Below are 56238 nucleotides of genomic sequence, written 5' to 3'. Positions count from 1 at the left end.
TCCTCGGTCCGAGCATCCTGATCGGCCTCGGCCTGAGCACCGCCTTCGTCCAGCTCACCGCCCTCGCGGTGGAGGGCGTCCCGCCCCGGGACGCCGGGCTGGCCGGCGGACTGGTCAACACCACCCGCCAGGTCGGCGGCGCGATCGGCCTCGCCGTCCTGACCACCCTCGCCGGCTCCGTCACCACCCGTGCGGCCGCCCACCAAGCCCCCCTGGAGGCCCTCACCGCCGGGTACCGCACCGCCTTCGCCGTCTCGGCGGCGGTCCTGACCGCCACCGCGGGCCTCGCGCTGCTCCTCACCCGCCGCACCCGCCCGAAGGGCGCGGCCGCCTCGCCCGGACGGGCGCCCGGCCACCGCGAGCCGAGGGCCCGGCAGGCCGCCTGACCGCCTGACCGCCTGACCGCCTGACCGCCTGACCGCCTGACCGCCTGACCGCACACCACGAACCACCCGACCGACCATCACCTCCACCGAAGGGTTACTGTCATGACCACCGCAAAGATGCCGTACCTGACCGGCCACTACACCCCCGTCGCCGACGAGATCACCGCCACCGACCTCACCGTCGAGGGCCACCTGCCGCCCGAACTGACCGGCCGGCTGATCCGCAACAGCCACAACCCCAAGCCCGGCATCACCCCCACCCACTGGTTCAAGGGCAGCGGCATGGTCCACGGCATCCGCCTGCGCGACGGCCGCGCCGAGTGGTACCGCAACCGCTGGGTGCACACCCCCGCCCTCGACGGCGCCCCCTACCTCACCGACCACGGCCCCGACCTCACCGCCTCCACCGCCGGCACCCACGTGATCGAACACGGCGGCCGCCTGCTCGCCCTCTGCGAGTCCGCGCTCCCGTTCGAGCTCACCCCCGACCTGGAAACGGTCGGCGCCCACGACTTCGGCGGCAAGCTGCGCGGTGCGATGACCGCCCACCCCAAGGAGGACCCGGCCACGGGCGAGCTGCACTTCTTCGGGTCCTCGCCGTTCCCGCCGTTCCTCACCTACTACGTCGCCGACGCCAAGGGCGGGATCGTCCACACCGCCGAGGTCCCCGGAGCGACCGCCTCGCTCAAGCACGACTTCGCCATCACCCGCCACCACGTGGTCTTCATCGAGGGCAACGTCACCTTCGACCCCACCGACCACTCCGGCATCCCCTACGGCTGGAGCGACCAGCAGCCCGCCCGCATCGGCGTCATGCCGCGCGGAGCCGACGGCGCCGCGCACATCCGCTGGTTCTCCATCGAGCCGGGCAACATGCTGCACGTCGCCAACGCCTACGAGGACGGCCAGGGCCGCGTCGTCCTGGAGGGCCCCACCGTGGACCGGACGGGCTTCCAGCTCTCCTGGAACTGGTGGATCGGTGCGCCCGAGCGCGGCAGCGAGCCCAACGCCCGTTCCTACACCCGCCGTTGGGTGGTCGACCTGGCGGCCGGCAACGTCGACGAGCAGATCACCGACGACCTGCCGGTGGAGTTCCCGACCCTCAACGAGGCGTACCTGGGCGCCGAGAACCGCTACCAGTACGCCGTCTCCTTCCCCGACGAGCAGGGCCTCGGCGGCTACGGCGTCGTCAAGTACGACCGCGTCACCGGTGCCCGCCGCATCCGCCGGATCGGCGACGCCCGGATGCCCAGCGAAGCCGTGTTCGTCCCCGCGGCCGGAGCCACCGGCGAGGACGACGGCTACCTCCTCACCGTCGTCTCCGACCTCAAGCAGGACGCCTCGCAGCTGCTGGTCCTCGACGCCGCCGGCCTCGACCGGATCGCCGCCGTCCACCTGCCCCGCCGGGTGACCGCCGGGATCCACGGCTCCTGGATCCCCGACGGCGAGCTGAGCACCGACCGGGGCTGACCGGCCTCCGGGCCCGGCCGCGAGCCGGCCGCACCGGGGCCACCGGGACCGCGGGCCGCGGCGATGTCCCCGCCACATCGCCGCGGCGCCGGCCGCCCACTGACCGGCACCCCGGCGAGCCCGGCCGGCGGCAGGATCCCCTGCCGCCGGCCGCGCCGGTGTGGGACCGCTCGAGGCAGGCCCGACGGGCGTCACTTCACGGATCCGGCCATCGCCCCCTGGACGAAGAACCGCTGGAAGCAGAGGAACACCGCGACGGGGACCACGAGGGACAGGAACGCGCCGGGCGCGAGGATGTCCATGTTGCTGCCGAACTGCCGCATCTGGGACTGCAGGTAGACGGTCAGCGGCTGCGAGTCGTTGCCGGCGAAGATCAGCGCCACCAGCATGTCGTTCCAGACCCAGAGGAACTGGAAGATGCACAGCGAGGCGACGGCCGGCGCGGCGAGCGGCAGGGCGAGCGTACGGAAGATCCGCCACTCCCCGCAGCCGTCCACCCGGGCCGCCTCCAGGAGTTCCGCGGGGATCTCCAGGAAGTGGTTGCGCATCAGGAACACCGCGAACGGCAGCCCGTAGCCGACGTGGAACAGCACCACGCCGGGGATGGTGCCGAACAGTCCGACGGCGCCCTCCAGTTTGGCGACCGGGATCAGGCCGACCTGGACCGGCACGACCAGCAGCCCGACCACGCCGAGGAAGACGGCGTCCCGCCCGGGGAAGCGCATCCAGGCGAAGGCGTACCCGGTGCCCGCGGCGAGGGCGACGGTCAGCAGGGTCGCCGGGACGCTGATGAGCACGGTGTTCCACAGCGCCTTGGGCACGTCGTCGCCGCCGAGCAGCGCGGTGTAGTTCTGCAGGGTGAGCTGGGCGGGCTCGGTCAGTGCCGTCCACCAGCCGCCGGTGGCGGCGAGCTGTTTGGGCCGCAGCGAGGAGACCAGCAGGCCGACGGTGGGCACCAGCCAGGCGACGGCCGCCACGATCAGCACGGTCTGCACGAGGCCGTTGCGGGTGAGGGCGGCGAGCCGGGTCGTGAGCGGCACGGCGGGCCGGCCGGCGGGCACCGGCGCGGTGCCGGCGGGGGCGGCCGGGGCCGCCTGGGTGGTGGTCATGCGCGGCTCCCTCGGAAGCGTCGGACGTTGAGGAGCATCACCGGGACGACCAGGAGCAGCAGCAGGACGCTGAGCGCGCTGCCGAGGCCCTGGTCGTTGCCGCCCCCGAAGGAGACCAGGTAGAGCCGGAGCGCGAGCACGCTCGCGTCCTGCTGCACCGGCCCGGGCGCGATGATGTAGACGAGGTCGAAGATCTTCATCGCGTTGATGACCATGGTGATGAACACGACGCCGAGGACCGGGGCGAGTTGGGGCACGGTGATGCGGCGGAAGATCTGCCACTCGCCGGCGCCGTCGAGCCGGGCGGCCTCGATGGTCTCGCGCGGCAGGTTGGCCAGGCCGCCGGCGATGATGACCATGGCGAAGCCGGCCCAGATCCAGGTGTAGGCGCCGATGATGGCAGGGGTGATGAACGTCGGCCCGAGCCAGTCGACGCCGCGGTAGGGGGCGGCGAAGTCGGCCGCCGGCAGCACCACCGAGGTGGTGGCGGAGGGCGCCGCCGAGAACCGGAAGGTGCCGTCGTCGGCCGTGGTCGTGGTGGCGATCGTCCGGTCGCCGTCGCGGAGTTGGACCTCGATGCCGGGCAGGCCGCGCTTCCCGGCGTCCAGCTGGCCGGGGTGGCCGCCGCCGCCCGGGACGAAGTCCAGGAACACCGTGCCGCTGACCCCGTCACCGCCGGCCGGCTCCTGGGCCGTCCGGGCGGTGGCCGGGAGCGCGCCGGGCTGGACGCCGACCAGCGGCAGCAGCACGACCCGCGTGGCGGCGGGCGCCCGGACGTCGCCCCCCTCGGCGCGGTCGAGGCCGACGCCGGGCCGCGGCCGGGCGCCCGGGTAGGTCGGCCCGTCGTCGAAGGTGTCGTGGACGGCGACCGCGGCGGCGTTGAGCACCCCGCGCTGCGGGTCCGCGTCGTACACGGTGCGGAAGATGATCCCGGCGGCGAGGAAGGAGATCGCCATCGGCATGAAGACGAGCAGTTTGAACGCGGTGGCCCAGCGGATCCTCTCGGTCAGCACCGCGAACACCAGGCCGACCGCGGTCACCAGCGCCGGGGCGACGGCGACCCAAATCGCGTTGTTGCGCACGGCGGTGAGGGTGGCGTGGTCGGTGAAGGCGGTGCCGTAGTTGTCGAGCCCGACGAAGTGGTCACCGGAGGCGTCGAAGAGGCTGCGCGCCACCGAGAAGCCGATGGGGTAGACCACGAGGGCGCCGAGCAGCAGCAGGGTGGGCAGGACGAAGAGCAGGGCGAGGCCCCGGTGGCGCCGGAGGGCGCCACCGGATGCCCGGCCCCTGCGGGGTGAGCGCAGAGACATCGGGGATCAGCCCTTGTAGGCCTTGGCCGCGTCGGCTTCGAGCCTGGCCGCGGCGCCCTGGACGTCGGAGGGGTTGGCGAGGAAGTCCTGGAGGTCCTTCCACTCGCCCTGGCCCGCGGTGCCGCCGAACGCCGCGGGCGCCTGGTCCGACATGTCGAAGCGGAACGCGTCGCCGGCGTCGATCACCGACTTGGCGAACTGCCGGGTGGTGTCGTCGGGGTAGGCCGCGAGGTCGACCGCCTTGTTGGGCGAGATGAAGCCGCCCGCCCTGGCCCAGACGGCCGCGGCCTCGGGGCCGGCCAGGAACTCGACGAACTTCTGCGCGGCCTCGGCGTGCTTGGCGCCCTTGAGGACGACCGCCGCGTCGCCGGCGCCCACCACCGGGGCCTTGCCGCCGTCCACGGCGGGGAAGGGGAACACCTTGGCGTCGGTGCCGACCTGCTTCTTCAGCTCGGAGGCGATGACCCCGCCGACGAAGTCGCCCTCGTAGGTCATGGCGGCCTTGGGCTGCGCTCCGAAGACCTGCTGGACGGAGGTGGGGAAGTCGGTCTGCAGCGCGCCCTGCCCGCCGCCCGCGACGAGTTGCCGGTCGCCGAAGACCTTGCCGAGGGTGGTCAGCGCCTTGACGACCGACGGGTCGGTCCACGGGATCTCGTGCCGGGTGAGCTTGTCGTAGAGCTCCGGTCCGGCCTGGGAGAGGTAGACGTTCTCGAACCAGTCGGTCAGCGGCCAGCCGGCCTGGCCCGCGACGGAGAAGGCCGGGGTGCCGGAGTCGGAGAGCGTCCGGCCGGCCTTGAGCAGCTCGTCGAGGGTGGCCGGGGGCTGGACACCAGCACTCTGGAAGGCGGTGGGGCTGTACCAGACGGTCGACTTGTCGGCGGCCTTGAAGTAGAGCCCGTACTGGGTGCCGTTGACGGTGCCGAGGCTGGACCAGATGCCGGCGTAGTTCTTCTTCGCCGCCTCGGTGACGGCGGGCGAGAGCGGCGCCAGCCAGCCCTTGTCGGCGAACTGCTTGATCACGCCGGGCTGGGCGACCATGACCACGTCCATCGGGTCGCCGCCCTCGATCTTGCTGCCCACCACGGTGGAGAGGTTGTCACCGGTGGAGGTGTAGCTGACGGTGGCGCCGGTCTTCGCGGTGAAGGCGTCCAGCACCTTCTTGAAGTTCTCCTGCTCGGCGCCGCTCCAGACGGCGGCGACGGTCAGGCTCTGGCCCTTGAGTTCCTGGGTGGCGGAGTCGGCGGCGCCGCCGCCACCGCCGCTGCCGCAGGCGGTCGCGGTGGCGGCCAGGACGACGGAGGCGGCCAGGGCGGGGAGGATGCTGCGGAGTCTCATCGTCGGGTCTTCCTTCGTGGGGTGGGTGGGGTTCACGAGGTAGTGACTGGTCGTCAGGTACGGCTGAGTGCGGTGGGGTCGATCCACCAGGCGGCGGTGGCGGGCGGCAGGACGCCGCCACCGCACGGGCCGCTGGCCAGCAGGGGCGGACCGGCGACCGGGGCCGGCGCGGGGGTGTCGCCGAAGTTGACGGCGCACACCAGTCCTTCGCCGCGGACGAACGCGAGGACGCCGGGCGGGGTCTCCAGCCAGCGCAGCGTGCCCTCGCCGAGCTGCGGGAGTTCCCGGCGCAGCTGCAGGGCGGTGCGGTACAGGTGGTACACGGATCCGGCGTCGGCCCGCTGCCGCTCGGCCGTGTGGGCGGCGAAGGCGGCCGGCTGCGGCAGCCAGGGGGCGGCCGGGCTGCCGGCGGGGCTGAAGCCGTACGGGGCCTCGGTGCCCGACCAGGGCAGTGGTATCCGGCAGCCGTCGCGGATCCCGGTCCGGCTGCCGGTCCGGCGGAAGATCGGGTCGGTGATCAACTCGTCCGGCAGGTCGAGGACTTCGGGCAGTCCGAGTTCCTCGCCCTGGTAGACGTAGGCGGCTCCGGGCAGGGCCAGCATCAGCAGGGCGGCCGCCCTGGCCCGGGCCGGGCCGGAGGCCCCGCCCTCCCCCGCGAACCGGCTCACCGTGCGGACCTGGTCGTGGTTGTTGAGCACCCAGGTGACGGTGGATCCGGTGGCGGCGATGTCCCGCACGGCGTCGTCGATGACCCGGTGGAAGTGCGCGCGGTCCCACGGCGCGTGCAGCAGGTGGAAGAAGAAGGCCTGGTGCAGTTCGTCGGGGCGCACGTACAGCGCCTGTTCGGCCGGCGTGGGCACGGAGGCCTCGCCGACCAGCAGCCGCTGCTGACCGTCGCGGGCGGTGTACTCCTCGCAGATCGCGCGCCACCGGCGCCAGATGCCGTGCACTTCGGGCTGGTTCCAGGCCAGCGGGTTGACCGAGTCGCGGGTGCGCTCGTCCGCCTCCGGGTCGGGCGAGTCCGGCAGCTCGGGGTGCTTGTACAGCCCGGCCGCCACGTCGATCCGGAAGCCGTCGACGCCGCGGTCCAGCCAGAACCGCAGCACCTCCTCGAAGTGGGCGGCGACGTCGGGGTTGCGCCAGTTGAAGTCCGGCTGCTCCGGGGTGAACAGGTGGAGGTACCACTGGCCGGGCCGCCCGTCCGCCTCGGTGACCCGGCTCCAGGCCGGACCGCCGAACATCGCCCGCCAGTTGTTGGGCGGCAGTCCACCGTCCTCGCCGCGCCCGTCGGCGAAGTGGAACCTCGCCCGCTCGGGGCTGCCGGGGCCGTTGGCCAGCGCCTTCTGGAACCACGGGTGATCACTTGAACAGTGGTTGGGGACGACGTCCAGGACCAGCTTGAGGCCGAGCAGCCGGCAGTCCGCCACCAGGCGGTCGAACTCGGCGAGGTCTCCGTAGACCGGGTCGACGGCGCAGTGGTCGGCGATGTCGTACCCGTGGTCGTGCTGGGGGGAGACGTAGAACGGGTTGAGCCAGACGCCGTCGGCGCCCAGCTGCCGCACGTGGTGCAGCCGTTCCCGGACGCCGGCGAGGTCGCCGACGCCGTCGCCGTCGGTGTCGCGGAAGCTGCGCACGTAGATCTGGTAGATCACGGCGTCGCGCCACCAGGCACGGGCGGCCGGGGCGGAGGTGGGGGCATGCCGACGAGCGCGCGGAAGGGTGACCGCGTCGCCGTCGGAGAGGGTGGGGTTGGGCATCTCGCTACTCCAACGGTTATGCATTCGCGTTAGGTATAGCAGGCGGAGACGTCCGCTGTTAAGCCCTTGTTTAACGAGGTTTCCCAGGAGTTACGAGGCGATGCGCCCGGCTCGGGGATAGATACATGTTAGGTATCGGCGAGGAAGGGCCGGGCACGTGGGGCCCGCAGGCCCCGACGGCGTCGGCTCAGCCGACGATGGCGCGCAGGTCGGCGGCCAGCCGGGGCAGCGCCGCCTCGGCGGTCCGACGGCCCGACACGACCTCGAACGCCGTCTCGCTGAACGCGAGGCTCAGCTGCTGGTACTGCGGGACGCCGGGGCGCGCCCCGGCCGCCAGGATCGCCGTGCGCAGCACGGGCAGGTACGGGAACCGGGCCGTCAGGTCCGGATCCGCGTAGAGATCGGCCCAGACCGGCGGCAGCCCGCCGTCGGTCAGCACCCGGTACTGCGCCCGTCGGCTCGTCAGGTAGGCGATCAACGCCCGCGCGGTGCGCTGGCGCCGGGAGAACCGGCTGACCGCCAGCCCCGAGCCGCCCAGCACACCGCTGCCGGGCCCGTTGGGGCCGGGCAGCGGCACCACACCGAACCGGCCCGCCACCGGCGAACCGGCCGCACCGACCGCGTGGTAGACGTACGGCCAGTTCCGCAGGAAGAGCAGGCCGCCCCGGCCGAACGCCTCGCGGGACTCCTCCTCGCGGTAGCCGAGCACCTCGGGCGGGATCCAGCCGTCGCGCACGCCCCCGGCCAGGAACTCCAGCCCGGCGCGGGCCTGCGGGCTGTCGACCACCACCGATCCGTCACCGGCCAGCAGGTCCCCGCCGGCCGAGCGGACGGCCTCCAGCGCGTTCACGGCGAGCCCCTCGTACGGGCTCAGCTGGCCCGCGTACCCGGCGAGCCCGTGCGCGGGCGCCAGCGTCCGCGCCTGCCGCACCAGTTCGGCCCAGGTGGTGGGCGGCTGCTCGCCGGCGGCGGCCAGCACGTCGCTGCGGTAGTACAGCAGGGCGGCGTTGGCGACGAACGGCACCGCGTACAGCGCTCCGTCGTAGCGGCCGGTCCGCACGACCGGCGGCAGGAAGCTGTCCAGGGCGAAGTCCGACTCGTCCAGCGGCACGGTCCAGCGCCGGGCCGCGAACTCGGCCGTCCACACCACGTCGAGGTTGAGCACGTCGAAGCGACTGCCGCCGGCCGCCGACTCCCCGGCGAGCTGGGCGTGCACCTCGTCCGCCGCCTCGGGCAGCTCGACCAGCTCGGCGGGCTGGTCCGGGTGCTCGGCGTTCCAGTCGGCCAGCAGCCCGCGCAGGTAGCGCGTGGTGTCCCGGCCGGTGGCCAGCGTGACCGGCCCGACGCCGTCCGGATCGCCCGCCGCCTCCGAGCGGCCGGCCAGGCCGTACCAGGCGGACGCGCCCCCGGCCGCGAGCACCGCCGCCCCGCCCACCAGCGCGCGCGTCACGCGCCGACGGCTCGGGGCGGGCTCCGGGGCGGGCCCGTCGGGCGGCCGGTTGTCCATGGAGCTCCTTCGGTCGGCCGGCGCGGGTGGGCGCCGACGCACGTCCCTTTATACGGCCTCCCTGCTCGCGGGTGCCCACCTGCCCGTACTGTGTGACCGAGGTGTAACCAGCGACTTCGATCGGACAGGAAGAGGTGACGCCCGGTGCGCCATCAGCTGCTGGCGCTGCTGGCCCGGCAGCCCGCCTACGGGTACGAGCTCAAGCAGGGCCTTGAGCAGACCTTCGGCGCGGCGTACCCTCAGCCGAACATCGGCCAGATCTACGTGACCCTGAGCCGACTGGAGAAGTCCGGCCTGATCCGCGGCACCGAGGTGACGCAGGAGGGCAGGCCGGACAAGAAGGTCTACGAGATCACGGAGAAGGGCACCGAGGAACTCGCCGGCTGGTTCGAGGCACCGACCGAGGGGCCCCGGGTCAGGGACGAGTTCTTCATGAAGCTCATCCTGGCCGAAGGCACCGACCTCGCCGACCAGCTGACGCTGATCAACAACCAGCGCCGGCACTGCATCAACATGATGCGCGGACTCAACAAACTGGCCGCCACCGAGCGCGGCAATCGGACCTCGCTGCTGCTGATCGAGGGTGCCGTCCTGCACCTGCAGGCCGACCTCGACTGGCTGGAGCGTTGCCAGGAGGAGCTCACATGACCGGCGCGGAGCCCACCCCGCCGCCGCTGCTGGCCGCCGACGCCCTGGTGCGCTCGCACCTGAGCGGCTCGACCCTGATACCCGCGGTGCGCGGCGTCAGCCTGCGCGTCGACCGGGGCGAGTTCGTCGCCGTCACCGGCCCGTCGGGCGCCGGCAAGTCCACCCTGCTGCACCTCCTCGGCGGCCTGCTGCGGCCCGACCAGGGCGAGCTGTGGCTCGACGGCCGCCGGGTCGACCGCCTGCGCGAGGCCGCCTGGGCCCGCCTGCGCCGCCGCCGGTACGGCATCGTCTTCCAGAGCGGCAACCTGCTTCCCGACTTCTCCGTCGCCGACAACATCGAACTGACCGCGGTGCTCGCGGGCATGTCCGGACGCACCGCCCGCGAACGCCGCGAGGAGCTCCTGGCGGACCTCGGCCTCGCCCACAAGGCCGCCGCCGGGCCCGGGGAGCTCTCCGGCGGTGAGCGCCAGCGGGTCGCCCTGGCCCGCGCCCTGGTCAACCGGCCGCAGCTGCTCCTCGCCGACGAGCCGACCGGCAACCTCGACAGCCGCAGCACCCGCGACGTCCTCGCCCTGCTCAGCCGCTACCACGAACAGGGCACCACCATCGTGCTGGTCACCCACGACGCCCGGGCGGCGAGCACCGCCGACCGGGTCGTCAGCCTCTTCGACGGCCGGATCGCCGACGACGCCCGGGTGGAGGAACCCCCGGCCGCGTGGCGCAGCGCCCACGGGGTCCGCGACGTCATCGACTTCGGCGGGTGAGCCGGTGCGCGCGCTCCTCCGCTGGATCCGGGCCGACCTGCGCTCGCACCGCGTCCACGCCCTGCTGATCGTCCTCGCCACCGGCGGCACCGTCGCCGCCCTGCTGCTCGCCGGCGCGCTGCTCGGCGTCGCCGCCGACCCGTGGCAGCGGCAGTTCCGGGACGCCGGTTCGCCCCACGTCAGGATCGACCTGCGCCCGTCCGCGGCCGCCGCGGGCGGTACCGGCGAACCGTCGGCCGCCGTGCTCGCCCGCGAACCCGGTGTGCTCGCGGTCTCCCCGCCCCAGCACACCGCCGAGACCACGCTGGTCGGGCGGCGCGCCGACGGCGCCGCCTCGGCGGGGGGCACCGACCGCACCCCGTTGGTGCTGCGCGGCGACACCCCGGGGGCGGCCCGCCCGCTGCTGCGGTCCGGGAGCTGGCTCGACCCCGGCGACGCCCACGGCATCGTGCTCGAACAGTCCGCGGCCGACGCCGCCTGGGCCCGCCCCGGGGACCGACTGACCGTCCTCGACGGCCACGGCCAGGCCGTGGAGCTGCGGGTCCTCGGCATCGCGGACAGCCCCGACCAGCTACCGAGCCCGGCCGCGGGGTACGACCTCGGCTGGGCCCTCCCCGCCACCCTCGACCTGGTCCAGCCGGACCGCGCGGCGCAGGGCCTCACCGTCGGACTGCGGCTGGCCCACCCCTCCGACGCCGGGTACACGGCCCAGCGGGTGGTCAGCGTCCTGGGGGCCGAGCGGGTCTCCCGGATCACCACCTGGCTGGACGCGCGGGCCGCGCGGCAGCAGGACGACCGGCTGGCCGGCCTGCTGCTCGGACTCAGCGGACTGGCCGCGCTGCTCTCCGCCGCCCTCGCGGTGGCCGGCGCGGCCGGCGCGCGGATCAGGGCCAGGACCGGCGACATCGCCCTGCTCAAGGCGCTCGGGTTCACCGCCGGCCAGGTCGCCTGGATGTTCATCGCCGAACAGCTGCTGCTGGCCGGTACCGGAGTCGTGCTCGGCGCCGGCGGTGCCGCGCTCGCCGCGCACGCCGTCCCGGCCCTCGGCGGCGGGACGGACGCGCTCCACCGGCTCGTCCCCGGCGGCACGGCGACCACCGGCGCCGTCGTCGCCGCCGCGCTCCTCGCCATCGGGGCCGCCGCCGCGCTGCCCGCGCTGCGCGCCGCCCGGGTCGCCCCGGTCCCCCCGACGGACGGCACCCGGCCGCCCGCCATGACGGCCCGGCCGGTCCGGCTGGGCCTGCTCCGGCGGCTGCCGCCGGCCCTCGTCCTCGGACTCGGCAGCGTCCTGCGCCGGCGCTCGGACCTGGTCGTGAGCGCCGTCCGGCTGACCGTCCCGGTCGTCGCCGCGACCCTGGCCCTGAGCACCTGGGCCACCCTCGACGCCGTCACCGGTCCCGACGGCGGCGCCACCGTCCCGTCCGTCACCGCCCGCCGGACCGCCCCGGAGCAGACGCCCGGCGACGGGCAGCTCGCCGGTGCCCTGGCCGCCGACGCCGCCGTGCGGGGCGTCTACCCGGGCGCGGAGCTGCAGGCCCTCGCGCCCGGCCAGTCCGCGACGCTCACGCTGCGGGCCGTCGGCACCACCGACGCGCCGTACCCGTACACCGTCGTCGAGGGCCGGGCGATCCGCGCGACCGACGAGGCGGTCGCCGGCCAGGGCGCGCTCGACCTGCTCGGCGCCCGGGTCGGCCAGTGGGTGCGGCTCACCACCGGCGGCACCCCGCGCATCCTGCACATCGTCGGGCGCGATCTCGAACCCGAGCACGGCGGCCGCGTCCTGTCCACCGGCTTCGACACCCTCGACCGGCCCGGCGACCCGACGCACCCCGACTTCTGGCGACTCGCCCTGCGCCCCGGCCAGGACCCGGCCGCGGTCCAGCGTGACCTCCCGGCCCGCGCCGGCCTCGCCGGGCAGGTGGAGATCCGCCTGCCGAGCGGTCCGGTCACCAGGCCCGGCGCCCTGCGGGCCAGCGTGGTCGGCCTCCTGCTCGTGCTCGCCCTCATCTGCCTGGTCGACCTGCTCACCACGGCCGCGGCCGGCTTCCACGAGCGCCGCCGGGACCTCGGGCTGCTCAGGGCGATCGGCCTGACGCCGGGCCAGTCCGCCGTCGTGCTGGCCGTCCGGGGGACGGCCATCGCCCTGGTCACGGTCGCCGTCGGCTCGGCCGTCGGCATCCCGCTCGTCCGCCGGCTCCTGGACCGGCAGGGCGAGCTGGGCGGCATCGGCGCGGGCATCGCCCGCGCGCCGTCGGCCTGGACGGTTCTCGCCATGGCCGCCGTCTGCGCCACCACGGCCGCCGCCCTCTGCGCGCTCCCGGTGCTGCGCGTCCCCCCGCCCGCCCGCACCCCGGACGGCGCGGGCCGGTAGCCCTCCCGGGCCCCTGCCCGCTCAGCACCGACGCTCCGCCGCCCGAGGGGTGGGCGGCGGAGCGCGGGTGGGTGGTGCGGGACCGGGGGCTAGAAGGTGAGGTTCCAGGCGTCGATGATGCCGGTGTCGCCGGCGGCGCCGTCCTTGACGCGGAGCTTCCAGGTGCCGTTCGCCGCGTTGGCGGAGGCGTTGACGGTGTAGGTCTTGGCGACGTCGTCGGTGCTGTCGCTGTCCGGGAAGTCCTCCAGGAGGCGGACCGTGCCGTCGGGGGCGACCAGCGAGACGACCAGGTCACCGCGGTAGGTGTGCTTGATGTCCACGCCGACCTTGAGGGTGGCCGGGGCGTTGCCGCTCACGCCCGTCACGGTGATCGGGCTCTCCACGGTGGTGTTGTCGGTGATCGCCACGTCGGTGAGGTTCTCGAAGTACTTGCCGGCCGGCGGGGTGGTGCCGACGGCCTTCAGCGCGTCGACCTGGCCCTCCCCGAAGAACGCGTTGTTGGCGGTCGTGCCGGTGCAGCGGCCGTCCGAGGCCGGGCAGGCCAGGTCGTTGGCCTGGGCGGCCAGCTTGGCCCGGATGTCGGCCGGGGTGAACGCCGGGTTGGTGCTCGCGATCAGCGCGGCCACGCCGGTGACGTGCGGGGAGGCCATCGAGGTGCCGCTCTTGGTGCCGTACTTGCCGCCGGGCAGGGTGGAGTAGACGCCGGTGGCGCCGTCCCCGCCGGGCGCCGCGACGTCGATGACGCCCCGGCCGAAGTTGGAGTAGGAGGCCTTGCCGCTGCCGCTGCCCGTGGCAGCGACGGTCACCACGCCCGGAAGTTCGGTGGGGATGTCGAGGCAGGCGTTGCTGATGGTCCGGGTGACCGGGGTGGAGTCGTTGGGGCTCTCCGTGTCGGTCGTCTTGTCGGCCAGGTCGTAGTTCGCGTTGCCGGCCGCGGCGACCTGCAGCGAGCCCTTGCCCTCGGCGTACTCCTGGGCGCGCTTCACGCCCTCGATGATGGCCGCCTGGTCGAGGTCGTTCGGGCAGTTGAACTGCCACGGGTCGGTGTAGTAGCTGTTGTTGGTCACCTTGAAGCCGTGGTCACCGGCCCAGACGAACCCGCACACCGTGTTCTCGGCGTAGAAGAGGGTGCTGGTCGGCTCGGCGATCCGGACCGAGGCGATCTTCACGCCCGGCGCGACGCCGATGACGCCCTTGCCGTTCTTGGCGGCCGCGATGGTGCCGGCGACGTGGGTGCCGTGGGTGTCCACGTCGCGCCAGGCGCCGGTGCGGGTGTCGGCCTTGCCGTAGGCGCAGGAGACCGAGTCGGCGGCGTCGAAGTTCGGGGCGAGGTCCTGGTGCTGGTCGTCCACGCCGGTGTCGAGCACGCCGACCTTGACGGTGGGAGAACCGGTGGTCACCGCCCAGGCCTGGTCGGCCTTGATCTGGGTCATGTCCCAGCGGTTGGACTCGGTGAGGGTGGTGGCCGCCTGGGCCGGGTTGGCCGGCAGCGCCGGGCCGTACGCGTCGGCGGGCACGTCGGAGGTGCGGGTCGCGCCGACCTGCTGGATGCCGGTGACGCCGCGCAGGGCGGCGGCGAAGCCGGCCGTGGTGGAGTGGGCGACGATGACGCCGATCGCGTCGTAGCTCGCGAAGACCGTGCCGCCCTTCGCGGCGACGGCGGCCTTGGCGGCGGCGACGTCGGCGGGCGCGCTGATCACCAGGTAGGCGCGGGTCCCGGCGGCCCAGCCGGCGGCCGCGGCCTGCGGGGCGGTGGCGGCCTGCGGGGCGGCGGGCGCACCGGCCGTGGGGGCTTCCGCCGTCACCGGGGCGGTGGCCGTCGGGCCGGTGGGGGTGATGGTCGCCGGGGCGGCGGTCGCGAGTGCCGTGGGGGTGGCGAGGGCCATGGCCGAGAGCACGGCGAGAGCGGCGGCCGGGCGGCCCAGCCGCCGGGATATCAGGGGTGACACTTGTCCTCCGATCGGCCCGTGCGTGAGGGGATCGCACGGGGTTTGAACGCAACATGCCAGAACAGTGAGCGTTCGGGGAAGGCTTTGCGCATGACGACTTGTCACAGCGGTGTCAACATTTGATGTCGCGGCCGGACCGGGCGGTCAAACCGGTGGAATCCGGTCCGTCAGCGCAGGGCGGCCGGGGACTCCGCGTCGCGGGCCAGCAGGGCGGGCCGGCCCCCGCCGTCGGCGGGCACGGTCCAGACGTCCGCACCAGAGCCGTCGTGCGGCAACCCGTAGGCGACCGTGGCGTCGTCCAGCCAGGCCGGCTGGTCGTCGACGCTGCGGGTCTCGGCCAGGGCCAGCTCGGCGAGATCGGCCAGGCGCAGCACGCTGAGCCGCCAACCGCCGTCCGGAAGGCGGCGCTTGAAGGCCAGCCGGGTGCCGTCGGGGGACAGCGACGGGCACTCCACGTCGTCCCTGACGGTCCGCAGACTGCGGGCGGTGAAGTCGCCCGCCACCAGGGAGCGGTGGCCGCCGGCCGACATGGTGGCGTAGAAGCGGTTGTCGTCGACGGTGAAGGTGACGCCCCAGAAGTTGGCGTCCCCGGCGGGCTCGTGACCGTCGACCGCGAAGTCCTCCAGGTTGCCGACGAGGGTGTCGGTGCGGGTGTCCAGGATGCCGGAGCGGGTGGAGAACCGTCCGCCGTTGTAGGAGTCACCGGTGACGAACACCGTCCAGGAGACCATCCGCCCGCTGGTGGAGACCCTGGCCCGGCTGGGGACGCCGTTCAGCGGCAGGCTGGTCCGCTCGCGCAGGTCGCGGTCGACGACGGTGACCTGGTAGGCGCCCGGGCTCTCGCGCAGGCACACCCCCGTGCCGGCCGCCGCGTACACCCGGGCGCAGCGCAGCGCCGACTCGCTGCGCCGGCCGTCGGGGGTCTGCACGGCGAGCCGCCCGGTGCCGGTGTCGCGGATCAGCAGGCCCGGGCCGTCGAGCGTGAGGCCGGCGACCGCCGGGGCGGGTTCGGGTGCCGCCCGCAGCACGGTGTAGCCGACGGCGACGGTGGTGAGCAGCGCGGTGGCGGCGAGGGCGGTGAGGATGCGCCGGTTCAGGGCGTGTTTCACGGCGTCGGGTGTCCTTCGAGCAGGGGCACGGAGAGGGCCAGCGCGGTGGCGACGGCGACGGCGGCGCCCAGGCAGGCCGGGGCCGTGCCCCAGGTCTGCCAGGCCAGGCCGAACAGCACCGAGGAGCCGAGGCCGGCCAGCGCCTGACCGGTCTGCAGCAGCGCGAGTCCGCTGGTGCGCAGGGCGGGCGGGAGCAGCGGGCCGGCGAGCGCCATCAGGACGCCGTCGGTGGCGGCGTAGGACGCGCCGTGCAGGAGCAGGATCAGCGGGACGAGCAGCGCCGGCGAGCCGGGGCCGAGGGCGAGCAGCGACTGGATCGCGATCGTGGCGCCGTAGCCGGCCAGGATCACCGGGCGTCGGCCGGTGCGGTCGGCGAGCCGCCCCAGGGGCGCGGCCAGCACCAGGTAGGCGAGGGCGGAGCCGACGGCCAGGAGGGGGAAGGCGGTCAGCGGGAGGTCGTCGCGGCGCTGGATGAGCAGGTAGACGAAGCCGTCGCCGACGGTCGTCAGCGCGAGCAGCACGGCCGCCGCGCACAGGCCGCGGAACGGCCGGTGGCGCAGCAGGGCGAGCGCGGCGCCGGGCCTGACGCGGTCCGCCGGGAGCGGTTCGCGGTGGTCGCGGACGAACAGCGCCAGCAGCAGGACCCCCAACACGGCGAAGCAGAGGCTGACCAGGAACACCGCGTCGTAGGCGCGGCCGGAGCCCGCCAGGGCCAGGACGCCGACCGCGACCAGCGGGCCGGCGAACGCGCCGAGGCTGTCCAGGGCCCGGTGGACGCCGAAGGCCCGGCCGAGCCGGTCGGCGGGTACGGAGAGCGTGATCAGGGCGTCCCGGGGTGCGGTGCGCAGGCCCTTCCCGGTGCGGTCGACGGCGAGGACGGCGCTGATCGCCGCGGGCGTGGCGGCGGCCGCCAGCAGGCCCGCCCTGGCGAGGGCCGACAGCCCGTAGCCGATGCCGGCGACGAGCTTGCGGCGCCGGTACCGGTCGGCCGCGTAGCCTCCGAGCAGCCGGGTGAGGGCGGTGGAGCCGGCGAACAGGCCGTCCACCAGGCCGTACTGGCTCGCGCTCAGGTGGAGGCCGAGCACCAGGTAGGCGGGGAGGACGGAGCCGACCATCTCGGCGGAGACGTCGGTGACCAGGCTGACCAGACCGAGGGCGAGGACGTTGCCGGCGAGGATCCGCCGGGAGCGGTGCGCGCTGCCGGCGACCGCGGCTCCGGTGGCGGGGACCCGGGGGACGGGTGTTCCGGTGGCGGGCGCCGGGGCCCCGGCGGCGGGGGCCCCGGCTCGGGTTCTGGCGAGGTACATCAGCTGAGCGTGAGGTCGTCGAACCAGGTGACGCTGGGATCGCCCGGGTAGTCGTCGTCGTGGTTGACCAGCTCCACGGTGTAGGAGTGCCCGGGCGTCAGGACGTCGGTGACCTGCTGCCAGTCGCCGTTCGCGGTGCAGGTCCTGGGCAGCGGGGTGGTCGTCGTGCCGCTGGTGTTGTGCCGGACGACGACCGTGGCCCAGGCGTAGTCGACGCTGTCGCGGCAGTCGCCCTTCCACCAGAGGGTGAGCCGGGTGACGCCGGGCGGTGCGGTGAAGGTCTGGGAGAGGACGGAGTCGCCGTCGGTGGGGGCGGTGGATCCGACCGCGCCGCTGTAGGCGCCGGAGTGCCGGACGTCGGCGACGGCGGTGGTGCCGGTGCGGGTCCAGCCGTTGAAGGTGCCGTACTCGAAGCCGCCGTTGACGAGGCCGGCCGGCGTGGTGGGCGTCGGGGTCGGGGTCGGCGTCCCGGTGGGCGTGGGGGTCGGGGTCGGGGACGGCGAGGTGGTCCAGATGTCGGTGATCGGGGTGGCGGTCGCCGCGCGGCCGATCGGGGCGAGGCCGTAGGCGTCCTCGATCGTGCGCAGCACGTTGTAGTGGTCGATGCGCTGGGCGGAGGTGCTGCCGGGGCGCACGGGCTGGCCGACGAAGACCGTGGCGATCTGGTTGAGGGAGCTGAAGTTGTCCTCGTCGAAGGTGACGATCAGCAGGCTGTTGTGGGTCTTGGCCCACTGCGCGTAGCCGTCGAGGTGGTCGCGCAGCCAGGTGTCGCCGGTCCCGGGCGAGCAGTCGTGCATGTCGTTGCACATGTCGGGCACCACGAAGGAGACGTCCGGCAGCTTCGTGTAGTCGGTCGGGAAGGTGCTGTAGGGGACGTTGGCGGAGGCCGGGACGTTGTCGAAGTCGGCCCAGGGGTTGTGCTTGCGCACGTAGCGGCCGCTGCCGCAGCCGGTGTAGCCGGTGGCGGGCAGGCCCTCGGAGTAGCCCTTGAAGGTGAGGCCGGCGCCGATGAGCTGGCTGCCGAGGTTGGCCTTGCCGGTGAAGTCCCGCGGGCAGGAGTCGTCCTTGACGCCCTGCTGGTCCCCGGAGAACAGGGCCACGTAGTTGCCCTGGCTGGGGTGGTCGACGCCGAACGAGCGGGTGAAGCTCGCGCCCTGCTGGGCGAGGGAGTTGAGGTACGGCACGGCCGGGTTGCCGATGATCTTCGCGTAGTCCTTGTTCTCGAAGAGGACGACGACCACGTGGTCCGGTCGCGGCACCGCGGCGGCCGCGGGGGCGGCGGCGGCCGGGGCCGGGGCGGCCGCCGAGCGGGCGCCCACGGCCGCACCGGTTCCGGCGAGGGCGAGTGCGCAGGCGATCACGGCCGTGAGCACCGACCGTCCTCCCGGGGCGGCGCCGCGCCGGGGAGTGACACTACGTCTGGGGACGGCCTGACCGGCCGGCCGGGGCTGCCGTGTCCGCATGGGGGTGTTCCTCCGTCGTGGGGGCGGTTGTCGCGGACATGGTGGATGGATCCCGGCGGGAGCGCTAGCGTTCGGGTCGCCGCCGAGCGCCCCACCGCGCGGCCGCCGCCGCGGCTGCCAGGACGGACGGGCGGCCGGCGGTGGAAATCCAGTACTGGCGGGTAACCATGGGATCAGCGATCGACGACCTCGACGACCTCGCCGGCGGACTGCGCGCCGGACCCTTCCACACCGCCCTGCGCGCGGCCATCGCGTCCCGCGGGCTCGCCCTGGAGCGGCTGAGCGACCGGCTGGCCGCGGCGGGCCTGCGGGTCAGCGTCTCGACGCTCAGCAACTGGCAGCGCGGACTGAGCCGGCCCAGGCGCCCCGAGGGCCTGCGCGCGGTGGCGGCGCTGGAGGAGCTGCTCGGCCTCCCGGCGCACTCGCTCCGCGGCCTGCTCGACGAACCCGCCCACCGCGGACGCCGTCTCCCGGCCCCCGCGCCCGGCACCCCGGCGCTGCCGGCCAGCCGGCTACGGGCCCGGCTCGACGTCCCCGCCGACCCCGCGCTCGACGTCCTCGCCGTCCAGGACGACGTGACCGTCACCGAGACCGGCTGGACCTCCACCACCCGGACCGTCGTCCGCGCCCGCCGGGCCGGGGTGGACCGGCACGTCGTCCTCAGCCACGTCAGCGGCCCGGCGCTGCCCGAGATCCGGGCCGGCCGTGACTGCGCGCTCGGCCGCGTCCACGCCGACCGGGCCGCCGGACTGATCGGCGCCGAGCTCCGCTTCGGCGCGCTCGGCCCGGGCGAGACCTTCGCGGTCGAGCACGTGACGACCTCCCCCGAACCCGAGCGGTACTGCGGGCACTGGTTCCGCACCGCCGGACAGCGCTTCGACCTCACCGTCCGGTTCGCCCCCGGGCTCGGGATCCGGCGGGCCCACCGGATCTGGCGGCTCGACCCGCACCGGCCGCACAGGGACGTGGCCGGGCTCCGGCTCATCGACGGCAGGCTCGCGCACTTCGCCGACTTCGACCTCTCCCCCGGCTTCCACGGCATCCGCTGGGCGGCGTGAGCGCTCTCGTCGGTGCGAGTCGAGCGCTCGCCGGAAGGGAGAGGCCGGCCGGCGGTGCGGTCAGGCCGATCGGCGGTCCGGTCAGGCCCGCAGGCGGGCCGCCAGCACCTCCACCACGGCGTCACGCTGCTCGGCCAGGTAGAAGTGGCCGCCCGGGTAGACCCGCAGGTCGAACGCCCCGGTGGTGTGGCGCTCCCAGTCCCGCACCTCCGCCACGCTCGCGCGCGGGTCCGCGTCCCCGGTCAGCGCCGTGACCGGCACCGACACGACCGCCTCCGGCCCGCACCGGTACGTCTCCACCGCGGTGTAGTCGGCCCGCAGCGCCGGCAGGACCAGGCTCCGCAACTCCGGGTTGGCCAGCACCCGTTCGTCGGTGCCGCCGAGCCGGGCGAGTTCGTCGAACAGCTCGTCGTCGGGCAGCAGGTGCACGGACGAGTCCCGGGGCAGCGAGGGCGCGCGGCCGCCGGAGACGAACAGGTGCACCGGCCCGGCCACGCCGTCGCGCTCGAACCGGCGGGCCACCTCGAAGGAGACCAGCGTGCCCATGCTGTGCCCGAAGAACACCAGCGGCCGGTCGGCCCAGGGCAGCAACGCCTCGTGGACGCGGTCCGCGAGACCGTCGACCGAGTCGATCACCGGCTCCGCGAACCGGTTCTGCCGGCCGGGGTACTGCACGACGAGCACGTCCGCGAACGGCGACAACGCGGCCGCGTAGTCGATGAAGTAGCTCGCCGAGCCGCCCGCGTGCGGAAAGCAGACGAGCCGGACGGGCGCCGTGTCGGCGGGGTGGAAGCGACGGAACCAGTCGCTCTCGGTGGCGGTGTTGCTGCCGGCCATGCGGGACAACCTCTCTGAGTACGGTTCAGTGATCACTCTGCTCCCCCAGTGTCCCCGTCCGACCCCGCGGTTCACCAGGGAACCCCCGGGCCCGCGGCCGGGTGTCACCGGGCACGACCCGGTGGGGCGGTCAGGAGCCGGGCGCCAGCCGCCACCGGCGCTCCCCGTCCTGCCACTCCTCGGTGGGGGCGAGTCCGGCGGCCGCGGCCACGGCGGCCGAGGCCGCGTGGTCCGGGTGGAGGTGGGCGACGACGGTGTGCACCCCCTGCTGCCGCAGCCAGGTGACCAGCCCTCGGGCCGCCTCGGTCGCGATGCCGCGCCGCTGCCAGGGGGTGCCCACCACCCAGGCGATCTCCGCGCCGGCCCCGCGGTCGTCGGCGCTGATCGTCGCCTGGACCGTGCCGGTCAGACGGTCCGCTCCGCGCAGCCGGATGACCCAGTTGCACCAGGTCACGGCGGGATCGGGCGAGCCGGCGGCCCACCGTTCGTAGCGGGCGCGCAGCGCCTCCGCGGTGTCCGGGGCGCCGCCGGTGAAGGTGTGCAGGCCGGGGTCGGACAGCACCGTGGCCATCTCCTCGGCGTGCTCGGGCCGCAGCGGTACGAGGATCAAGCGGTCGGTGTGGATGGTGGCGGGCCCGAGGTCGCGCACGGTGCCTCCTGGTGGGATCGGTCGACGACGAGGTCCTGCGTCCGGGACCTCGCCTGGGACACGCCTCAACGGCCGCCACCGGGCGCGCCGAAGCGGACGGCGGGGCGGCCCCGGGAGACGCGGTCGAGCAGGAGGACGGAGGCGGCCTCGGGGGTCGGCGTCGGGGCGGCGCCCCCGGCGTGCCGGGTGAGCGCCGCGAGGAGGCGGTCGAGGCCGCGGCGGTGCCGGGCGAAGGCGCGGCGCGGGGCCCAGCGGCCGCGTTCGCGCTGGCCGGCGAGCGCGGTGACGGCGCCGACGTCCAGCAGGACGAGGTGGAGTTCACGGCCCTGGCCGGCGGCGGCGCGGGCGAGCCAGCGGCGCATCCAGGCGCGGCTGCCGCAGTCGTGCACCAGCAGCGGCCCGCCCCGGCGGACCGAGGCGCGCAGCAACCGGGCGTGTTCCAGCCGGGCCCACGGCCGGTAGACGGCGTACGGCAGGGCGGCGGGCATCACCGCCTCGCAGGCCTCGTGCACGGCCCGGGGGTCGACGGTGGCGGGCGCGTCGGCCTGGGCCGACCAGCGGCGCAGCAGGGTGCTCTTGCCGCTGCCGGGCAGGCCGGAGACGACCACGACGGCGTCCGCCGGGTAGTGGAGGGTGAAGGGTGCGCCGGCCTCACCCCGGAGATCGACCAGGCCCCGCGGTTCCATCGCTGCCTGCGCCTCCTGCCGTACGGCGGTCCGCCCGCCCGGCGTGGTCGGCCTGTCCATGCTGTTCACTCATCCCCGCTTCTGCCCGACCCGGAACGATAACAACCGCGGCGCGCCCCCGGCGCGGGTGGTCCCGGGGTCAGCGGGCCCCGGGCCGGGGGCCTAAGGTGAGTGCGCGATGTGATGGCCTGTCAGGAACGGGTTTCGGGAAGCCGCCGGGACGGGCGTGCGGGGAAGGGCGGGACGGCGTGACGGGGACGCTGGCGGCGGCGGGGTCCGGTACGGGGGTGGCGACGCACACCGGGCTGGTGCTGGACGGGCTGGCCCGTGATCCGGACCGGGTCGCGATCCGGTGCGGGGAGGTGTCGCTGACGGCGCGGGAGTGCCTGGACGACGTGTACCGGCTGGCGCGGGCGCTGGCCGCCACCGGCCTCGGGCGCGGGGACGGGGTCACGGTGCTGGCCGGGAACCGGCCGGAGACGGTGCTGGTCCGGCTGGCGGCCAACCTGATCGGCTGCCGGGTGGCGATGCTGTCCACCGACCGGCCGGTCGCGGACCAGATCGCGATGGCCGAGGACGCGCTGACGGCGGCGCTGGTGTTCGACCCGGTGCGGTACGGCGCGGCGGCACGGCGGATCACCGCCGCGCTGCCCGGCGCCCTCCCCCTCGCGCTCGGCCCGGCCCCGTCCGGCGCGCCGGTACCCGGCACCGATCTCCTGGCCGCCGCCGCCGGGCTCTCCGCGACCCCGCTGGCACCCCGGTACCGGCCGGAGGACGTGATGGCGGTGCGGTTCACCGGTGGTTCGACCGGCCGGCCGAAGGGGGTGCTGCGCCGTTTCGTCCGGCCGCCGCGGCCGGAACTGGTGGCCGCGTCCACCTTCCTGCTCTGCACCGGGCTCTGCCACGGTGGTGGCGGCACGGCGGACCTGGCCCTGGCGGCGGGCGGCACGGTGGTGCTGCAGGACGGGTTCGCGGCGGACGCGGTGCTGGCGGCGGTCGAGCGGTACCGGGTGTCGCGGGTCTACCTGCCGCCGCACCTGCTCTACCAGGTGCTGGACCACCCCGCGCTGCCGCGGACGGACACCGGCAGCCTGCGCCGGGTCACGTACACGGGGTGCCCGGCGTCGCCGGAGCGGCTGGCCGAGGCGACCCGCCGGCTGGGGCGGGTGCTGCACCAGACGTACAGCCTGACCGAGTGCGGGCCGGTGACCCGGCTGACGCCGGACGAGCACCTCGACCCGCGGCTGCTGACCACGGCCGGTACGCCGTTCCCGGACACCGAGGTCCGGATCCTGGACGAGGACGGCACGCCGCTGCCGGCGGGCCGGACCGGGGAGATCTGCGTCCGGACCCCGGCGGTGATGGCGGGCTACTGGCGCAACCCGGAGCTGACCGCGCGGGTGCTGCGGGACGGCTGGCTGCACACGGGCGACCTGGGGAGCCTGGACCGGTCCGGGTACCTGACGGTGGCCGAGCGGCGGGACGCGATGGCGATCGTGGACGCGCACAACGTCTTCCCCCGGGACGTCGAGGAGCCGCTGCTCGCCCATCCGGCGGTGCGGGAGGCGGTGATGTTCGCGACCACCGGGCGGGACCGGCTGGAGCGGGTGCACGCCGCGGTGACCACGGCGCCCGGGGCCGGGGTGACGGAGCAGCAGTTGCACCGGTGGGTCCGGGAGCGGAGCGGTCCGCTCTGCGATCCGGCGACGATCCTGCTGCTGCCCGGCCTGCCGCTGAGCGAGACGGGGAAGCCGGATCTGGCCGCCCTGCGCGCGCTGCTCCCGGACGCCGGGACGACCGCCGGGGTCGGGCGGGTCCTGGGGGCGCGCGGCGAGGGGTGACGCGCCCCAGAGTGCCTCGGGCGCCCGGGTGCGCTCCCGCGCGCGCGGCGGGCGGGCCGGCGGAACCGGCCGGGGACGCTCGACCGTGCCGGGCGGGCTGCCGATAACACCGGCGACCCCTCCCTTCGCGCCGCCACCGTTGGAGGCGACTTCCGTGACCTGGCTCCGCGTCCTGGCCGCCCTCGGCATCCTCGCCGTGGCGGCCGGTGCCCTGTTCGTCTTCGCCCTCTGCACCGCCGCCGCCCGGGGGGATCGCGGGGACCACGAGGACCACGGAACCGGCAGAAGGGGCGACGGGAGCACCCCGCGGGACCCGGTCCGGGAGGCCGCGGAGCGCAGCGGGCTGTTCCGGCCCACCGGCGGTGAGGAGTGATCGCCGCGTCCCCGGCTCCGGGCGCCGGGTCCGGCCGTGACCCCGGCCCCGGCCCCGGCCGTCCGTCCCGCTCCGGTGCCCCGCGTCAGCGCGCCACGTCACCTCGCCCGCTCGCCACGTCCGCTCGCCGCGCCCGGACCGCGCGTCAGTGCCCCGCGAGGTCGTCCGGGCGGACCTCGATGTGGTCGGCGGCCAGGTCCACGGCGACGCGGTGCTCCATGCCGAGCGCCTCCAGGAACTTGACCGGCAGCTGCACCCGGCCGGTCCGGTCCAGCATCACGTACTCGCGCTCGTTGACCGACTCCTCGCCGTGCTCGTCGGTGACCGTCCGGCGCAGCACCTCGCTGCTGGTCCGCCCGTCCCGGATGGCGACCGTGCGGCGCACCTCGCCGGCCACCATCGGGTCGTGGGTGACGATGACGACGGTGGCGCCGAGCTCGCGGTTGACGGTGCGGAAGGCCTCGAAGATGGCGGCCCCGGTCTCGGAGTCGAGCTCACCGGTCGGCTCGTCGGCGAGCAGCACCGGCGGGTTGTTCGCCATCGCGACGGCGATGGCCACCCGCTGCTGCTGGCCGCCCGACATCTCGCCCGGCCGACGGTGGGCGAGGTCGCCGATCTCCAGGGCCTCCAGCAGCTCGGCCACCCGGGCCGCCCGCTGCTCGGAACCGGCACCGCCGCGGCGGCCGCGCAGCTGCATCGGCAGGGCGATGTTCTCGGCGGCGGTCAGGAAGGGCAGCAGGTTCCGCGCGGTCTGCTGCCAGATGAAGCCGACCACCTCGCGCCGGTAGCGCAGCCGGTCGCGGGCCGACATCTCCAGCAGGTCGCGGCCGGCCACGACGGCGGTGCCGGCGGTCGGCACGTCGAGCCCGGCCAGGATCGTCAGCAGGGTGGACTTGCCGCTGCCGGAGGCGCCGACCAGGGCCACCAGGTCGCCCTGCCGGATGGTCAGTTCGAGGCCCTGGAGCGCCTGCACCTCGATGCCCTCGCTGCTGAAGATGCGCACCAGGCGGTCGCAGACGATCGCCGCGTCGCCGCCACCGGGCGCCTTCGGCCGGGCGGCGGCGAGCGCGCGCTCCTGGAGCTCCTGGAGGGAGGGGGCCGGTTCGGCCGTCCGGGGCCCGGGGAGGCTGTTCAACGCTGGTCTCCTGTCGCCGCTGCGCCGGGGCGCGCCTGTGTCCGCGGTGGTCGCGGGCCGATTCCCTTGCCGTCCGCCCGGCCGTGCGGCCGGGCCCGTCCACTGTCCGTCAACGCTGCTCCCCCACCCTGAGCTCGGTGGCGATCTGGCGCCGCCCGGCGATCAGCGCCTCGGCCACCACACCGACGGTGACCAGGGCCACCAGTGCGAGCACCTGGCGCAGGACCGGCGGTACCGCGGGCTCCAGCCCCGGCGGCACCTCGGCGCCGACCAGGACGGAGAGGTCGAACGCCGGTCCGAGCAGGGCCGTGGCGGCCAGGGCCACCAGGCCGCCGCCGACCGCCGCGACGACGGACTGCGGTACGGCCTCGGCCAGGATCAGGGCCAGGCCCTGCCGCGGGCGCAGGCCCATGGTGCGCAGCCGGGCGAGCAGGGCGGCGCGTTCCGGGGCGGTCCGCACCAGCGTCAGCAGGACGGCGAGCAGCGCGAACCCGCCGGCGCCGAGCACGGCGGCCCAGAACAGGCGGCCGGCCGAGCGCTGGAGCGGGTCATCGGCGAACCCGGCGGCCAGCGCCGTACTGGTGTGCACCTGGTAGCCGCTCAGCAGGGCGTCCTCGTCGGCGCCGCCCGCGCCGGCCGCGTCCGAGCCACCGGACGCGTTGGTGTCCGCTCCCGGCGACGGCGCGGCCGTCCCGGCGGCAGGCGCAGCAGCGGGCGCTCCGGCGACCGTCCCGGCGGCCGACCCAGCAGCGGGCGCTCCGGCGGCAGGCGCGGCCGGCGGCGCCGACACGGCCCCGGCCGCGACCGGCGGGAGGACCATCCCGGGGTGCTCGCCGAACGCGACCCGCCAGGCCGTCGGCGCCGCCAGCTCGCGCACCAGCCGCTTCAGCCGCCCCTCGTCGATGTCGCCGACCCCGAACCACAGGTTGGGCCGGCCCAGCTCGGGGCGCTGCGCGACGGCGGGCCCGGACGGCAGCACGACGAACTTGCGGTCGTCGCCGACGAGTGCGGGCGTGGCACTGATCCGGCCGGCCGCCCCGGCGTTCAGCTCCCAGCCGTCGGGCAGCCGCAGGCGGTAGCTGCCCGCGGTGAGCCGCTCGCCCAGGGCGGTGCTGAAGAGGGCGGGCATCGGCGCGTCGGGCCCGCCGGCGCCGCCGGCGAGCAGGCCCGGGTCGAACCCGCCGCGGCCGACGCTCCGGGACAGTTCGGCATAGGCCCCGGGGTCGACGACCAGCACGCTGACCCGGGTCGGCGCGACGTCGCTGCCGAGGAGGAACACCTCGCTCTCCCACCACACGCCGGTGGCGAGCCGGACGCCGGGCATCCTGGCGGCCGCCTCGGTGAACCGCGTCGGCAGCGTGACACCGGTCGGGGTGCCGACGGCCGCGTCCCCGCCGACGACGCCCCGGGCGGCGCGCAGCCGGGCGCCGTCGACCGCGTCCAGGACGGTGGCCCCGAAGCCGGCCGTGGTGACGGCGAGGGTGAGCGCGAGCATCGGCAGCAGCGAGGGGCGGCCCCGGCCGCCGCTGCCGCGGGCGGCGCGGGCCAGGCCGAGGAAGCCGACCAGGCCGGGGCGCCGGCCGGCCACCCGGGCGAGCGCCCCCACCACGACCGGCTGGAGCCGGGCGAGCAGGAGGCCGCCGGTGACGGCGAGCAGCAGCGGGGCGGCGACGAGCAGCAGGTCCGGCTCCTGGCCGGCCGGCGCGACGCCGCGCCGGCGGAGCTCCAGGACGGCCGCGGCGGTGACGGCCAGCACCAGGAGTTCGCCGACCAGCCGGCGTCCCGCGTTCCGCCGGCGCGGCCGGGACCAGAACAGGGCCGCGCGGGCGGGGAAACCCAGCAGTGCGATCAGGGTGGCGGCGAGGGCGGCCAGCACGGCCTCCGTCCAGCGCGGCGTCGGCACCAGCACGAGGGCGAGCGCGGTCGCGGCCGCGGCGGCGGGCAGCACGGTCACCGCGCCCTCGCCGAGCAGGCGCCGCAGGACACCACCGCGTGAGCCGCCGCGGGCCTGGAGCAGCCGCAGTTCGGCGGTGCGCCGGTCGGTGGTGAGGCCGGCGGCCAGGAAGAGCACCACGGCGCCGACCGCGGCCAGGCCGGCCGGGCCGATCGCGGCGAGCGGCGCGGCGGCGTTCTGCCGGGCGATGGCCTGGTTGAACGCGGTGGGCAGCTGGGAGCCGAGGCTGAGGTCGTCCCGGCCGGTGTAGGCGGCCAGCCCGACGGCGCTGGGGCCGGTCAGGTAGCCGTTGATCTCCCGGCCGGTCGCGGGCAGGTCGCGGGCGTGCAGCGCCCCGGTGTCGACGGGCAGCCGCCAGAAGTCGGTGGCGTGGGCGCCCCACTGGGCGAGCCGGTCCAGCGCGTCGGCGGCGACGAGGCCGTCGGCCGCGAGGGCGACGTGCGGGTTCCCCTGCGCGCAGGCGCGGTCGAGGCAGCCGAGATCGTACCAGTACGGGTCGCGCGGGTCCTTGACGGTGTAGAGGCCGACCACCGTGGCGAGTTCCGGGCCCGGCCCTTCGCCGCCCTGGAGGACGTCGCCGAGGCGGATGCCGATGCTGTCGGCCGCGGCCTTGCTGAGCGCGATCGGCACCGCGCCGTCCTGGCCGCCGGACCCCGTCGGCCAGGTGCCCGCCACCACGGTGACCCGCTCGGCGACGCCCTGCAGGTACATCAGGCTGACCCTCGGCTTCAGGCCGTCGGGGCGGGCGTAGCCGGGGTTGGAGATCTCGCGGAACCTGTCGCCGCGCGCCCCGTGGACCGGGCCCGACTCCGCGTACCGGAACGTCCTGCCGGGCCGCGATGCCAGCTTCCGGGCGACCTCGTCGAGGTCGGCGGCGTCGTTCCGGTGGTCGGCGGTGGCGATCAGGGTGTTCCAGGCGGGCCCGCGGTCCGTCAGGAACCGGTGCAGCGCGTCGTCCGTCCCCCGGTCGACGGCGCGCGGGAACGCGGCGGCCAGGAAGACGGTGCCGAACGCGAGGGCCGCCGTGAGCAGGGCGGCGAGCCGCGCCGACCGCAGCCGGGTGCGGACCCAGGGCGCGGGCCGGTGTCCGGCGGCCGGCCGGGCCCCGCCGACGCGGGGGGTGCGGGTGTCGGCCGGGGTGGTCACATCTCCTCCACGTGCCGCAGCCGGGCGGCCACGTCTCGACGGCGGCGTCCGGTCAGGAACACCGACAGCAGGGGTACGGCGGCGATCGCGGCCGCGAGCAGCAGTGACCAGCCGAGCGGAAGGACGACCAGCGCCTCGGGCGTCGGACGGCGGGCCGCCTGCGTGAGCACCACGAGCGGCACGATCAGGCGGACGATCAGGGCGCCCAGGCCGAGGCCGGCCAGGCTGCCGAGCAGGACCAGGACGGCCTGTTCGGCCGCGGCGGTGCGGACCAGCCACCTGCGCGGGGTGCCGAGGGCGAGCAGCACGGTGAAGTCGGCGGCGCGTTCGCGGGCGGAGGCCGCCGCGGCGGCGGCGAAGCCGATCGCGGCGAGGACGGTGCTGGCCAGGGCGATGCCGGCGAGGGCGCTCTGCGGGGCGGCGCTCAGCGGGTCGGCGAGCAGACCGGCGGCCACCTCGTCGTTCAGCAGGAGCCGTTGCACGCCCGGGGTGGCGCGCAGCGCGGCGGCCGCCTCCGCGGGCACCCGGTCGCCCGGTCCGGTGGCGGGCAGCCACCATTCGGTGAGGTCCGGCAGCTGGCGCCCGCCGGCGGCGAACAGGCGGCCGGCGGCGGCGAGGTCGATGACGACGGCCTTGTCCCCGGCGACGGGCAGCGAGTCGACCGCGCCGGTGATCCTGACCCGCAGGCCGACGGAGCCGAACGTCACCTGGACGGTGTCGCCGACGGCCGCGCCGACGCCGGCGAGGTAGCCGTGGGTGGCGAGGCCGGGCAGTACGTCCGGGGTCTCCGTGCCGGCGGGCACCAGGGTGGCCCGGGTGACGACGCCGGCCCCGCGGCCCTTCGGCGCGTAGCGGAGCCCGAGCATCCGGCCGTCCCGGGCGGGCAGCAGCTCGGAGCCGGAACCGGACTCCCCGGGGGCGGTGCTGGTCCGCCAGCCGAGGCCGGCCGGGGCGGGCACGGCGGTGGCCGGGCCGCTCGCGGTGTCGGCGACGGCGACGCCCTGCACGCTCAACTCCCCGGTCCGGGCGGAGTCCTCGTCGGTGCCGAACACCACGACCAGGCCGGCGACGGTGAGCGGCCCGGCGGGGGCGCCGACCGGGGCGGCGGCGAGGCCGGCGAGGTCCGCGGTCGCCACCGCCCTGCCCCGCACCGGCACACCGGCCAGCCGGGCGCGGAAGGTGTCGCCGAAGCGGTCCCGCACCAGCAGCCAGACGTCCGGCGGCAGGGCGGCCCCGGCGGACGGCTCGTTCACGAGGTCGACGTCGATCCGGGCCGGGTGGCCGGGCAGCGGCACCCCGGCCTGAGCCCCGGCGGGGGCGGGCGCGGCGAGCGGGGCGAAGAGGTCCTTGCCGCGCTGCCCGCCGAGCAGGTCCGGGCGGACGCGGGCGCGGTCGGCGAAGCCGGCGGCGTCGAGGGCGAGCACCTGGCCGGTGGCGCCGGCCGGCAGCGAGTGTTCCTGCCGGATCACCGGTATCAGCCGCTCGCCGCCGGGCAGCGAGCCGTAGCGGCCGCCCTGGCCCATCGAGGTCAGCTGCGAGCCGGTGATCCGCAGCCCGCCGGCGGTGGCGAAGTCCGCCTGGTCCCGCTGGGATTCGGACCAGGTGCGCTGCTGGCCGAGCGCCAGCACGCCGGTGGAGACCGCGAGCACCAGCAGCAGGACCGGTCCGGTGGCCCGGCCGGGGCGGCGCGCGAGCTGCCAGCCCGCCAGGGCCGGCACCAGGCCGCGGCCCCGCGCGGCGATCCGGCCGCCGAGGCGGGCGGCGAACGGGAGGAGGCGCAGCACCAGCAGGGTGCCCGCGCCGAGCGCCAGGGTGGGGGCGGCGATCAGGACCGGGTCGAGATCGAGCCGGCCGCTCGCGTCGGTCGACAACCCGCCCTCGTAATGCGCCAGTTGGTAGTAGGCGAGGACGGCGAGGCCGACCACCGCGAGGTCGGCGCCGGAGCGCACCGTGTTGGCGACGAGCGCCTGGCGGCGGCCCGCGCGGCGCAGCACGGCGCTGCCGGCCCCGCGCAGCAGCGCGGGGGCGGTGGTGAGCAGGACGCAGACGAGCGCGCACACGGCCGCGAGCGGCCAGAGCGTCCAGCTCAACCCGGTGTCGAGCGGCACCCGGGCGAGCGGCCCGCGGTGGGCGAGGGCGGTCAGCAGCAGTGGCGTGAACAGCGGCGCGAGGAGCGCGGCGGGCACGGCGAGCAGCAGCGCCTCGATGGCGGAGAACGCGCCCAGGCGGGCGCCGGAGGCTCCGCGCGCGGCCAGCAGCGCGTTCTCGCCCTCCTGCCGGGCGGCCATCAGCTGGACCACCAGCAGCAGGACGGCGGCGGCGAGGACGGCGAGTTGGAGCGCGCCGATCAGCAGGGTGGAGCGGGCGACCAGCGCACTGGACTCCACCTCCCGCAGCATCACCGGGAGTTCGGTCCGGACCTGCAGGCCGGTCGCCCTGGTCAGGTCCCCGGCGAGGCCGGCGGCACGGTCGCGGACGGCGGCGGCCCCGGTGTCGTGGATGCCGGCGAAGTCCGCTCCGATCAGCCAGCTGCGGCCGCTCTGCGGGACGACGGCGGTGGTGAAGGCGGAGTCGTCGACCAGCAGCGGTCCGTAGGTGGTGAAGCCGCCGGTCTGGATCTCCCGGCCGCCCAGGGTGTCGAGCCCCCAGTACGGGTTGGCGGGGTCGTCGGCGCGGTAGATCCCGGTGACGCGCACGGTGAGCGGCCGGCCGTCGTAGCGGTCGTCGAGCCGGATCTCGGCGGGCAGGTTCCCGGCGGCGAGGCCGAGGCGGGTCAACGTGGTCTGCGGGACGGCGACTTCGACCGGCCCCGGCGCGACGCCGTGGGCCGGTGGCTGGACGGCCGCGGGCCAGGCGCCGGCGAGCAGGTGGACGCGGCCGCGGTCGAGGGAGGCGAGCAGGGTGAGGTCGACGGCCGCCTTCTGGCCCGGCGCCCCGCCGGCGGGCGCCGCGGCGGGTGCGGCCGGGAGGCCGTACGAGCGGCTGCGGGCCAGGCTCTCGGTGCGGACGGCGAGCCCGTGGAAGAGGCTGCGGCCGTAGGCGGCGACCGCGGTGTCGTCGGCGGACCGCTTGTCGGCCCCGTGCTCGCCGCTCACCAGGACCGTGGTCCGCGCGTGCCCCTCCCCCTGCAGGGCCTGCCGCAGCCCGGCCTCCCCGACCGTCCGGTTGAACGCCACAAGCGCGGTGAGCACCGCCGTGGTGATCAGCACGGTGAGCAGGACGGCACCGGCCAGCGGCAGTCGCCCGCGCAGACGGCGCACGACGAAGCCGAGCATCCCGTTCCTCCCCCTGATGACTTCGCCCCGGCCCCCCGCACGGCTGCCCGGCCACCCCGAACAGGAGCCGACCAGGGATGAACGCCCGTCACGGGCCGAGGCGGTGATCACCGGCACTTGATCACCGGATAGCGGACGATGCTGTCAGATCCGTACCCAGAACGGAAGGGACTTGCGCGAATCATGTAACTGGTGATCACTGAAAGGCCAATTACAAACGCCTAGCTCGTCCAGACACTCCAGCAAACGCCCAGGCCAGGAGGTCGCATCCAGCCAGCCCGAGAGGGGGCCGCGACTAATGCATGGCACAGGCAGCTGCCCGAGGCCACCTCAAAGGGCACCAGGAGCCCGTAGAGCACAGCCATTTCTTGATGAGTCCATGACCATTAATGCGAAGCGCCCGCCTCGGAGAGGTGCGTCGCCCCACAGGGGTCGCCACACGCGAGAGTCAGGCAAGGGGTCGAGTCTTGGGCAGTGCCCACACTCTGAGCTTCCGCGCAGTCGTGACGGGGTGTTTCCATCCAGGCGCTTTGACTACAGAACGCCACAATCGCCCCTCGCAGCGTTGCCGCGGAGAGTTTCCAGTGAGACGGTAGAAGGTGCTGGAGGTGCACTATGGCCAGCATGGTTCGCATACGTGTGGTTGCCGGTTGCATGGGCGCGGTGATAGCAGCTGGCCTTGTGCTGGCGGGGTGCGGATCAAGCGGGAACGTCGTCGGCCCGGCCAATACGGGCCAGTCAACGCCAGCGTCGACGCCGCCCCCGCAACCAACGCCTTCACTCCCGCTAGCCCCAGCGACGCCCCAGACCCCCACCCAGGCACACCCGCCGGCCGAGGATGTGCAGCTGTTGGGCTGCACCGTTACGGACGATCCGTACCATCTCAGCTACCACAGCGGTCATTTCGTTGGGGTAGCGGATCTAAAAGTAATGAACCACACTACCAAGGTCTCGGATTACTTCATCTCGGTTGAATTCGTCGATAGCCAGGGCAACCGGCTGGATATGGCCGGCAGCATTGTATCCAAGCTCGCTCCCGGCCAGAGTCAGAACAATGGCGATGAAGACACAAAGGGATTGAAGCCCATCGGAGAGGGGGCGCATATTACATGCAGGATCTTGTCAGTGGAGCGGAATGTAAGCACTGAATGATCTGAAAAATCAACCTTTTCTCCAGCCGCATGGGGGCCAATCTCCTTCCATTCCTTCATATGTGTTATGTGCAAGGTTGCGCCCCGCGCCAATAGATCAATCGCAAGAAATCTTTACCTACCCCAAAGATTGAGCTCGGATTTTCCAATGTCAATACCGAGGGAAGGGTGAAGCAGTTGGCATTTCGAATGCCGACAGCTCTGCACTCCGGCGCGAGCACGCAGTCGAGCAGATTGAAATAACAAGCACCCTGTAGCCCGATCGGGATCACATTGACATTAAATTACTTAGGCAATACGAAGGGCCCACAGTCACGCAGGCCACGGCTCACGGGGGGCAAGAATAGATCCAACCTCCCCATACCAGCTTAAAACCTTCGGACGCTCCGCTCATGTCGCCGCCCGCCTAAGAAAAAAATCCAACCTGCGCCAAAATGTATTAGAGGCCGTCAGATGCCTTACTGGCAGCAACTAGTGCTTGTGATCGCCGGTCCAGCCGTATCCGTAGTGATTGGCGGGGTGCTTGCCGCATGGATCACGAGGCGGGCTCAGGATCGCCGCCAAGGGCACAATCTTCGTCTTGAATTAATCGTCCAGATGACAGATGCAGCAAGCACACTTTATCGTCAAACACGCCAGTACGAGCTAGTCAAGGAGCAGCACGAGGGCAGGTCCAGGTCAGCTCGCAAGGAGCAGAGGGATGCACGGAGCGAGCTTGAAGAAAGCTACAAAGATGTTCGCGTAAGAGCAAAGACCATTGAGGCTCAGCTGGAGGCCTACTTTCAGTCGGATACCCCACAGCTCCTCTGGCATAGCACAATCGATCTTCTGACTGTAAGGTATTTGCAGCTATCAGATCGAGCAACAGAATCGAAGTACTGGCACTATGTGGGACCGCAGCATAGCGGACTATCCTATGACGAGCTCCATGACGCGAAAGTCATCCGCCATGCCTATCGTAAGAAGCTAGCCGAGGCTAATGATGCAGTGTTGCGCCGGCCTATGGTGTGGTGCCCTTGGGAAGGAGCCCTCCGCAAGTAACCCTGGTGCCCAAGGCCGGCGTGCGCAAGGTTCGCCTCTACGACGCCCGCCACGCCACCCACTCCTGGGTGGCCAACAACGGGGTGCCCGACACCGTGGTCTCCGCCTACGCCGACCACGCCGATCTCTCCTTCACCAAGCGGGCCTACGTCCACTCCGATCCCCAGAGCCTCAAGGCCGGCTCGGACAAGCTGGCCAGCTGCTGGGCTGGGCAAGACTGTTAGCGAGTGTGACACACTGTGACACCCTGCTCGCTTCGGGGCCGATCGATTGACCAACTCGCCTGTGACTGCTGGGATGTGAGGGGCTCAGAGGGCAGCTTTGCCTGGTGAGCAAAATTCTCCGCATTGAACGTTCTCGCTCACCTGACGCACCGTCGATAAGGCATGGACACATCACGAAGTTGAGGTCCGTGACCGCAGAGTCAGAGAACCGCCCAGCCGCATCACTGCGGAACCGACAGACATTCAGGGGGACGCCGCATGACGCAGCAACCGGTCGGCACCGTGACCACGTCCACGACCGCGCCCATGGTCGACGTCGCCGACCTCCGGCACACCTTCGGCACCGGCGAGCGGGCCGTGCACGCGCTGCGCGGCGTCTCCTTCAGCATCGGCCGCGGCGAACTGACCGCCCTCAAGGGCCGCTCGGGTTCGGGCAAGACAACCCTGCTCAACCTGGTCGGAGGCCTCGACTCCCCGACCGGCGGGACCGTCGCCCTGGACGGCATCGACCTGGCGGGCCTGGACGAGGAGGGCCGGCTGGCCATGCGCCGGGACCGGATCGGCTTCGTGTTCCAGTCCTTCGGACTGATCCCCGTCCTCACCGCCGCCGAGAACGTCGGGGTGCCGATGCGACTGCGCAAGGTACCCGCGGCCCGGCGCGAGGAGCGGGCCCGGACCCTGCTGGCCCTGGTCGGCCTCGCCGACCACGCCGACCAGCGCCCCGGCGAGCTCTCCGGCGGGCAGCAGCAGCGGGTCGCCATCGCCCGCGCCCTGGCCAACGAGCCCGACCTGATCATCGCCGACGAGCCCACCGGCCAGTTGGACTCCGAGACCGGGCGTTCGATCATGCAGTTGTTGCGCGCGGTGGTCCGCAGCGAGGGCGTCACCGCACTGGTCGCCACCCACGACCCGACCCTCATGGAGCTCGCCGACCGGGTGATCGAACTCAAGGACGGCCGGATCGTCGAAGCGACCGCCTGAATCACCGGACGGGCCGGCGGAGGGCAGCCGAAAGGGCGGCCCGACCCGGCCGGAGCGCGGCAGTCAGGCGGGGCCGGGAGTGCGCGCCCGGCTGGCGGGGGCAGGTCCGGGTCCGGGACCACGCTCCGAGCCCCGCGTCAGAGCGCCTTGAGCGCGGCCTCGCACGCGCGGCAGCGACGCGTGCGCTGCGAGGGCGGGTACCACGGCTCCCCCGGCCCGGCCGGCCGGTAGGGCTCCCGTTCGAGGTCACGGGTGTCGATCCCGCAGAACGTGACCGGGCCCGGGTCCTCCGGCACGTCCGGGTCGGGCGGCGCCGCGTGCACCCACCGGATCCGGGCACCCACGTCGACCTCGCCCGCGTCCAGCACCTCCGTGGACGACTCCAGCTCGACCAGCACGATCACTCCGCTCATACCTCGACCCTGCGCCCCACCCGCACCCGCCGCATCCCGGCCCGGCCCGGCCCGGGCCCACCCCACACCGACCGCCCGCCGCCCGCCGCCCGCCGCCCGCACCGAGAAGACCCGCCGAGCCGCGGAGGCGATCTCCGAGAAGTGCAGGTGCCGGACTCCGCCGGCCGCCCCGTCCCCCAGCCGCCGAAAATCGGGTGGCCGGCCGCCAGCGGCCCTGGCCATCCTGTCCCCATGGGAGACAGAGCCAACGTCATCGTGGTCCGGGAGGACGGCACGCACGAGCTGTACCGGAGCGGCCGGGCGGTCGGGATCGACCTCGACCTGCTGAACGGACCGGACGCCGTACTCGCCATGCTCCCCGACCTCCGCCAGGACGGATGGTGGCTGGACGACATCATGGCCCAGGGCGGGGTACTGCTCGACCTCGGCCAGAAGGTTCTGCTGTTCTTCGCATGGGAGGGGCCGAGCGCCGAACTCCGGCACCGCGCGGCCGCCTTCGAGCTGATCCGGGCGACGTGGCAGGGCTGGCAGGTCCGCTGGCTGTACGACGGCGCGGCCGAACTGCGCGCGTACGTCGGGCTGGATCCGGAGTTCGTCCGCTGCCGCGAATCCGCCCTCTGGCCGGCCCCGTTCCTCGCCCCCGGGGACGAGGACCTGGCCTGGCCGGACCCGGACGGCGTGGTGGTGACGGTCGGCACCGACCACTGCCACGTCGCCTCGGGCGCCTTCGACAATCCCGTCCGCGAGGGCGCCTCCCTGTTCGACCGCCTGGCGGACGCCCCCGAGCACGGGGTGTGCCGCCTGCACGTGAACTCCGGCGTCCACCTGGACCTGGCACGCCGCCGCCTGGGCTGGTGGTCCCTCCCCTCCTCGCCGCAGGCGTACGAGGTGCCGAGGCTGTGGCCGGGCTGGACGGTGGAGTTCTGGCAGGACGACTGGCAACGGCACGTCCGCGCCTCCGGCGGCCGCTTCTCCCCGCGACCGTTCGACGCCGGGGAGGAGGCCAGGGCCGCGGTGCTCGCCCAGGCCGAGGAACGCCACCCCCTGTGGGCCCGGCACCGCGCCCAGGTCGCCCACCTCCGGACCGCACCGGCCACTCCCCCGAGCTGACCCGCCGTCCGCGCGCGCCGCAACCGAGGGGGCTGGTGAAGCGCGTCCGGGGTGGCGGGTCTCCCGGCCGGAGCCGGGCAGCGGGGGAACGCGCCGGTCAGGGCGTTGCAGGACTGTTGCACGGGGAGTGGCGTCCCTCACAGCCGTTCGACGCGGGGCGTGATCGCATCGGACGATGCGTCACATCGAGGATCTCCGCAAGCTGCTCTCGGCACGTCGGCCCGTCGCGGCCGCCGTGGTGGTCACGGTCGCCGCCGGTCTGGTCGCGGGCTGCGGCTCCGGGGCGGCGACCGTGGGTACGGCGACGTCCGGGACCGCCGGGGCATGCGGGGCGCCGCTGCCGTCGACGGCGCCCGGGGCCGCGAAGGGCGGGGTGCGGATCACCGCCGCCGGCCCGGCCTGCGCGGAGTACGAGGTGACCAACGCGGGCAGTGTGCCTTCCGATGTGACGGCGGTGTTCACCGTGCTCTCGGCGGCCGGGGGCGCGCTGGACACCGTGACGCAGACCGTCCCCGCGGTCGCCCCGGGGGCCACCGTGAAGGGCCGGATCGACCTGGGACGGATCGGGTCGGCGTGGCCGGCGGGGGCCGACCCGGCCGCCAGGCCGGGCTCCGGGTCGGGCTCCGGGCCGGGCGTGAAGGTCACCAAGGTCCGCAGCGTGCCCAGCGCCGAGGCCCCGCAGCCCGCCGGCCCGTGCCCGGCCTCGGGTCTCCGGCTGTACGCGGACGACGGCGACGCCGCGATGGGGCTGCGCGTGATGGGCCTCCACCTGCGCAACTGCGGAACCTCCACGGTGACCGTCAACGGCTACCCGAAGCTGCAACTGCTCGACCCGGAGCACCGGCCGATCGAGGGGGTGCGCTTCTTGTCGGGCGGCGCCGAGATCGCCGCCGGCACCGGCGCGGACAACCCGCCGCAGGAGATCGCGCTGAAGCCGGGCGAGGGCGCCCGCTCCGCCCTGGTGTGGCGCAACACCGCACAGGACGGTGAGCCGATCAACGCCACCTACGCGCGGGTTCGGGCCTTCCCGGACGCGGCGCCCGTCATGATCATCCCGGAACTCGACCTGGGCACCACCGGCCGCCTCGGCATCGGCGCCTGGACCAGGGAGGACGGCCGACCGTGACCGGCCCTCCGGCGCTTCTCCCCTGCTCCGGGGCCGCGCCCCGCCCGGTCAGCGGAGCGCGGGATAGTCCTTCAGCGTGATGGCGTTGGCGGCCCGGTGCAGGGGCGCCAGTGCCTTCGCCATCATGCGGTCCTTGCCCGGAAGCCGGCCGACGAGTGCCAGCAGGCCGAGCGTGAAGCGGATCTGCGCCCGGCTGCCCAGCACCATCCGCCGGATGTTGGCCGGGCCGAGCTCCTGGTTCTCCTCGACGAACGGCCGCATCTCGCGTTCGTACGCGTCGAAGGCCCGGCTGTGGTCGCCGTTCGCGGCCGCCAGCTCGCCGGCCAGGACGTGGGCGCCGACCAGGGCGAGGCTGGTGCCCTGGCCGGAGGCGGGCGAGGCGCAGTAGGCGGCGTCGCCGAGCAGCGCGACGCGGCCGTGGGACCAGCGCGGCAGGTGGACCTGGCTGAGCTGGTCGAAGTAGAAGTCGGGGGCGGCGGACATCCCGGCGATCAGGCGCGGCACCTCCCAGCCCTCGCCGGCGTAGGCGTCGGCGAGCAGCCGCTCCTGCCGGGCGCGGTCCCGGTGGTCGTGCTCGGTGCCGGGGCTCGCGAACAGGAACATGGCCTTGGCGCCGCTGTCCTTCGCGGTGCTGTACGTCAGCGCGGTGCGGCCGGGGGACACGTAGGTGAGCTCCCAGCGGTCGAGCCCCAGGTGGTTCGGAACGCTGTAGATCGCCACGTGGTACCCGAGGCTCCTGACGAACCGCTCCTCCGGGCCGAAGGTGAGCGCCCGGGTGGTGGAGTGCAGGCCGTCGGCGCCGATCACCAGGCCGAAGGTGCGGTGCAGGCCGCTCTCGAACCGGACCTCGACGCCGTCGGCGGTCTCGGCGAGCGAGGCCACCGAGTCCCCGAAGAGGTACTCCGTGTGCTGCTCGGTGTGCTGGTACAGGATCCGGTTGAGGTCGCCGCGGAGGATCTCCGCGTCGTCGCCGGCCCTCCCGCCGAAGCTGTCGCCGTCCAGGGCGGCGACCGGGCGGCCTCGGGAGTCCAGGACGGATCCGCCGCGGATGCCGGTGCGCTCGCTGCGGATCTCCTCCAGGAGGCCCATCCGCCGGACCACGTCGACCGCGGCGCCCCTGATGTCGATCTTGTAGCCGCCCTGGCGCAGCGCCGGCGCGCGCTCCACCACGGTCGGCCGGAAGCCGTACCGGTGCAGCCAGTACGCCAGCGCGGTGCCGGCGATTCCGGCGCCGCAGACCAGGACGGTGTCTCTTGCCAAGGGATGTTCCCCCGTTGTGATGTGGTGTCTTGTGTGATGGCTCTGCCCGGCCCGGGGTCGTCCGGATCGGGGTCGTGCGAACCGGGGTCATGCGGCCCGGGGTCGAACGGACCGACGGCTGACCGGTCCGGTGGGCGGTCGCGTCGTGGCCACCTTGTGGAGGAACCGCTAGCGGATCGCTAGCGGCGTCTCACGTAGGCTGGTGATCATGAGTCGGGGACGGGGAAGCAGCTTCGAGTACCGGGTCCTGGGGCCGGTCGAGGTCCTGTACGCGGGGGAACCGATCGCGGTCACCGCGCCGAAGGAACGCGATCTCCTCGCACTGCTGCTGCTGGCCGCGAACCGGCCCGTCCCGGCCGAGGAGTTGATCGACGGACTGTGGGGGAGCTCCCCGCCGGCCACCGCCCGCACCACCCTGCAGAACTACGTCAAGCGGCTGCGGCGCGCCCTGGCCGCCGCGGGCGACCGCGAGGTGCTGGCGACCACACCCGGCGGGTACCTGCTGCGGTCGGATCAGGCCTTCCTGGACCTGCGGGAGTTCGGGCAGCTGACGGGAGCGGCGGCCGAAGCCGCCGAGCGCGGCGACCACGCGGCGGCCTCCGCCCGGCTGAGGGCGGCGCTGGCCCTGTGGCGCGGGGACGCACTGGCCGGCTGCCGGGCGGAGCGCCTGAGCCTGACCGAGGCTCCGCGGCTGGACGAGAGCCGGGCCGTCGCCTTCGAGAACCGCATCGAGTCGGACCTGCGGCTCGGCCGGCACGCCGACGTCCTCGGCGAGATCCGGGCCGAGACCGCCCGCCACCCGTTGCGCGAACGGCTGCACGGGCACCTGATGACCGCGCTGTACCGGTCGGGCCACCGGAGCGAGGCGCTCGCCGCCTACCAGCACGCGCGGGAACTGCTGGTCCGTGAGCTCGGACTGGAACCAGGGCCTGAGCTGATCTCCCTGCACGCGCGGATCCTCGCCGACGACCCCGGTCTGCTGGCCGCCGCAGCCTCCCCGCTCGCTCCCGCGGCCCGCACCGAGCCGCGGGAGCGAGCGGCCCCCGCAGCCGCCCTTCCCGCCCAACTACCGCCGTCCGTCCCCGTGTTGGTCGGCCGCCAGGAGAGCAGACGGGCCCTCGACGGCATGCTGGCCCGCCCCGGCTCGACCTCGCCGGGTGCGGTCGGGATCGTGTTGCTCACCGGGGAGGGCGGGGTGGGCAAGACGGCTCTCGCCGTCCACTGGGGGCACCACCGACGGGACCGCTTCCCCGACGGGCAGCTGTTCGTCGACCTCCGCGGCCACCACGAGGGCCGCCCGCTGCGCCCGATCGACGCGCTCGGACGGTTCCTCCACGCCCTCGCCGTGGCCACCGACCGGATCCCCACGCAGGAGGCCGAGGCGGCCGCCCTCTTCCGCTCCCTGTGCGCGGGCCGACGGCTCCTGATCGTCCTGGACAACGCGCACTCGGCCGACCAGGTGCGGCCGCTGCTCCCCGGCAGCGCGCACTGCCTGGTGCTGGTGACCAGCCGGGACTCGTTGGCGGGCATGGTCGCCCGCGACGGGGCCGTCCCCCTCCGGGTACCCGTGCTGGAAGCGGCCGAGGCCGCAGAGCAGTTGACCGCCATCATCGGCGAATCGCGAGTCACAGCGGAGCCGGAGGCCGCTCGGGCCCTGGTCTCCGCCTGCGCGCACCTTCCGCTCGCCATCGCCATCACCGCGGCCCACCTCGCCCTCCATCCGGACCGTCCGCTGTCCGAGCAGCTCGCCCGCCTCAGCACCGAAGGGCTGACCGCACTGGAGGTCCCCGGCGACCGGCGCGCCGCGATCCGAGCGGTGTTCGACCTCTCCTACGTCGCCCTGAGCCCGGGAGCCGCCAGGCTCTTCCGGCTCCTCGGCCTCGTGCCGGGCGGCGACATCACCCTGCCGGCCGCGGCCGCCCTCGCCGCCACGACCCCGGCCTCGGCCGCCGGGCACCTGGACGAACTGACCCGCTCCCACCTCCTGGAACAGCGCTCCCACGGCCGCTACACCTTCCACGACCTGCTGCGCGCCTACGCCGCCGAACTCTCCGCCGAGCACGACCCGGAGCCGGACCGGGCGGCGGCCCTGGACCGGCTCTCCTCCTGGTACCTGGGCGGCGTGGACGCCGCGGCCCGACTGATCCACCCCAACGCGATCCGCATCCCCTTGGACGCGAGTCCGGACGGGCTCCGCTTCACGGACGCGGCCACGGCCCTCGACTGGCTGGACACCGAACGGGAGAACGCCGTGGCCGTGGTCCGGCAGTGCGCCCGGACCGGACCCCGCCGCACGGCCTGGCTGCTGTCCGACGCGCTGCGCCCCTACATGATGCGGCGCTCCTACGCCGCCGACTGGCTCGCCGTCGCCTCCGCCGGCCTCGCGGCGGCCGAGGCGGAGTCGGATCTCCCTGGCCAGGCGGCGGCGCACCGGAGCCTGTCCAGCGCGTACCTGAACCTGAGCGACTACCGCCGGAGCATGCGGCACGACCGTCTCGCGGTCGAGCTCTACCGCAGGACGGGATCCGCCGAGGGACTGTCCTCGGCCCACAACAGCCTCTGCCTCGCCTCCTGGTTCGCGGGCGACCTCGAGGAGGCGCTCCATCACGGCGAGCAGGCCGCACTCCAGTGCCGGGCGGCGGGATTCCGCGAGGGCGGGGCGATCGTCGCGGGCAACCTCGGGGCGATCCTGCACGAAATGGGCCGGCTGTCCGAGGCCGAGGCGCAACTGAAGCGCGCCCTGCGGATGTACGACGAGCCCCACGTGCGGTCCGACTCGCCCATCACGGAGCGGAACCTGGGAGCGGTGCTCCACGACCAGGGGCGCCGCGAAGCCGCGACCCACCTGCACCGGGCCGCCGACCTCCAACGCGGCTCGGGCCACCAGCCGGACCTCGCGTACACCCTGTTCTGGCTGGCCCTGCACGCGATGCGCTCCGGCGACCGGACGACGGCCCTGGCGCACCTCGACGAGGGCTTCGAACTGGCCACCGGCGAGGCACGAGCGGAGTCGTACCTGTACGTCGGCCGGGCGACCCTCGCGCAGAACGTCGGCAATCACGGCAGCGCGCTGCGCCACTTCGACACCGCGATCGAGCTGGCCAAACGGTGCGACGCGCGCGCCCCGGAGCTCAGAGCGCACGTCGGAGCGGCGGAGAGCCACCTGCGGGACGGCCGCCTCCCGGAAGCGGCCGAGTTCGCGGAGTACGCGCGGACACTGGCGGCCACGAGCGGGTACCGGCTCATCCACGGACAAGCGCTCCGGATCCAGGCGGAACTCGACCTGGCGGCCGGTGCCCACCGCAGCGCGGCCGACCGGGCGGAGCACGCACTGACCATCCAGGCCCGGGCCGGGCACCTGACGGCTCAGGCCGACACCCTGGTCGTCCTCGGACACGTCCGCCACCGCACCGGTGACACCGCCGGGGCACGCCTGCACTGGCACGCGGCCCTGAGCATCCTGGAATCCGTGGGCACCTCCAGGACGGGTCACGTCCGGGACCTCCTCGCCCCCTGACCCGCGGCCCCCGGCCCTGCGGGCGGCGTGCTCAGGCGCGCACAGGCACGCACAGGCGCGCACAGGCGTGCTCAGGCGTCGGCGATCTGCAGGGCCAGGGCGAAGTGCTCACCGTCCGTCCCCGCGAGCAGGCTGTCGGACAGGAGGGGGACGAGCCCGTTCACCGCGCCGCATCCGGCGTCATGGTTGGTCCACCAGCTGGCCTCCGGTCCGAGCAGGGACACCACCCGGTCCGCGGCGCGCTCGGCGGTCTCGGCGGGGAGGTGCCGGTGACTCGGCCAGACCAGGTCGACGGCCGCGACCTGGGCCAGGAACGGGGCGGCCCCGTGCGTCTCCACCGGTTCCAGCGCGGCGCAGACCTCAGGGACGGACGGCGGGACGTACCCGGGCAGGTAGCGCCGCCAGGCCTCGTCCGCCGCGATCGCGGCCAGCAGCGCGCGAATCCGGGCCGCCAGCTCGGGCAGATCGGGTTCCGGCTCGCTGAACCGCCCGGCGGCCACGTACACCCGCATCGGCGTGGCCAGCTCCGCCATGCCGGCTTCCAGCTCGGCCAGGATCCCCGTGGACGTCACAGCCGGATTCTGCCGCACTCCCCCGCCCGGGGGGCAGGCCGCACTCCCCCCGCCCGGGGCAGGCCGGACTCCCCCGCCCCGGGCAGGCCGCGGACCCCTGCCGCGTCATCCGTCCGCGGCGTCCTCCGTCTCCCAGCGCAGCAGGTCACCCGGCTGGCACTCGAGCACCTCGCAGAGCGCGGCGAGCGTCGCGAAGCGCACCGCCTTGGCGCGGCCGTTCTTGAGCACCGCCAGGTTGGCGGGAGTGATCCCCACGCGGTCCGCGAGCTCGCCCACCGACATCTTCCGCCTCGCCAGCATCACGTCGATGTCGACGGCGATCGGCATCAGATCACCCCGTCCAACTCCGCCTGCATCTTCGTCGCCTCGACGTCGCGCGCGACGGCCTGGGCGAGCAGCATCCGCAGCACGAACACGATGAGCGCGACCCCCAGGATGGCCACGCCGATCCCGCCCATGATCACGGTGACGCCCGGGTCCTCCCGCTGGCCCGGCGCGTTGACGGCCGTGACCGAGAACCACACGAGGGCAGCCGCCACGATCGCGCCGATCACGCCGTCCACGTACCGGAAGGCGGCATGGGAGAACACGGTTCCCCGCCGCACCATCGCCACCAGCCGCCACACGCAGACCAGGGCGACCTGGGCCGACACCATGCCCAGGATCGTGATCAGGCGCAGCGGCGTCAGCGGCAGCGACCCGTCCTCCGGGTCGGTGGCCAACGCCCACACCATCAATGCCTGGACGCCCACGGTGCCGGCGAGCACCACCACGAGCACGGCGCGCAGCGCACCCACTGCCAGATTTCCCACGACCCATCCTCCCATCGAATTGCGATGGGAATCTATCGAATCTCGATAGGTGCGGGCAAGGGCTCGAACGGGCGAGGACCGGAACGGGCGAGGTCGCGGGCAAGGTCGGAAGGGGCAAGCGTCGGAATGTCCGGCCCACGCGCCGCCGAGGGAGGTGCGGCCGGCCCGCCGCCCCCGCGGCGGTCAGGACGCGCAGTCGAGGCAGATCGGCTGGCCGTGTTCGTCCTCGCCGGCGAGTTGGGCGCGGTGGTGGACCAGGAAGCAGGTCATGCAGGTGAACTCGTCCTGCTGAAGGGGCACCACCCGGACGGTGAGTTCCTCACCGGAGAGGTCGGCGCCCGGCAGCTCGATGCCCTCGACAGCCTCGGCGTCGATGTCCACCGCGGAAACCTGCCGGTCGTCGCGCTTGCTCTTCAGTGCCTCGATGCTGTCGTCACCGCTCTCCTCGCCGGTGTCGCGCGGGGCGTCGTAGTCGGTTGCCACGGCGGTACCTCCTCCTCAGAGGTCGGTGGGCGGGTCGTGCTGCGCGTCCGCCCACGGGGGCGCGGGATCCTGCGGCAGAGTGCCCGGACCACCGGCGGCCGCCGGGGCCGCCCTCCCGGGTGCCTCGCAACGTGCCGCCCCAGGCACCTCCGGCGGTGGCTTCGCCCGCGGTGGTCGGGCACACGGCGAGCAGCCGCTCGCCGTCTCCGCGCCCTTGCGGCTGCCAGCCTGCGCCTTGCGGAACCGCTCCGCAACCTCGGCGTCCCCGCGCCCGCCCGACGGCCCCCGTCCAGGCCCCGTCCAGGCCCCCGGGCGCAGCGCGTCGCGCAGACTATCCGGCCGCCACGACCCGGCCGGCCGTGACCTGGGGAGGGTTCGGCAGCAGATCCGCGAGGTTGTCCCGCACGAAGCCCGCTGCCCTTCGGATCGATTCTTCGCCCCCGGCTTCGTCTTCGAAGACGCTGGTGGAAACCATCACCCCGTCCCCGGCGTCCACCCAGTAATAGGCCACGAACCCGGGAACCTGGCGCAGGAGCGGCACGAACCCCTCGGCCACTCGACGTCCCGCCTCCGCTGGATCGGTCACTCCTTCGTACCGCCGCACTGCTGCGTACACGCTGGTCTCCTCACGGGTCCGAGGTCATCTCGTGCGAGACGACATACCCCTCGGCGCGCGCCTCCCGGTCGCGATCTTGCCGGATGGCACTCGGACAGCCGCATCGGCGGGCCCGCGGCCGGGCTGCTCCCACGGACGAGCTGCCGCCCCCGGAGGAATCTGAGTACGGGTACTCATTGCGCCCGGCCCTGGCCCCACCGGAGGGTGGGGGTCGGAGGTGGGGGATGAAGCAGATCGCACTCGACCCGTTGCGTCGGCTCGGCACGTGGTGCGCCCGGGCGGGCGGACTGCTGACGGTTCTCGTCCTGGTGAAGCTGACCACGGCGTTCTCCCGACAGCCGTCGGAGAAGAAGCTGCGGACAGCGGCCACGTCGCCCGAGGCGGAATCCCGCAGGGCGACGGAGGAGCGGACGATGCGCGCCCTGATCGGGCGCCTGTCCGAGGTCGAGGGCGTGGAGCACGTTCTCACGCGCTTCTCCGACCGCTGCGTCAGGCCCTACAACGGCTCGGTCCTCGAGAACTCCCGGTCGCCGTACGTCCTCAGGTGCGGCATGAACGCCGTCGCCTACTTCGGCGTCCGAGGAGACATCACCGACGTGCTGCCGCGGATCCACGCGGCCCGGATCGCGGCCTGGGGACCGCGGGGCGGCGACGGGCCCGGCGCGTCGACCACGGCCGGCACCGTGGCCTACGCACTCGAGTACCACCGTGCTCGCGGCCGGTACCCGGACGACCGTCTGATGCCCGCGCCGCCGCTCAGGGGCCCAGGGCTCCGGATCGACTGGGACCGGCCGGATCTGCCGATCCCGAACCTGATCGAGGAGCCCTCCCCCGAACCCGGGACAGGGCCGGCCGAGATCTACCGGCGCACTTCGAGCGTCCCGCGGGCCCCGCTGACCGTGGCGGCCGCGCGGGCCAGGTACGGCACCGTCCTGGCCTTCACCCTCGGCGGCTCGTGGAACTCCACGGCGGAGGACTACTTCACGGTCCCCCGCGGGTTCAAAGCCCCCCGCCGGGGCCGGCCCAAAGGCCGTTGAACGTGCGGATAGCCTCCTGTCCATGGCTACGCTGCTCGGGTTGATCATCTCTTTCGCGGCCACCGGCGAGATCGGCGCGTTCAGGCTCGGCATGTCCGGCGAGGAGGCGGATCGCCTGCTGGGCGGTGGTACCGGCTTGGCCGGGCCCGCACGGTCGGGCTCCGGCGGAGAAGTCGGCTTCAAGGACGGCAGCCTGGAGTTGTGGGTCGGCCCCGACGCGACGGTGTCGCTGCTCGGACTCGACACGTCGGGCGCCGACGGCCGTTTTCAATCCCCCTCCCGCATCAACGCCGCCACCCGGGAGGACATCGAAGCACCGAGTCGTGAGGCGCTGATCAGCGGACTCGGGCGGCTCGGCTGCGCATGGCACCCCGACGACGCCCTGACGTTCGACGGCCAGCTCGCCGTTCGGACGGAAGCCGGCGTCTCGGTGGTCTTCACGCGTCCCGCACCCCCGGCGGACGAGTGGGTGCTCGCGAGCCTCTACAGGTCGGCAGCCGTTCACTGAGGCGGTGGCGGGCCCATCGCCCCGCGGGCGAAGCACCCGGGCCTCCGGGTTCGGGCCGCGCGACACGGCCGCGCATGCCATTCTGGTCCGGCGGTTCGAATGCCCGATATGTCCGAATTGACGGCCATGTGTGACCGCCCGGAATGATCACCACCGATCGGAAAGCGGGACAGAGTGAGCGTCAAGCCCATTCCCGAGGGGTATCCGCGGGTCACACCGTACCTCTGCGTCGACGGAGCAGCGGCTGCGATCGACTTCTACGTCTCCGTCCTCGGCGCGACGGAGCGCATGAGGGCGCCGGCGCCCGGCGGCAAGCTCGGTCACGCCGAGCTCCAGATCGGCGACTCGGTGGTCATGCTCGCGGACGAGTTCCCCGACATGGGATTCCTCGGGCCGAAGACGGTGGGCGGCACTCCGGTGAACCTGTACGTGTTCGTGGAGGACGTCGACGCGGTCTTCGCCAAGGCCCTCGCCCAGGGCGCCAGGGAGCTGGATCCGGTGAAGGACCAGTTCTACGGCGACCGGTCCGGGCAGTTCGAGGACCCGTTCGGCCATCGGTGGCACGTCGCCACCCACGTGGAGGACGTACCGCCGGACGAGTTGGAGAAGCGGGCCAGGGAGGCCATGGAGTCCCTGCAGGGCGGCGACTGACCGGGCGGCACCCGCCGTTCCTCACGCCCTGCCGGCGAGTCTCGGCTCAGCTCCCGAAGCGGTTCCGGAATCGAGAAGGTGATGGCCATGCGGGTGTTCGTGGCAGGCGGGACCGGGGTCCTGGGACGGCGGCTGGTGCCGCAACTCGTGGCCCGCGGCCACCAGGTGACCGCCACGACGACGAGCGCGGCCAAGCTGGCCCTGCTGGAGCAGCTGGGCGCGGACGGGGTCGTGATGGACGGGCTCGACGCGGTGTCGGTCGGCGGCGCGGTGGCCGCCGCCCGGCCGGACGCGATCGTGCACCAGATGACCGCCATCTCCATGACGCACGCCGGCAAGCCCGACATGAAGCACATGGACCGCTGGTTCGCCCTCACCAACCGGCTGCGCACCGAGGGGACGGACCACCTGCTGGCCGCCGCCGAGGCGACCGGCGTGCCCCACGTCGTCGCGCAGAGCTACGCCGGTTGGAACGGCATCCGCGAGGGCGGATGGGTGAAGACCGAGGAGGACCCGCTCGACCCGACCCCGGTTGCGGCGGCGCGTCCGACGATGGAGGCGATCCGCCACGTCGAGGGCGCGGTCGTCCGGGCCGGTGGCGCGGCCCTGCGGTACGGCGCGCTCTACGGGCCCGGCGCCAGCGACGACCTGGTCCGGCTCGTCCGCAAGCGGCAGCTCCCGCTCGTCGGCGCCGGCACCGGCCACAGCTCCTGGGTCCATCTCGACGACGCGGCGAGCGCCACCGTCCTGGCCGTCGAGCAGCGGGCGCGGGGCGTCTTCAACATCGTCGACGACGAACCGGCCCCCGCCCGCGAGTGGCTGCCCGTCCTGGCCGCACACGCGGGGGCGAAGCCGCCGATGCGCGTCCCCAAGGGGCTGGCCCGACTGCTCGCCGGTGACGTGGCGGTGACGATGATGACCGAGGGCCGCGGCTTCTCCAACGCCAAGGCCAAGCGGGAACTCGGTTGGCAGCTGCGCTACCCCTCGTGGCGCCAGGGCTTCGCGCAAGGGCTGGCGTAAGCCCGGAGCCGAAGCCCCGGGCCCAGGTTTTCGCCGGTGAAGCCCAGCCCTCCGGCGTGGGCCGGGTCTCGTCGCTGTCGCCGTTGTCCCGGTCCGGCGGCCGCCTTCTGACCGGCGGTCCGCTGACGGAGCGTCGCTCCGTCATCTCCGGCCCGGGCTCTGGCATCCTCACCGGATGGCGACGGATCGGGCGACGGGCGGGACGACCGACTCGGGGCGGGTCGAGGCCTTCAGCGACGGCGTGTTCGCCATCGCGATCACCCTGCTGATCCTTGAGGTCAACGTGCCCGAGGCCCACAGCGGCAGCGAACTGTGGCACGCCCTCGGGGAACAGTGGCCCTCGTACTGCGCCTACGTGGTCAGCTTCCTGGTGATCGGCGTGATGTGGGTCAACCACCACACCGTGTTCACCTACATCGCCCGCGTCGACCGCACCCTGGTCTTCCTCAACCTGCTGCTCCTCCTGGTGGTCGCCGCGCTTCCGTTCCCCACCGCGCTGATCGCCGAGAACCTCCGCCAACCCGACGCCTCGAACGTCGCCGCCGCCGTGTACGGGTCGGTGATGGTCGCCCATGCCGTCACCTTCGTCCTGTTCTGGTACTACGTCACCCGTACCGGCCACTGCTTCGACGAGCGCGTCGACGTCCGTGCCGCCCGCGCCACCCGCGCCCGCTTCAGCCTCGGCCTGGTCGTCTACCCCGTCACCGTCGGCCTGGCCTTCGTGTCCGCGGCGCTGGCCCTCGCCGTCCACGGCGCCCTGGCCGTCTACTACGCCTTCAACCAGACGCCCGTTCCCACCCGGGACCCCGGTAGCCGGGCATGACCGAACCTGGCCTCGCGCCAGGGCCCTGCCCGCCATGTCACCACCGCGCACCCGGCCCGCCCCGGAGAGCCGGCCCCGGCACCACCGGGGCCGCCCTTCGCCGGTCGGGGAGCCACCCACGGGAGCTACCCACCCTGCGCGGGGCAGCGGATCAGCTCCGGGCCGCGGCGAGGTCGGCCGCACCGAAGGTGACCGAGAACCGCTTGCACCAGATGACGACACTGCGGATCCGGGACAGGTCGGTGCCAGCCGGGACCGTGTAGTTCTGATTGCCGAGGTTCCCCTTCAGGCGGTCGAGTTCCACCGCGCCGTCGCCGAGCACGTCCGCGCGGGATTCGGCCGCGGAGCCGGTGGAGAGGTAGACGCGCACGTCGGGCCCCTCCGAGGTGCGCAGGTTCTCCAGGCGCAGCACCGTCGCCCCGTCCGGGAGGCGGACCAGCCGAGCGGTGCCACTGGTGTCGTGTTCCCCGGAGACGAAGCTGCCGCGCGCCAGGTCGACGGGAACGGCCGCAGCCGCGGACGGTGACGACGCCGCCGACGACTGCGACTGCGACTGCTGCTGCTGCTGCTGCGGAACGGCGCTCGCGCCGGCGGTGGCCGGCAGGCCGGTCGGCAGCGCCTCGTCGACGGTGGTGCTGGTGAACGCCTTCCAGGGTTGGAACAGGTAGAGGGCGAAGGCGGCGACGGCCAGCACAAGTGCCAGTGCTGTCAGCAGCACCGGGCGGCGGCGCGACTTCCTGCCGCTCTCCGAAGGACGGTCGGGCATCGGATCTCCTGAACGGGCCTGGGCACGATGTCATGCCCTGCTGTGGACGGGTGCCGGGTGAGGGGTACCGGGTGGCGGGTGACGGGTGACGGGTGACGGGTGACGGGTGACGGGTGACGGGTGACGGGTGACGGGTGACGGGTGACGGAACATGACTACACGAGACCGGAGCACCGGCGGGAGGGGCTCAGCCGCGCCGTAATGGCTCGGTAAGACGAGCGCCGGCCGGCCGAGCCCCGACCACTCAGCGGACCACCTGCCCATCGCCCCCGGTCGGCCGGGTCGCCGTCGGCCGCGCGGGGAGGCGGCTCACACGCGCACCCAGCGGTCCGCGTGCTCCCTGCTGAGCCGGAGGACGGCGGCGACCGTCCGGGGGTCGGTGCTCGCCGGGAGGGCCGGGACGGCACGGGACTCCGGGCCGATGAGCAGGCCGGTCCTTCCGTCCAGCGACGGGTCGGTGGCGGCGAAGACCGAGGAGCGGGCGGCCTCGGAGGCCGGCCCGGCGGTGGAGCGCTCGAAGCGCTTGCGGACCAGAGGCCAGAGCAGGCGCAGGCCCGGGGAGACGATGGTGGGCGAGGTCATCGTGCCGTTGGTCATGCTGGTGGCGGCGCCGCCCGGGTCGGCCGCGAAGACGCTGACGCCACTGCCGCGCACGCGCGCGGCCAGATCCAGCGTGTAGGCGAGGTTGGCGAGCTTGGCCCGGCCGTACCAGTGGAAGCCGTAGTAGCCGCCCGGCGGCTCCACGGCGTCGAAGGTGCGCTTGGCGACCTTGACCGCCCCGGAGCTCACGTTCACGATCCGGCTCGGCCCGCCGGCCCGGAGCCGGTCCAGCAGCAGCTCGGTGAGCAGGTACGGCGAGAGGTGGTTGACGGCGAAGGACGCCTCGATCCCGTCCACGGTCCGCTGCCGCTCCGCGAACATCGCACCGACGTTGTTGACCAGGACGGTCAGCGGGCCCGCGGCGGCCAAGCGATCGGCGAGGTCCCGCACTTCACCGAGTGACGACAGGTCGGCCTCGATGAACCTCGGGCGGCCCCCGGTCGCCACGGCCGCGATCCGCTCCAGCGCACGGGTGCCGCGTGCCGTGTCGCGGCCGACCACGGTGACGGTGTACCCGCGCTCCGCGAGACCCAGCGCCGTCTCCAGCCCGATACCGCCGGTCCCGGCGGTCACCACTGCCTGGCGTTCCATCACTTCGCCCCTTCTCGACTACGCGACGACAACCGGATAGCTATCCGGTTCGCGGTGAACACTAACACGACCGGATAGCTATCCGGTTAAGGTCGCGCAGTGCCCCTCAGCCGTCCCCGCCTCCACCCCGCCGCGTCCACGCGTGCGTCGACCGACGCACAGCGTCACTGCCCGGGTGGTGAGTTGAGGCCGAAGGGCGCGGGCGCGGCGGCGGAGCGAACGCCACGTCGGGCACCGCCCGGGCCACCCGTACGGCGGCCGAAAAGCCCTTCCGGGCACGGACGTTCGCGGTCCGTGAGATCCGGACACCGCGCGCGCGGCCTCCGGTCACCGAGCCGCGTCAGCGCGGAGGGCGCAGCCCCTCAAGAAGAACACCGAGGTAGACCTCGACCCGCGCGGAACCGTGGTCGCCGCTTCGCAGAGCGTGTTCGATCCCGCAGAGCAGCCGGCGCACGTCGCCGGGCCCGATGTCGCCGCGGACCGCGCCGCCCATCCGGGCCCGGTCGAGCAGGCCCGCGACGGCCTCGTCCAACTCGGCCTTCAGGGCCGAGGTCTGCGCCTCGGCGTCACTGGCGGACTCGAGCACCGAGCCCAGACCGTCGTCGTGCAACGCCATGGTGAGGGTGAACCGCAGCAGTCGGCGGAGGCCCTCGGCGGGGTCCTCGACGTCAGCGGCGGCGCGGGCCTCGTCGACCAGCTCGCGGAACCGTTCCACCAGCAGCGCCTCGCGCAGCGCCTGCGGAGTGGGGAAGTGCCGGTAGACGGTTCCGACGCCCACCCCGGCCAGCCGGGCGATGACGTTGAGCTGCAGCGAGTCGTCCCCCGCGGCCAGCTGTTCCCGGGCGGTGCGCAGCACCAGGGCCCGGTTCCGCGCGGCGTCCGCCCGCAGTACCGGTCCCCGTCCACTGTTCGCCGTCACGGCCCCAGCATACGCAGCCGCGTCGCGCTGCCGTTCGGCCGTTCGCCGCCCGCCGTCGGCGGCCCCTGGTCCGCGCGAACGACCCGATGAGCGCGGTGTACGGGCGGGCTCAGCCGCCGGCGGCCGGCGCGACCTCGAAGCGGCGGCCTCCGAGGACGCCGTGGACCCGCGCCCGTCCGGAGCGGATCGGATCGCATCGACCAGGATGACGTGGCCGCTGAGGAATCCCCCGGACCGGATGCCTCACAGATCGGTGGCCCGCTCGTGGCGGGGCTCGTACATGCCCACCTCGCCGCCGCCCGGCAGACGGAACCTGGTCAGCCGCCCCCAGCGCGCATCGGTGACCGGCTGGACGAACTCCACTCCCTTCGCGGCCAGGGTCCGCACCGTCGCGTCGACGTCGTCGCACATCAGATAGAGCTCCTGCGTCTCCGGACCTTCCGTGGGATGCACGGCGAGCTCGGTCGGCGGAAGCTTGAAGACCAACCAACCGGCTCCCGCATCGACGTGCGGATACTCCAGCACGTCCCTGAAGAAGGCCCGGTCCGCCTCGGCATCGCGGCTGTAGATGATGACGTGTCCGCCATTGATCATGCGGCCAGGGTAGGCCCCGGCGTGACCGACGTGGCGCTGCGACGCCGTGCCGTGGGTCCGGCCTCGCCCCACTGTTCGAGGGGCCGCCCTCGGCCCAGCTGGTCCACCGGCCCCGAGCACTCCTCCGGGCCCGGCCGGATCGAACGCGCCCTGGACCGCTTCCCGGCACTCCGGCACCTCGCACCGGTCCGGTCGGTCGGCCGGCGCCGCGCCTACGGCCGCCCCCTCGCAAGCCCGCTGCCGCCACGCCCTCCCCGTCGTCGGGCTTCTGACGGGACGTAGGCTGACCAGGTGAATTCGACTGATCCGACCTCTGCCACCACCACCGCCGACGACCCCGTGGCCGCGCTGATCGCCGATCCGTACGCCGGGTACGCCGCCCTCCGCGAGGCGGGCCCGGTGCACCGGGTCACCGGCCCGGACGGGTTGCCGGTGTGGCTGGTCACCCGCTACCGGGACGTCCGGCAGGCCATGGCCGATCCCCGGCTCGCCCTGGACAAACGGCACGCGGCGCCCGGCAACTACCGCGGGTTCGCGCTGCCGCCCGCCCTGGACGCCAACCTGCTCAACATGGACCCGCCCGACCACACCCGTATCCGCCGCCTGGTCTCCAAGGCGTTCACCCCGCGCCGCGTCGAGGAACTGCGCGGGCCGGTCGAGCGGATCGCCGACGGGCTGCTGGACGCCATGGCCCCGCTCGGCCGGGCCGACCTGATCACCGCGTACGCCGCCCCGCTGCCGATCACGGTCATCTGCGACCTGCTCGGCGTCCCGGCCTCCGACCGGCACGACTTCCGGGCCTGGACCGACACCCTGATCGCCCCGGACCCGGAACGCCCGCACGAGGCCAGGGCCGCCGTCGGCGCGATGCTGGCCTTCTTCACCGGCCTGATCGCCCGCAAGCGCGAGCACCCCGGCGACGACCTGCTCTCCGACCTGATCGCCGTCCACGACCAGGAAGACCGGCTCACCGAGGACGAGCTCACCTCGCTCGCCTTCCTCATTCTGTTCGCGGGGTACGAGAACACCGTCCACCTGATCGGCAACGCCGTCCTCGCCCTCCTCACCCACCCCGGGCAGGCGGCCGCGCTGCGCGCCGATCCGGCCCTGGCGGCCGGCGCCGTCGAGGAGTTCGCCCGCTTCGACGGCCCGGCGCCACTGGCCATCCGCCGCTTCCCGCGCGAAGACGTGACCATCGGGGGCGTCACCGTCCCGGCCGGCGAAACGGTGCTGCTCGCCCTGGCCTCCGCCAACCGGGACCCGGAGCAGTTCCCCGAGCCCGACCGCCTCGACCTGCGCCGCTCCGAGAACCAGCACCTCGCCCTCGGCCACGGCATCCACTACTGCCTCGGTGCCCCGCTCGCCCGCCTGGAGACGGAGATCGCGCTCACCGCACTGCTCCGCCGCTTCCCCGGCCTCGCCCTCGACCTCCCGGACGGCGAACTCCGGCACCGGCCGTCGCTGCGCGCCAGGGGGCTGCTGGCTCTGCCCGTCCGCTACTAGGCCCGTGTGGTGCGCCCTGGCGGTCCCACTGAAGCGCCCGGTCGCGGGAGGCGCCCGCAGCGCGGCGTTTCGGGCCGGCAGCGCGCGGCGGGTCAGGACGGCAGGGTGACCGACCGGGCGTGATGGAAGAGTCGTCGTGGGGGGCGGCGATGCCGTGGACCGGCAGCCGGGCCGGAGGTCCCCGGCTGCCCTGCCGCCCGGCTGCCCTGCCGCCCGGACGCCCCTCCGGCTGCCCCGCCGCCCGGCCGCCCTTCCGGCCGCCCTTCCGGCCGCCCTTCCGGCTGGCCGCCGCTCCGCCCGGACGCCGTGTCAGACCACGGCGAGCCGGTCCACCACCAGCTCCACCCTGCGCTCGGCTGCCGCCGGCGGCAGCCGGCCCGCCCGGGTCAGGGTGGCCAGCCCGTGCAGGGCCGCCCAGAACACCTCGGTGAACAGTGCCGGGTCGACGCCGTCCCCGGCGACCTCGCCGAGGCTCTCCAGCAGGGCGGCGAAGGCGTCCTTCAGCGGCTCCGGCGTGTCCTCGGCCGCGAAGGCCAGGCCGCCGTCGAGCTGGAACATGGCGTCGTACACCGCCGGGTTGCGTTCGGCGAAGTCGAGGTAGGTGCGGGCGAGGGCGGTGACCCTGGTGCGCGGGCCGTCCGCGGCGGAGGTCGCGGCCCGCAGCGCCACGGCCATTTCGGCGGCGCCCTGCAGGGCGACGGCGCCGATGATCTCCCGCTTGCCGCGGAAGTGGCTGTAGAGGACGGGCTGGCTGTATTCGATGCGCTCGGCGAGCCGGCGGGTGGTGACCGCGTCCCAGCCCTGCTGCTCGGCGAGTTCACGGGCCGTCGCCACGATGAGGCGCTCGCGGGCCGCCCGTTCGCGTTCCTTGCGTTCCTGTACCGACATGACTTGATCCTAGCACTGCTAGACAAGTGAGCGTCAGCAGCGCTAGCGTTAGCCCATCATCTAGCGGCGCTAGATCCCAGGAGGGGTCATCATGCTCGACGCACTCAAGGTCATCACCATCGTGGTCGTCGGAGTGATGGTGGGGGTGGAGTTCTCCGTCGCCTTCGTCATCAACCCGATCCTCAACGCACTCCCCGGCGACAACGGCCTGCGCGGCCGCACCCACGGAGCCCGGATGCTCGGCGCCGCGATGCCGTTCTGGTACATCGGCTCGCTCCTCCTCGCCGCGGTCTGGGCCGTCGCCGGATGGCACCACCACGGCACCGGCCTCGTGGTCGTCGCCGCCTCGCTGCTGATCCTCAGCGTGATCATGTCGGTCCTGCTGCTCGTCCCGATCAACAACCGGGTCAAGACGTGGACCACCGAGCACCTGCCCGAGGACTGGAAGGCGCAGACCAACCGCTGGGACCGCTTCCACTACGTCCGCATCGCCGTCATCATCGCCGCCTTCGCCCTGCTGGCCGCCGCCCTCGCCTGAGCCCCGGGCCGGGACCGCGCAGGCGGCGCACACTCGGTCCGTCCGGTCCAGGGCCACCTTGCGGCCTCGGTCCGACCCTGCGGACCCGCACGGGGCGAAGCCCCCGCGCGCCGGGCGCGGCCGGACCCCCGCCCCGGTGGGCCGGGAAGGGGTCAGGGAGGTGACACTTCATCAAGGCGCACACGACACGCAGCGAGGAACAGATGACCGACACCCCCGCCTCCTTCCGGCTCCACCCCGGATCGCCCGACTCCCCCGTGATCCTGCACGTCCCGCACTCCGCCCGCGCCATACCCGCCGACGTCCGCGCGGGGATCGTGCCGGACGACCGGGCGCTCGCGCTGGAGCTGGACCACATCACCGACGCGCACACGGCCGAGATCGCCGCCGGGGCGGCAGCAGCGGCGCGCCTCACGCCCTGGCGGTTCGTCAACGGGCTCTCCCGCCTGGTCGTCGACCCCGAGCGGTTCCCCGACGAGCGGGAGGAGATGCTGGCCGCCGGGATGGGCGCGGTCTACACCCGAACCACGCACCGCGAGGAGCTCCGCCCGGCCGGCTTCGACGGACAGTCGTTGCTGGACCGCTACTTCCACCCGTACGCCGCGGCGGTGACGGCCGCCGTCGCGGAGCGCATCGAAGCCGTCGGGCGCGCGGTGATCATCGACGTCCACTCGTACCCGACGAAGGCCCTGCCGTACGAGCTCCACGGCGACGGCCCTCGTCCGCCGATCTGCCTCGGCACGGACCCCTTCCACACGCCCGCCGCCCTCCTCGACGCGGCGCGGCAGGCGTTCGCGGGCTTCGGCGGCACCGGCCTCGACAGCCCGTTCGCGGGAACGTACGTGCCCCTGCGGTACTACGGGAAGGCCTCGAACGTCAGCGCGCTCATGGTGGAGATCCGCCGCGACCTCTACATGGCCGAGCCCGGAGGCCCGGCCGGCCCCGGGCTCGGCGCTCTGGCGGGCGCGCTGGCCGACCTCGTCGACACCCACCGGGCGCACGTAGAGCCCGAGCGCGCGCCGACGGCGGTGCGCACGGTGCGCGCCAGCCCGACC

The 56238-nt window shown here is 74.1% G+C and carries 50 protein-coding genes (1 of these 50 only partly in view); 23 read left to right on the top strand and 27 right to left on the bottom strand.

Annotation, left to right across the window (positions count from 1 at the left end):
* Positions 1-386: the 3' portion of an MFS transporter gene (locus ACFVHB_RS15745; protein ID WP_380321195.1), read on the top strand. Its footprint begins 1174 nt before the window's first position; 386 of the gene's 1560 nt are visible here — the last part of the coding sequence; the start codon falls outside the window, past its left edge; the stop codon is at positions 384-386.
* Positions 387-488: 102 nt separating this feature from the next.
* Positions 489-1856: a carotenoid oxygenase family protein gene (locus ACFVHB_RS15740; RefSeq protein WP_380321192.1), complete on the top strand. Its 1368-nt coding sequence runs from the start codon at positions 489-491 to the stop codon at positions 1854-1856.
* Positions 1857-2047: 191 nt separating this feature from the next.
* Here the strand turns inward: ACFVHB_RS15740 and ACFVHB_RS15735 are convergent, their stop codons facing one another.
* The 5 genes from ACFVHB_RS15735 to ACFVHB_RS15715 form a co-directional block, all read right to left on the bottom strand.
* Positions 2048-2965 carry a carbohydrate ABC transporter permease gene (locus ACFVHB_RS15735; RefSeq protein ID WP_380321189.1) on the bottom strand — a complete coding sequence of 306 codons (918 nt, stop codon included), beginning with the start codon at positions 2963-2965 and terminating at the stop codon, positions 2048-2050.
* Positions 2962-4275, bottom strand: a complete 1314-nt coding sequence (locus tag ACFVHB_RS15730; protein WP_380321186.1) for a carbohydrate ABC transporter permease — start codon at positions 4273-4275, stop codon at positions 2962-2964. Before ACFVHB_RS15730 ends, ACFVHB_RS15735 begins: the two co-directional genes overlap by 4 nt.
* A 6-nt stretch (positions 4276-4281) precedes the next feature.
* The gene (locus ACFVHB_RS15725; protein ID WP_380321183.1) at positions 4282-5610 is read right to left on the bottom strand and encodes an ABC transporter substrate-binding protein; all 1329 of its coding nucleotides are present in this window, start codon (positions 5608-5610) and stop codon (positions 4282-4284) included.
* A gap of 53 nt (positions 5611-5663) precedes the next feature.
* Complete coding sequence (locus ACFVHB_RS15720; RefSeq protein ID WP_380321180.1) at positions 5664-7367, bottom strand: alpha-amylase family glycosyl hydrolase; 1704 nt, start codon at positions 7365-7367, stop codon at positions 5664-5666.
* A gap of 187 nt (positions 7368-7554) precedes the next feature.
* The gene (locus ACFVHB_RS15715) at positions 7555-8874 is read right to left on the bottom strand and encodes an ABC transporter substrate-binding protein (RefSeq protein WP_380321177.1); all 1320 of its coding nucleotides are present in this window, start codon (positions 8872-8874) and stop codon (positions 7555-7557) included.
* A 144-nt stretch (positions 8875-9018) separates the two neighbouring features.
* Here ACFVHB_RS15715 and ACFVHB_RS15710 point away from each other — a divergent pair, with 144 nt between their 5' ends.
* From ACFVHB_RS15710 to ACFVHB_RS15700, 3 genes are read left to right on the top strand one after another with little or no spacing between them, the layout of a single operon-like run.
* The gene (locus tag ACFVHB_RS15710) at positions 9019-9522 is read left to right on the top strand and encodes a PadR family transcriptional regulator (protein WP_380321174.1); all 504 of its coding nucleotides are present in this window, start codon (positions 9019-9021) and stop codon (positions 9520-9522) included.
* The gene (locus ACFVHB_RS15705; RefSeq protein ID WP_380321171.1) at positions 9519-10286 is read left to right on the top strand and encodes an ABC transporter ATP-binding protein; all 768 of its coding nucleotides are present in this window, start codon (positions 9519-9521) and stop codon (positions 10284-10286) included. The genes ACFVHB_RS15710 and ACFVHB_RS15705 overlap by 4 nt, the downstream gene beginning before the upstream one ends.
* 4 nt (positions 10287-10290) lie before the next feature.
* Positions 10291-12657, top strand: a complete 2367-nt coding sequence (locus tag ACFVHB_RS15700) for an FtsX-like permease family protein (protein WP_380321168.1) — start codon at positions 10291-10293, stop codon at positions 12655-12657.
* Positions 12658-12746: 89 nt separating this feature from the next.
* On the opposite strand, the gene ACFVHB_RS15695 is transcribed toward ACFVHB_RS15700, so the two are convergent.
* The 4 genes from ACFVHB_RS15695 to ACFVHB_RS15680 all read right to left on the bottom strand — a co-directional run bounded on the left by ACFVHB_RS15695 (position 12747) and on the right by ACFVHB_RS15680 (position 18395).
* Positions 12747-14543: a S8 family serine peptidase gene (locus ACFVHB_RS15695; protein WP_380321299.1), complete on the bottom strand. Its 1797-nt coding sequence runs from the start codon at positions 14541-14543 to the stop codon at positions 12747-12749.
* 230 nt (positions 14544-14773) lie between these two features.
* A complete protein-coding gene (locus tag ACFVHB_RS15690; RefSeq protein WP_380321165.1) occupies positions 14774-15715 on the bottom strand; it encodes a hypothetical protein in 942 nt (313 codons plus the stop codon).
* Positions 15712-17022: an MFS transporter gene (locus ACFVHB_RS15685; protein ID WP_380321162.1), complete on the bottom strand. Its 1311-nt coding sequence runs from the start codon at positions 17020-17022 to the stop codon at positions 15712-15714. The genes ACFVHB_RS15690 and ACFVHB_RS15685 overlap by 4 nt, the downstream gene beginning before the upstream one ends.
* Positions 17022-18395: an alkaline phosphatase family protein gene (locus ACFVHB_RS15680; protein WP_380321159.1), complete on the bottom strand. Its 1374-nt coding sequence runs from the start codon at positions 18393-18395 to the stop codon at positions 17022-17024. The genes ACFVHB_RS15685 and ACFVHB_RS15680 overlap by 1 nt, the downstream gene beginning before the upstream one ends.
* 257 nt (positions 18396-18652) lie before the next feature.
* Here ACFVHB_RS15680 and ACFVHB_RS15675 point away from each other — a divergent pair, with 257 nt between their 5' ends.
* Positions 18653-19543: a hypothetical protein gene (locus ACFVHB_RS15675; RefSeq protein WP_380321156.1), complete on the top strand. Its 891-nt coding sequence runs from the start codon at positions 18653-18655 to the stop codon at positions 19541-19543.
* A gap of 81 nt (positions 19544-19624) precedes the next feature.
* Here ACFVHB_RS15675 and ACFVHB_RS15670 read toward each other — a convergent pair whose 3' ends face one another.
* The 3 genes from ACFVHB_RS15670 to ACFVHB_RS15660 all read right to left on the bottom strand — a co-directional run bounded on the left by ACFVHB_RS15670 (position 19625) and on the right by ACFVHB_RS15660 (position 21775).
* Positions 19625-20380, bottom strand: a complete 756-nt coding sequence (locus tag ACFVHB_RS15670; RefSeq protein ID WP_380321153.1) for a thioesterase II family protein — start codon at positions 20378-20380, stop codon at positions 19625-19627.
* Positions 20381-20510: 130 nt separating this feature from the next.
* Positions 20511-21029: a GNAT family N-acetyltransferase gene (locus tag ACFVHB_RS15665; protein WP_380321149.1), complete on the bottom strand. Its 519-nt coding sequence runs from the start codon at positions 21027-21029 to the stop codon at positions 20511-20513.
* Between the two features lie 65 nt (positions 21030-21094).
* Positions 21095-21775 carry an AAA family ATPase gene (locus ACFVHB_RS15660; protein ID WP_380321146.1) on the bottom strand — a complete coding sequence of 227 codons (681 nt, stop codon included), beginning with the start codon at positions 21773-21775 and terminating at the stop codon, positions 21095-21097.
* Positions 21776-22002: 227 nt separating this feature from the next.
* Between ACFVHB_RS15660 and ACFVHB_RS15655 the strand changes: the two genes are divergently transcribed.
* Both ACFVHB_RS15655 and ACFVHB_RS15650 read left to right on the top strand, forming a co-directional pair.
* Entirely contained in the window at positions 22003-23556 is a 1554-nt protein-coding gene (locus ACFVHB_RS15655; RefSeq protein ID WP_380321144.1) for an AMP-binding protein, read from the top strand.
* A 154-nt stretch (positions 23557-23710) separates the two neighbouring features.
* Entirely contained in the window at positions 23711-23929 is a 219-nt protein-coding gene (locus ACFVHB_RS15650; RefSeq protein WP_380321142.1) for a hypothetical protein, read from the top strand.
* A gap of 145 nt (positions 23930-24074) precedes the next feature.
* Here ACFVHB_RS15650 and ACFVHB_RS15645 read toward each other — a convergent pair whose 3' ends face one another.
* The 3 genes from ACFVHB_RS15645 to ACFVHB_RS15635 all read right to left on the bottom strand — a co-directional run bounded on the left by ACFVHB_RS15645 (position 24075) and on the right by ACFVHB_RS15635 (position 31439).
* Positions 24075-25064, bottom strand: a complete 990-nt coding sequence (locus ACFVHB_RS15645; RefSeq protein WP_380321139.1) for an ABC transporter ATP-binding protein — start codon at positions 25062-25064, stop codon at positions 24075-24077.
* A 109-nt stretch (positions 25065-25173) separates the two neighbouring features.
* Positions 25174-28164 (bottom strand): hypothetical protein, encoded by a 2991-nt coding sequence (locus ACFVHB_RS15640; RefSeq protein ID WP_380321136.1) that lies wholly within the window; start codon positions 28162-28164, stop codon positions 25174-25176.
* Positions 28161-31439, bottom strand: a complete 3279-nt coding sequence (locus ACFVHB_RS15635; RefSeq protein WP_380321133.1) for an FtsX-like permease family protein — start codon at positions 31437-31439, stop codon at positions 28161-28163. The genes ACFVHB_RS15640 and ACFVHB_RS15635 overlap by 4 nt, the downstream gene beginning before the upstream one ends.
* A gap of 849 nt (positions 31440-32288) precedes the next feature.
* On the opposite strand from ACFVHB_RS15635, the gene ACFVHB_RS15630 reads away from it, so the two are divergent.
* The 4 genes from ACFVHB_RS15630 (at position 32289) to ACFVHB_RS15615 (ending at position 34836) form a co-directional block, all read left to right on the top strand.
* Complete coding sequence (locus ACFVHB_RS15630; RefSeq protein ID WP_380321130.1) at positions 32289-32591, top strand: hypothetical protein; 303 nt, start codon at positions 32289-32291, stop codon at positions 32589-32591.
* Between the two features lie 452 nt (positions 32592-33043).
* The gene (locus ACFVHB_RS15625) at positions 33044-33631 is read left to right on the top strand and encodes a hypothetical protein (protein WP_380321127.1); all 588 of its coding nucleotides are present in this window, start codon (positions 33044-33046) and stop codon (positions 33629-33631) included.
* Between the two features lie 20 nt (positions 33632-33651).
* Positions 33652-33855 carry a tyrosine-type recombinase/integrase gene (locus ACFVHB_RS15620; RefSeq protein ID WP_380321124.1) on the top strand — a complete coding sequence of 68 codons (204 nt, stop codon included), beginning with the start codon at positions 33652-33654 and terminating at the stop codon, positions 33853-33855.
* A gap of 258 nt (positions 33856-34113) precedes the next feature.
* The gene (locus ACFVHB_RS15615) at positions 34114-34836 is read left to right on the top strand and encodes an ABC transporter ATP-binding protein (protein ID WP_380321121.1); all 723 of its coding nucleotides are present in this window, start codon (positions 34114-34116) and stop codon (positions 34834-34836) included.
* Between the two features lie 137 nt (positions 34837-34973).
* On the opposite strand, the gene ACFVHB_RS15610 is transcribed toward ACFVHB_RS15615, so the two are convergent.
* Entirely contained in the window at positions 34974-35249 is a 276-nt protein-coding gene (locus ACFVHB_RS15610) for a hypothetical protein (protein WP_380321118.1), read from the bottom strand.
* A 231-nt stretch (positions 35250-35480) separates the two neighbouring features.
* Here ACFVHB_RS15610 and ACFVHB_RS15605 point away from each other — a divergent pair, with 231 nt between their 5' ends.
* A complete protein-coding gene (locus tag ACFVHB_RS15605; RefSeq protein WP_380321115.1) occupies positions 35481-36359 on the top strand; it encodes a hypothetical protein in 879 nt (292 codons plus the stop codon).
* A gap of 175 nt (positions 36360-36534) precedes the next feature.
* Positions 36535-37485 carry a DUF4232 domain-containing protein gene (locus tag ACFVHB_RS15600; protein WP_380321112.1) on the top strand — a complete coding sequence of 317 codons (951 nt, stop codon included), beginning with the start codon at positions 36535-36537 and terminating at the stop codon, positions 37483-37485.
* 48 nt (positions 37486-37533) lie between these two features.
* On the opposite strand, the gene ACFVHB_RS15595 is transcribed toward ACFVHB_RS15600, so the two are convergent.
* Positions 37534-38745, bottom strand: a complete 1212-nt coding sequence (locus ACFVHB_RS15595) for an FAD-dependent monooxygenase (RefSeq protein WP_380321109.1) — start codon at positions 38743-38745, stop codon at positions 37534-37536.
* Positions 38746-38953: 208 nt separating this feature from the next.
* Between ACFVHB_RS15595 and ACFVHB_RS15590 the strand changes: the two genes are divergently transcribed.
* The gene (locus tag ACFVHB_RS15590) at positions 38954-42262 is read left to right on the top strand and encodes a BTAD domain-containing putative transcriptional regulator (protein ID WP_380321106.1); all 3309 of its coding nucleotides are present in this window, start codon (positions 38954-38956) and stop codon (positions 42260-42262) included.
* A gap of 71 nt (positions 42263-42333) precedes the next feature.
* Here ACFVHB_RS15590 and ACFVHB_RS15585 read toward each other — a convergent pair whose 3' ends face one another.
* The 5 genes from ACFVHB_RS15585 to ACFVHB_RS15565 all read right to left on the bottom strand — a co-directional run bounded on the left by ACFVHB_RS15585 (position 42334) and on the right by ACFVHB_RS15565 (position 44745).
* The gene (locus ACFVHB_RS15585; protein ID WP_380321103.1) at positions 42334-42834 is read right to left on the bottom strand and encodes a hypothetical protein; all 501 of its coding nucleotides are present in this window, start codon (positions 42832-42834) and stop codon (positions 42334-42336) included.
* Positions 42835-42939: 105 nt separating this feature from the next.
* Complete coding sequence (locus ACFVHB_RS15580) at positions 42940-43161, bottom strand: helix-turn-helix transcriptional regulator (RefSeq protein WP_318105894.1); 222 nt, start codon at positions 43159-43161, stop codon at positions 42940-42942.
* Positions 43161-43646, bottom strand: coding sequence for a DUF2975 domain-containing protein (locus tag ACFVHB_RS15575; RefSeq protein WP_380321100.1), 486 nt, complete (start codon positions 43644-43646; stop codon positions 43161-43163). Before ACFVHB_RS15575 ends, ACFVHB_RS15580 begins: the two co-directional genes overlap by 1 nt.
* A 183-nt stretch (positions 43647-43829) precedes the next feature.
* Complete coding sequence (locus tag ACFVHB_RS15570; RefSeq protein WP_380321097.1) at positions 43830-44129, bottom strand: DUF4193 domain-containing protein; 300 nt, start codon at positions 44127-44129, stop codon at positions 43830-43832.
* 331 nt (positions 44130-44460) lie between these two features.
* Positions 44461-44745 (bottom strand): hypothetical protein, encoded by a 285-nt coding sequence (locus ACFVHB_RS15565; RefSeq protein ID WP_380321095.1) that lies wholly within the window; start codon positions 44743-44745, stop codon positions 44461-44463.
* A gap of 224 nt (positions 44746-44969) precedes the next feature.
* On the opposite strand from ACFVHB_RS15565, the gene ACFVHB_RS15560 reads away from it, so the two are divergent.
* The 5 genes from ACFVHB_RS15560 to ACFVHB_RS15540 all read left to right on the top strand — a co-directional run bounded on the left by ACFVHB_RS15560 (position 44970) and on the right by ACFVHB_RS15540 (position 48784).
* Positions 44970-45782: a hypothetical protein gene (locus tag ACFVHB_RS15560; RefSeq protein ID WP_380321092.1), complete on the top strand. Its 813-nt coding sequence runs from the start codon at positions 44970-44972 to the stop codon at positions 45780-45782.
* A 22-nt stretch (positions 45783-45804) separates the two neighbouring features.
* Entirely contained in the window at positions 45805-46290 is a 486-nt protein-coding gene (locus ACFVHB_RS15555) for a hypothetical protein (protein WP_380321089.1), read from the top strand.
* A gap of 174 nt (positions 46291-46464) precedes the next feature.
* The gene (locus ACFVHB_RS15550; protein ID WP_380321086.1) at positions 46465-46941 is read left to right on the top strand and encodes a VOC family protein; all 477 of its coding nucleotides are present in this window, start codon (positions 46465-46467) and stop codon (positions 46939-46941) included.
* 81 nt (positions 46942-47022) lie between these two features.
* Positions 47023-47961: an NAD-dependent epimerase/dehydratase family protein gene (locus ACFVHB_RS15545; RefSeq protein ID WP_380321083.1), complete on the top strand. Its 939-nt coding sequence runs from the start codon at positions 47023-47025 to the stop codon at positions 47959-47961.
* Between the two features lie 175 nt (positions 47962-48136).
* Positions 48137-48784 (top strand): TMEM175 family protein, encoded by a 648-nt coding sequence (locus tag ACFVHB_RS15540; RefSeq protein ID WP_380321080.1) that lies wholly within the window; start codon positions 48137-48139, stop codon positions 48782-48784.
* 151 nt (positions 48785-48935) lie between these two features.
* Here the strand turns inward: ACFVHB_RS15540 and ACFVHB_RS15535 are convergent, their stop codons facing one another.
* The 4 genes from ACFVHB_RS15535 to ACFVHB_RS15520 all read right to left on the bottom strand — a co-directional run bounded on the left by ACFVHB_RS15535 (position 48936) and on the right by ACFVHB_RS15520 (position 52254).
* Positions 48936-49550 carry a DM13 domain-containing protein gene (locus tag ACFVHB_RS15535; RefSeq protein WP_380321077.1) on the bottom strand — a complete coding sequence of 205 codons (615 nt, stop codon included), beginning with the start codon at positions 49548-49550 and terminating at the stop codon, positions 48936-48938.
* Between the two features lie 309 nt (positions 49551-49859).
* Entirely contained in the window at positions 49860-50741 is an 882-nt protein-coding gene (locus ACFVHB_RS15530) for an SDR family NAD(P)-dependent oxidoreductase (RefSeq protein WP_380321074.1), read from the bottom strand.
* A gap of 340 nt (positions 50742-51081) precedes the next feature.
* On the bottom strand, positions 51082-51660 hold the full coding sequence (locus tag ACFVHB_RS15525) for a TetR/AcrR family transcriptional regulator (RefSeq protein ID WP_380321071.1): 579 nt from the start codon (positions 51658-51660) through the stop codon (positions 51082-51084).
* A 243-nt stretch (positions 51661-51903) separates the two neighbouring features.
* Complete coding sequence (locus ACFVHB_RS15520) at positions 51904-52254, bottom strand: VOC family protein (protein ID WP_380321069.1); 351 nt, start codon at positions 52252-52254, stop codon at positions 51904-51906.
* 291 nt (positions 52255-52545) lie between these two features.
* On the opposite strand from ACFVHB_RS15520, the gene ACFVHB_RS15515 reads away from it, so the two are divergent.
* Entirely contained in the window at positions 52546-53757 is a 1212-nt protein-coding gene (locus ACFVHB_RS15515; protein WP_380321066.1) for a cytochrome P450, read from the top strand.
* A 309-nt stretch (positions 53758-54066) separates the two neighbouring features.
* On the opposite strand, the gene ACFVHB_RS15510 is transcribed toward ACFVHB_RS15515, so the two are convergent.
* Entirely contained in the window at positions 54067-54645 is a 579-nt protein-coding gene (locus ACFVHB_RS15510; RefSeq protein ID WP_380321063.1) for a TetR/AcrR family transcriptional regulator, read from the bottom strand.
* Positions 54646-54736: 91 nt separating this feature from the next.
* On the opposite strand from ACFVHB_RS15510, the gene ACFVHB_RS15505 reads away from it, so the two are divergent.
* A complete protein-coding gene (locus tag ACFVHB_RS15505) occupies positions 54737-55183 on the top strand; it encodes an anthrone oxygenase family protein (protein ID WP_380321060.1) in 447 nt (148 codons plus the stop codon).
* Between the two features lie 203 nt (positions 55184-55386).
* Positions 55387-56238 (top strand): N-formylglutamate amidohydrolase (locus ACFVHB_RS15500; protein ID WP_380321057.1); only part of this gene is annotated, 852 nt, incomplete at its 3' end.

The sequence above is a fragment of the Kitasatospora sp. NPDC127111 genome (genome assembly GCF_042677465.1).
Lineage (GTDB): Bacteria > Actinomycetota > Actinomycetes > Streptomycetales > Streptomycetaceae > Kitasatospora.
This window is presented reverse-complemented; position numbering and strand designations above follow the sequence as displayed.

What these genes read in the sequence shown, in the direction of transcription:
- ACFVHB_RS15555 (WP_380321089.1), top strand. Translation starts at nt 45,805, where the DNA reads ATGGCTACGCTGCTCGGGTTGATCATCTCTTTCGCGGCCACCGGCGAG.
- ACFVHB_RS15545 (WP_380321083.1), top strand. Translation starts at nt 47,023, where the DNA reads ATGGCCATGCGGGTGTTCGTGGCAGGCGGGACCGGGGTCCTGGGACGG.
- ACFVHB_RS15505 (WP_380321060.1), top strand. Translation starts at nt 54,737, where the DNA reads ATGCTCGACGCACTCAAGGTCATCACCATCGTGGTCGTCGGAGTGATG.
- ACFVHB_RS15635 (WP_380321133.1), bottom strand. Translation starts at nt 31,439, where the DNA reads ATGCTCGGCTTCGTCGTGCGCCGTCTGCGCGGGCGACTGCCGCTGGCC.
- ACFVHB_RS15580 (WP_318105894.1), bottom strand. Translation starts at nt 43,161, where the DNA reads ATGCCGATCGCCGTCGACATCGACGTGATGCTGGCGAGGCGGAAGATG.
- ACFVHB_RS15670 (WP_380321153.1), bottom strand. Translation starts at nt 20,380, where the DNA reads ATGGCCGGCAGCAACACCGCCACCGAGAGCGACTGGTTCCGTCGCTTC.
- ACFVHB_RS15590 (WP_380321106.1), top strand. Translation starts at nt 38,954, where the DNA reads ATGAGTCGGGGACGGGGAAGCAGCTTCGAGTACCGGGTCCTGGGGCCG.
- ACFVHB_RS15610 (WP_380321118.1), bottom strand. Translation starts at nt 35,249, where the DNA reads ATGAGCGGAGTGATCGTGCTGGTCGAGCTGGAGTCGTCCACGGAGGTG.
- ACFVHB_RS15540 (WP_380321080.1), top strand. Translation starts at nt 48,137, where the DNA reads ATGGCGACGGATCGGGCGACGGGCGGGACGACCGACTCGGGGCGGGTC.
- ACFVHB_RS15510 (WP_380321063.1), bottom strand. Translation starts at nt 54,645, where the DNA reads ATGTCGGTACAGGAACGCAAGGAACGCGAACGGGCGGCCCGCGAGCGC.
- ACFVHB_RS15715 (WP_380321177.1), bottom strand. Translation starts at nt 8,874, where the DNA reads ATGGACAACCGGCCGCCCGACGGGCCCGCCCCGGAGCCCGCCCCGAGC.
- ACFVHB_RS15660 (WP_380321146.1), bottom strand. Translation starts at nt 21,775, where the DNA reads ATGGACAGGCCGACCACGCCGGGCGGGCGGACCGCCGTACGGCAGGAG.
- ACFVHB_RS15530 (WP_380321074.1), bottom strand. Translation starts at nt 50,741, where the DNA reads ATGGAACGCCAGGCAGTGGTGACCGCCGGGACCGGCGGTATCGGGCTG.
- ACFVHB_RS15685 (WP_380321162.1), bottom strand. Translation starts at nt 17,022, where the DNA reads ATGTACCTCGCCAGAACCCGAGCCGGGGCCCCCGCCGCCGGGGCCCCG.
- ACFVHB_RS15535 (WP_380321077.1), bottom strand. Translation starts at nt 49,550, where the DNA reads ATGCCCGACCGTCCTTCGGAGAGCGGCAGGAAGTCGCGCCGCCGCCCG.
- ACFVHB_RS15705 (WP_380321171.1), top strand. Translation starts at nt 9,519, where the DNA reads ATGACCGGCGCGGAGCCCACCCCGCCGCCGCTGCTGGCCGCCGACGCC.
- ACFVHB_RS15520 (WP_380321069.1), bottom strand. Translation starts at nt 52,254, where the DNA reads ATGATCAATGGCGGACACGTCATCATCTACAGCCGCGATGCCGAGGCG.
- ACFVHB_RS15625 (WP_380321127.1), top strand. Translation starts at nt 33,044, where the DNA reads ATGCCTTACTGGCAGCAACTAGTGCTTGTGATCGCCGGTCCAGCCGTA.
- ACFVHB_RS15740 (WP_380321192.1), top strand. Translation starts at nt 489, where the DNA reads ATGACCACCGCAAAGATGCCGTACCTGACCGGCCACTACACCCCCGTC.
- ACFVHB_RS15600 (WP_380321112.1), top strand. Translation starts at nt 36,535, where the DNA reads ATGCGTCACATCGAGGATCTCCGCAAGCTGCTCTCGGCACGTCGGCCC.
- ACFVHB_RS15615 (WP_380321121.1), top strand. Translation starts at nt 34,114, where the DNA reads ATGACGCAGCAACCGGTCGGCACCGTGACCACGTCCACGACCGCGCCC.
- ACFVHB_RS15560 (WP_380321092.1), top strand. Translation starts at nt 44,970, where the DNA reads ATGAAGCAGATCGCACTCGACCCGTTGCGTCGGCTCGGCACGTGGTGC.
- ACFVHB_RS15735 (WP_380321189.1), bottom strand. Translation starts at nt 2,965, where the DNA reads ATGACCACCACCCAGGCGGCCCCGGCCGCCCCCGCCGGCACCGCGCCG.
- ACFVHB_RS15695 (WP_380321299.1), bottom strand. Translation starts at nt 14,543, where the DNA reads ATGGCCCTCGCCACCCCCACGGCACTCGCGACCGCCGCCCCGGCGACC.
- ACFVHB_RS15725 (WP_380321183.1), bottom strand. Translation starts at nt 5,610, where the DNA reads ATGAGACTCCGCAGCATCCTCCCCGCCCTGGCCGCCTCCGTCGTCCTG.
- ACFVHB_RS15605 (WP_380321115.1), top strand. Translation starts at nt 35,481, where the DNA reads ATGGGAGACAGAGCCAACGTCATCGTGGTCCGGGAGGACGGCACGCAC.
- ACFVHB_RS15730 (WP_380321186.1), bottom strand. Translation starts at nt 4,275, where the DNA reads ATGTCTCTGCGCTCACCCCGCAGGGGCCGGGCATCCGGTGGCGCCCTC.
- ACFVHB_RS15675 (WP_380321156.1), top strand. Translation starts at nt 18,653, where the DNA reads ATGGGATCAGCGATCGACGACCTCGACGACCTCGCCGGCGGACTGCGC.
- ACFVHB_RS15720 (WP_380321180.1), bottom strand. Translation starts at nt 7,367, where the DNA reads ATGCCCAACCCCACCCTCTCCGACGGCGACGCGGTCACCCTTCCGCGC.